This window comes from Acinetobacter sp. LipI_15, from assembly GCF_058242865.1.
Window position 1 is genome coordinate 115,344 of record NZ_JBZAYN010000002.1, and the last position, 57,671, is coordinate 173,014.

The window sequence follows — 57,671 nt, forward strand, 5'->3', positions numbered from 1 at the left end:
GCTTAAACTTTTGCCTCAGTTCTAAAACTGCATGGCAAATACCCTCTGAAGCAGATCAAAGCTTTGATCACTTGCCGAAAATGAGTGAACTCAATGCATTTTTTAAAAGACAGTTGAATCCACAATCAAAAAAGCCCTGAATCATTCAGGGCTTTTAGGTTGGACTGAAGCTTTATTCACTAAAATGAATTACGGTACGAATCGATTTTCCTTCGTGCATCAAATCAAAAGCTTCATTAATTTGTTCTAAGCTCATAGTGTGCGTGACAAATGGTTCGAGCCGAATCTCTCCTTTCATCGCATCTTCTACCATGCCTGGCAGCTGACTGCGGCCTTTTACCCCGCCAAAGGCTGTACCTTTCCACGTACGTCCCGTCACCAGCTGGAATGGGCGTGTTGAAATTTCCTGCCCTGCACCTGCGACACCAATAATCACAGACTGTCCCCAGCCACGATGTGCAGACTCAAGCGCCGAACGCATGACATGGGTATTGCCGATGCATTCAAAGGAATGATCCACCCCCCAGCCTGTCATTTCCACAATCACCTGCTGAATCGGCTGTTCATAGTCTTTAGGATTTAAAAAGTCTGTTGCGCCAAACTCTTCTGCAAGCTTGAACTTTTCAGGGTTGGTATCCACCACAATAATACGGCCTGCTTTGGCTTGGCGTGCACCTTGCACGACTGCCAGACCAATACCGCCTAAACCAAATACAGCAACTGTGTCTCCTTCTTGCACTTTCGCGGTGTTATGCACTGCGCCAATACCTGTTGTTACTCCACAGCCAAGCAGACAAACGTGTTCAGGATTCGCTTCAGGATTGATTTTTGCCAGTGAAACTTCGGCCACAACCGTATATTCAGAAAAGGTTGAACAGCCCATATAATGGTATATAGGTTCGCCATTATATGAAAAACGCGTTGTACCGTCCGGCATCACGCCTTTGCCCTGCGTTGCACGTACCGACACGCATAGGTTGGTTTTACCTGATTTACAGAACAAGCACTCGCCGCATTCTGCTGTATACAATGGAATGACGTGATCACCGGGTTTTACACTGGTCACGCCCTCACCGACTTCAACCACAATGCCCGCACCCTCATGCCCCAGCACCGCAGGGAAAATACCTTCAGGATCTGAACCTGACAGCGTAAAAGCATCGGTATGGCAAACACCAGTATGGGTAATTTTAACCAAGACTTCTCCTGCCTGCGGCGGAGCAACATCCAGTTCTACAATTTTCAGTGACTGGCCTGGACCAAATGCGACAGCTGCGCGTGATTTCATTTTGTACCCTTCTTTACCGAATGATTTACTGCCCAACCAATGTTTTAAAACTGCTTTTTTTGAACAATAAATCAAAATTACAAACTTAAATTTCTTGTGACTTTTATATGAAAATCACGCTGTGCAAGCAATTCGGTTTTTTTGATGCACTTGTTTTGCTTATATGATTTTCTCTTTTCTTTACCACTATCTATAGTCAATTCATCGAAACAGATGTCTAGGTATGAAACGGAAAAAGTTTCAGCACTGGGCTAAATACAGCGTACTTACACCAGCGTGCATGTAGGAAGGATGAATAATATGAAATTAAATAATTTGACTGTGGATACGGTTGTAGTGGGTGCAGGCCAAGCAGGAATTGCGATGAGTGAGCATTTAAATGCGCTAGGCATTTCTCACGTCGTTTTGGAAAAAAACCGTATTGCTGAAGCTTGGCGTACACGCCGCTGGGATTCATTAGTCGCAAATGGCCCTTGCTGGCATGACCGCTTTCCAAATATGGAATTTGACGCAGACCCTGACAGCTTTATTCATCATGACCAAGTCGCAGACTATTTCCAAAACTATGCAGAAAAGTTTAACTTGCCGATTCATACCGGTGTTGAAGTATTCAAAGTTTATAAAACCGATCAGCGCCTTGGGTTTACAGTAGAAACCTCCGAAGGCACGATTTATACGCAGCGCTTAGTATCAGCAACAGGCGCATTTCAAAAAGCAGTGATTCCTCCCGTCGCTCTGCAAAAACCTGAGTTTTACCAAATCCATTCAGACCAATACAAAAACCCGCAGCAGCTGCCTGAAGGTGCTGTTTTAGTGATTGGTTCAGGTTCTTCTGGTGTGCAGATTGCAGATGAAATCAACCGTTCTGGTAAAAAAGTTTATCTATCTATCGGTCAACATGAACGTCCGCCGCGTACTTACCGCAACCGTGACAATGTATGGTGGCTAGGCGTACTTGGCGGCTGGGACTTTATGCGTACAGATAAAGGGCCGCTCAAAGGTTTAGCCGTAAGCGGCGCGCATGGCGGTATAAATATTGATTTCCGCGCCTTAGCAAAACAAGGCATTACCCTATTGGGCATGACCGATTCATTTGACGGTCAAAAAATTCAATTCAAAGCTGACCTGAAACAAAACCTTGAATCTGGTGATGCTGCGCTGCATGCCTTTTACGACCAAGCAGATGAATATGTGCGTGCCAATGGCCTCGACCTGCCTGCTGAACCGCAAGCGCGTCAGCTGCTGCCTAACCCAGAATGCGTAACGCAGCCGATTTTAGAGCTGGATATGCAAGCCGCCAACATTACGAGCGTCATTTGGGCTTCAGGCTTCAGTTATGACTTTGACTGGCTGCAAGTCAATGCCTTTGATGAGCAAAAAAAACCGAAACATAAACGAGGCATTTCAGATGAGCGCGGGATCTATTTCCTTGGTTTGCCCTATTTGACTGGTCGCGGTTCAAGCTTTATTTGGGGCGTTTGGCATGATGCTAAATACATCGCTGAACACATTGATATTCAACGTAAATACCAAGAATACCAAACCGATAAAAATCTACTCAAAAACACCGCCTAATTTCTACCTTTATGCACACATGAATCTCTCTCCATTTATGTGTGCATTTTTCATTCAATCTCTGTTCAGTTTTGCTCTGACCATTTCAAAATTGAGGATATTATGACCACCATTTTAAAATCAAAAATTACAGATAAGTGTGCATGGATCGGGGCAGAGATTGCCGAAAAAACCGATTGGATCTACCACTTATCACCACATGTATTAAGCATTTTTGACCACAGCCTGCAAGTATTGGCGGCAAAAAACTTAGCTGCGCCCAATTTTGTAAAATCGGATGTCGTCATTCAGGATGACGCTTTTTTAAAGGAAATTGCCTATATTTCTAATGAATTGGAAAACGGCTATGGTTTCATTGTGATTCGCGGTTTAGACCCAGAAAAATACAATGAACTTGAAATGAGCAATATTTACTATTTGATGGGTTTATACATGGGAAACAGCGTGACACAAAATGCACGCGGCGACCTCATTGGTTATGTCGAAAACATAGGTGATAAAAGCAAAAAAATGACCCGTGTTTATGAAACCAACAGCTATTTGCCCTACCATGCGGACTTAAGTGATGTCGTTGGTCTGCTCTCAATTCGTAAAGCTAAAACTGGCGGCCTCAGCAGCATTGTCAGCTCATCTACGGTTTATAACCGTATTTTAGAACAATATCCCGAATACTTAGGCTATTACTATCACCCAGCTTGGTATGACCATTTGGGAGAAACCGAACCTTCACTGAGTCCGATTTTCAGTTATTTTGACGGTAAATTGGCCTGCCGCTACTTACGCTATTATATTGAATTAGGCCATGACCGCAGAAACGTTCCACTGTCCCAAGTACAAATGGATGCCCTGAATATTTTTGATGAAATTAGCCATGATCCAAGCTTAAGGCTCGATATGATGTTAGAACCGGGCGATATTCAGTTCTGTAATAACTACTGTGTCATGCATTCGCGCACTTCATTTGAAGATTATGATGAAGCTGATAAGCGCCGCAAACTTTTACGCCTCTGGCTGCAAATGCCAAATGCGCGCAAGCTTGCGAAAGACTTCCCAGGTCGTAACGGCATACCGAAAGGTTTAGGCGAGGTAGCTTAATTTATAAAACTGAAAAGAGGCGTTGGTCGCCTCTTTTTTATTCCTTCATTTTAGTGTTAACAGCTTTGAAACTATTCTGCATATTCTTCTAATGATGGACCTAAAATCTAACAAATTAATGGCAGTGAATCATATCTAACTTGTCCCATTTAAATTGGTTCTAACTTCCGCATTTCGTATAATCGCCATTATGTTCAATCGATGATAAAAGGCTCGATTCATAGAATTATTCATTTAGAAGTTATAGGGGGTTCATCATAAAACCGTAAAATAAAGTCATTAAAATCAATTAATTGATATATCCCCCTCTGTTTGTAGAAGAAAATATTTACTTCTAAATATTCAGCTTTATAACATTTTGTTCTATCCATTTTTTTTATAAAATTTGGAAATTGCTTTTTAAATGGAAAATAGGGTCTAACGAAGTTCTGGCTCTTTAAACCATCAACTAAAAAATAATAACTATCTATCGAGGTATATGCTCCTGTAGATTTTCTTGAATGAGGCTTATAACCGAGATAACAAATTTCTCCGACTTTAAAGTTTCCTTGTTCATATTGTTTATCTACCATTTTTGATACAAAGATAGAAAATAAAATATTAAAAATTAATAATAATAAAAATAGTAAAAATCCTCCAATTAAAAGCACTCTTCTATGATAAAGATCCATTAAAAATCCCTTTCAAATTAGTTATTTCCCTAAAATAAACATAATACACGTTATAAGAAATCAATTTATTTTATCAATAAATTTCAAAACCTTACACAAATACAAAGAGCACTATTCTACTCAATGGTGCTTTTTCCATGGTTTTTACTGTTATAAGCCTAATTTTAATCAATATTCCACAGTTTTGTGTAATCCCATTCAAAGATAAAGCAAACAAAAGTGTCCAGATAAAATAGTAATCGATATCCAAGTAGTTATTGATATTGCAAACTCTCCCGAAACCATTTTAATTTGCGCAACAAAATTTAATGCAAATTTTCAGATAAAGTCTGATCCCGTACTTCGTGATATGAAGCTTTTCAAATACCTCCTGCCTCATTTCTGCTTGTTCGTAATTCATCATCGAACTCAATATTCAGCGATTGAAACAAAATTCACCAAACTTGATACGTCAATTCCACATGTATCCTGAACAGCACTGCAAAAACTAAATTTCAGGCAGATAAAAACACCGTATAAATTGCTTTATACGGTGTGAGTTTAATCGAAAGTATCTGACTTAGAAATTGTAATAGAACTGCAGATTCAACAGTTCATGTGTATCATCATCGCCGCCTTGCGCATACGAGCTACTCGGGCCGCCAATCAGGAAGTCATTTTTACCCATAATATATTCAGCCACAAAGCTCATGTTTTTATAATAAGCCGCTACTCCCAGTAAATTACGCGATGAATCGTCATAACCGTCTTCAGACTTCACATAACTGCTGTACATGGCATACGGCATAACCGCATCCAGTTTGCCTACATTCTTAAACTTATAGCTGACATCTGCGGTATAGAACATCCCCTCATTTGCCACCATAAAATTATCATCAAATGAACCCATTAAAGATGTTTTGGGCGTCAGCGGATCTTTGTTATCCATTTCATTTTTACCCAGTGTTAAGCCAAACCCCAGATTGTTATAGCTCACATTGCCAAATACCGCCCATGCTTGACGGTCACCCGTTTGGCCATTGGTTTTGTTTTCAATATCCGACTGCCAATACGATGCACCAATGTTCCCTTTCATCGGTTCCGGCAGACTTCGGATTTCCTGCTTTACACGGCCAATAAACATATTTTGTTCATCTAAATGTGTCAGGCTTGAATCTTCAGGTTTAACGAAGTTTGTAGTGTAACGGCTGGCATCTTCTGAATAAGGGCCGCTGTAGCTGCCGCCATCTCCAGTAAAGTAAGCCAATTCCACTTGCGTGCCTGTATCAAACTTGCCTTGGTATTTCAGCCCGACATTATGTACGTCTTCTAAGCCAATCTGTGTAATGACACCGCCATAATAGTTGCTTTCCCAAAAGCGCCCCGGCCCAAACGGCACAGGCTGCAAACCTGCTTGAATCAAATGACTGTCGTTAATGTTATAACCCACATAAGCATCGACCAATGTGGAAAAATCGCACAGCTTATTATATTGATAGCAGCGATACTCTAAATGACCAAAAATTTTCGGTGAAGTATAGTCCAAGTTGATACGCGCTGCATCGAAGGTCAACTTATGATCATTTTCCGTCCAGCTTTTGTCTTGGTATTTCACTCTTAAAAAACCTGAGAGTTTTAATTCCCCTAAGTCAGTTTTTGGATCCCCAATGGATAAATCTGCAGCTATAGCAGGTGTAGCCGCACACCCCAACAGCAACAATGAAACACAATAATTTAAAGCTTTCTTTTGCATTATTTAAATCTCTATACCTGTTGTTAAGTCAAGTGTGTACTGCGGGCTTTTTTGCAAAAGCCCCTGCAGCGCTTCGTTTTAAACGAAGCTAGGAAAATAGGAGAATGAAAATAGAGGATCGATCTATGCCTATTTCGGCATGTATTTCGCAATTTCTTCAGCGCTAGGCGCTTGCAAGTTGTACTTCACCAGCAGCTTGTCAAATTCACCAGACTGTTTCATGGCATCCAAACCTTGGGTGACTTTTTCCAGCATGGCTGTATCTCCCTTACGGATCGCAATACCGCCTAGAACTGGGAAAAATTGCTCTGTCGAACTGATTTGAACACGGCCTTTCAGCTTTTCTGCAGTGCTCATCGCTACACTGGTATCGTCATAATGCGCATCCACTGCTTTAGACAGCAGCGCCTGCACTGACTCAGGCGAGGTATCAAACTCACGTATGGTGATGGCCGCTTTACCCTTCGCTACACAGCTTTCTGCAGACATTTGGCGCAGCTGCTCAGGGAACATTGAGCCTTTTTGCGCAGAAATTGTTTTACCGCATAAATCATCACGGGTTTTCGGCTGATATTCAGAATCCGCCAATGCGAGCAAAGCCTCTGTCGTCATGTAATACGGAACCATATCCACTTTTTCTAAACGCTCTTTGGTGATGTATAAACCTGACATCACTAAATCAAATTTTTTCGCTTCCAAACCCGTAATCAAGTTAGAAAAACGGCTGTCGATAAAATTTGCTTGAGCATTTGAATGTGCAAAGATTTGATTGGCTACATCAATGTCAAAACCAGCAGGTTTGTCATTTTCCATATATTCAAATGGCGGGAATGTCATATCACTGCCTATCTGATAGGTCTGGCCTGCAGCTGCCGCATCAGAAGCCGATGCCGCTGATGATGCCGTATCCGCACTTTTACTGCATGCAGTTAACCCCCAAACCAAACATGCCGCTGCTACTAATGGTTTCACTTTTAACATTACACTCACTGCAATACTCCTTGAGTACTTTATGTACGTTTTAGAACTGTTATACGTGAGATTTTTCGAGATTGTAATTTTGAAATTCCTACGCAATACTCCAAAAAAAGCGATGCAAGCTTTTGATTAAACAGTAATAGACTTTTCTCATATTCTAAGCAGAGCAATATGATGAAAACAGAACAGCAAATTCGTATAGACCTCGCAGCAGCACTGCGTTTGAGTGCAAAATTAGGCATGCATGAGGCAGTCGCCAACCACTTCAGTGCCGCTGTTTCAGAGGACGGAAAATCTTTTTTACTAAATCCGAAATGGGTACATTTTTCTAAGGTAAAGGCCAGTGATTTAATCTTGGTCCATGCTGATGATGCAGGCAGTTTTGAAAAAGGCAAAATAGACTCAACCGCATGGGCCATTCATGGCCAAATTCATAAGCTGCGCCCTGATATTAAAGTCATCATGCATTTACACCCGATTTATGCAACTGCGCTTTCCTGCCTAAAAAATCCGACCTTGCTGCCGATTGAGCAAAACAGCGCACGCTACTTTAACCGTGTTTCTTATGATTCACATTATTCAGGCATGGCAGATCAGATCGCTGAAGGTCAGCGTCTTGCTCAGCTGCTGCAGACCAATACCCGACTGCTGATGGGCAACCACGGTGTACTGATCGGCTCACATGATATCGGCCTTGCTTTTGATGATATGTATACCTTTGAGCGCTCAAGTCAAATCCTGATTCATGCCTATTCCACTGGCCAAACCTTAAATATTTTGGATGATGCTGTGGCAGAAAAAACAGCGCAGGATTGGGAAAAAATTGAAGATTTCAGCATCGCACATTTCGAAGAAATGAAAGAAATTTTGGCAGCTGAAGATCCAAGCTTTATGGACTAAGAAAACTTAAACAATAAAAAAGAGCTTCAATTGAAGCTCTTTTTTTCACTCTCGTTCTAAATTCGTTAAGCCATTTCTAAACCGGCTTGTTGTACAAAGAAAGAGGCCCCCTTGGGCTTTTGCGGCATTTTCAAATGATTCGCTGTCATACGTACTTGCCCGCTTTCTTGTCCATAAACCAATTGCCCTTGGTGCACGCTTGGCAGCGGGTTATCTGACAATGCAACCGCATCTTCTGCTGCATATACCGTAATGAATAAATAACGCGGCAACTCAGTATTATTTGCACCAGATGCATGCAGCAAACGGGTATGCATGAAACAGACTGAGCCTGCAGGGCCTGTGCAAGACACAAATTTTTGGCACTGCTCCGCCTCGACTTCATCTTCCACTTTGCCTGTGAAACGGCCATCTTGCCAATGGTTATACAACTCGCCCTTTTGGCTGCCCGGAATCACCTGCAGCGGGCCATTGTCTTCTGTCACCTCACCCACCATCAATAACGCTGTGATCATGTCATCATTAGTATGCGGCGTGAATGGAAAATCTTGATGCCATTTCACAGTGGTCGCTGTATGCGGCAGTTTAGCATTTACTTTACTGTGGTGAAAACGGGTGCCGCTGCCTCCAATGAGCTCTCCAGCCATTTGCGCCATATTAGAATGAATGGCTGTTTCAAAATATGCATCTGAAATTTCCGTCGGAGAACTAACACGACGCAGTGCAGGATGTTCTGAGCTGTGATCCGCAGGATCGACATCAAAGCGCGAGCGTCCATCAATGGTTTCTCCATAAGCTTCTGCAAAGCCTCGGCTTTCGTCAATCCATGCTTCCAACTGCTGACGTAAACCCTGTAATTCCGCAGCATCTACGACATTTTCGACAACTAAAAAACCGTCACGGTGAAATTGTTCAATTTGGTTTTGATTTAACATTTGCTCATCCTATTCGCTTTTATTTATTCATGACTGCTGCAATGTCTTCTTCAGTCGGTGCTTTTAAGCCATATGCAGTCAAAATTTCTTCATATTCGCCTGAGGCTTTAATACGATTCAAACCTTCCTCAACGAGCTTATACGTTTCGGTATCACCTTTACGGATGCCAATACCTCCTACTGTCGGGAAGAATTGTTCTGTCGACGTAATCTTCACTTTGCCAGCTAAGCTAGTTTCAGCCGCTTTCATGACTGCGGCATCGTCATATTGGATTTCTACAGCATGCGCTAATAGCGCCTGCGTGGTTTGCGGCGATGTTTCAAACTCACGGATCATCAGCGCTTTCTTACCATTTGCTACACAATTTTTCGCTGAAATTTCATGTGCCTGAGTTGAGAACGCAGTACCTTTCATTACGCCCACTACAGCACCGCACAAATCATTTGGCCCTTTAGGTGCAAGCTTGGAATCATGACGCACCAGCAATGAAATATCTGTTTTGTAGTAAGGGATCATATCAATCTGTTCAAGACGCTCAGGCGTGATGTACATAGATGAAAATAAAATATCGTACTTTTCGCCTTTCAAACCAGGGATCAGATTCGCCCAGCGTGTATCCACCCAGTCGGCCTTATAGCTACCGTCAACTTCAGCAATCTTTTCCATGATTTCAACGCTGACACCGCTTGGCACGCCATCTTTCAAATACTCGTATGGAGGGAAAGTCAGGTCTGAACCTACAGTGACCAAACGTTTTTCTGCTACCGGCGCTGCCGAATCTGCAGTTGGTTCTGACTGTTTCGAGCAGCCAGCCAATAGTAAACCGCCAACGATAGCCCCAATGAACATTGATTTATTTTTCATACCCCATCCACCCAACTCTTTATGTTTATCTGTCATTTGAAGATAGAACAAACATATACAGAATCCGATTTGGATTTTTTTATGCAAAGCTTTATAAAAATAGAATTTAAAATTTAGCGATTAAAATATGAAAAAAGCAGCCAATAATGACTGCTTTCTTTAATTTAAATAGAAATACTACTTAGAGGTTTTATAAAAAGTTAATCCTTGGCAATAAATTTTTGGAACCGCTCATTATCAGACTGCATTAATGCTTCTGGTGTATCATTTAATACCACATGACCGTTTTCCATAAACATTACACGATCAGATACTTGAAAAGCAAAGCGCATTTCATGGGTCACAATAATCATGGTTAAGCCTTCTTGTGCCAATTCTTCAATCACTTTCAGCACTTCATTGACCAATTCAGGGTCTAATGCTGAAGTTGGTTCATCAAACAGAATAATCGACGGCTGCATGGCTAGCGCACGGGCAATCGCCACACGCTGCTGCTGACCACCTGAAAGCTGGTGCGGAAACTTATTGGCATGCCTTTTCATACCGACTTTTTCCAACATCGCTAAAGCCGTAATTTTGTTATCCAGCACCGTACCGCGCTTGTGATACAGCGGTGCAAGCATGACATTTTCCAAAATCGTTTTATGCGGAAACAGGTTAAAGCTTTGGAACACCATTCCGACATTTACAATTTGCTGTTTATATGCAGGCGATTCATCAGTTAATTCCTGATCTTTTAAGAAAGGCTGACCCAATAAATTGACTGTGCCTTTATTCAAGCTTTCTAAGCCATTTAAAGTACGGATAAATGTCGTTTTACCTGAACCCGATGGCCCAATAACGGAAATGACCTCACCCCATTTCACTTTTAAATCAATCCCTTTCAGGACTTCATGCTCACCATAGGCTTTATGAATATCAATAGCTTCCAATGCATATTCGCCATTGCGTTCAGTATTGATCTCTTTACGCGCACGCACAGAAGCTTGCGGCAGCTGCAGCAGCGGATCATTTTCTGCCAGCATCCCTGGTTTACGGTTCGTAATATCTATACGGCGTTCAAACCAGCCGAGCAACCAGCCAAAGACAGTCACGATCAGCACATAATAGAATGCTACGGCCAGCATGGTTTCCATCACCAAAAAGTTTTGGGTATATAAACGCTGACCGACCAATAAAATTTCAGTGAGTGAAATGACCGAAACCAAAGATGTGAGTTTTACAATGGAAACATATTCATTACCCAGTGCTGGAAGCGCAACACGAAAGGCTTGCGGAATCATCACTAAACGCTGAATGCCTGAATATTTCATGCCTAGCGCCTTACCCGCTTCAATTTGCCCCTTATGCACCGCTGTTAGACCGCCACGGTGAATCTCTGCAATATAAGCCGCTTCACTTAAAGTCATAGCAATCAGACCTGCAATAAATGGCGACGCCAAAAGCACACTCGAAGCTGGGAAAATTTGCGGCAGGTTATAAACAAAAACCAGCAGCACCAGCAGCGGTAAGCTTCTAAAGAACCAAATATAAAGATCACTCGACCATGCCAAAGGTTTGAATTTAGACTGTTTGCCCAACGCCAGTACAAAGCCCAATACAATGCCGACCACCCAAACCAATACGCTGAGTTCAATGACGGTCCAAGTTGCGGCCCAAAAGTTTTTATGTGAAAACAAACTGAATGTATAAGACCAATTAAAATCCATTCAATACCCCACTCGCATGATTCTGTTCTATTTCCTTTGTTATAGCGAACTTTGAGTGAATAAGTAATTTTGAAAAATTGAGGTCTTAATACAGAAATAATTAAGCAATAAAAAAGGCCAGATAACTGACCTTTTAAAAATTTGCACATCTACGGCATTTATAATAAACACTGTAGTTACCTTTTTATAATTATCTAAAAACAAATATAAATACAAGCTTTATTTTTAAATAACTTAAGCATTATAAATCAAAGCTGATTATACCCTTAAACTCATATAAAGCTTTTCTAAGAAAATATCACACTGCTGCAGCTGATCTATATCTACATATTCATTCGGTTTATGCGCTACAGCGATATCTCCCGGGCCACAAACCATCACAGGACAATGCAGCGCCCCTTGGAACAATCCGCCCTCAGTACCAAAGGAAATATTGCCTATAGAGGTTTCTTCTGGCAACAGGCTTTGAATAAACTGAACCGCCTCAATGGTTTTGGAGGTTTTCAGCCCTGGATATTGGTTGACTTCTTCAACCTCAATGTGACTGCGGAAGTCATCCTGTATTTGACTTAATATCTGCTCTTGAATAAGACTGCTGCTGTCCTCCGCCAAATGACGGATTTCATAATCCACCACACAGCTGTTCGGTACAATATTCAGCGCTGTCCCACCATTAATCTTACCCACATGCACCGTGCTGTAAGGAATATCATAGCCAGCGTCCTTATGTCCTTGTTGACGGAGGTTCTGCTGAATGGTTTGCAAAGAAGTCACCAGCTGGCTGGCCACATGGATCGCATTGACATAATTAGGCGCTAAAGCCGAATGCCCCTCTTCACCGCAGCAGCGGGCGCGGAATACCGTTTTGCCTTTATGCGCCAATGCCAACTGCATCATGGTCGGCTCACCAATCACACATAAGATAGGGGAAATAATCGTGGAAGCCAGTTGATCTAAAATCCCACGTACACCAATACAGCCTATTTCCTCATCATAAGAAATACACAAATGCAGCGGACGTTTGAGCTCTAATTTTGAAGCTTTCAACATGGCGATGATGGCACATGCTAAAAAGCCTTTCATATCCGCTGTTCCGCGGCCAATAATTCTTCCGTCTTTATGCGTCGCTTCAAAGGCTGGCGAATCCCACTGCTGCCCCTCTACCGGCACAACATCTGAGTGGCCAGACAAAAGAATACCCGCCTGATCACGCGGTCCCACACTGGCCAATAAATTAGCCTTGCTCTGTTCTGCATTAAAATTCAGTTCTGTAAAAATACCGTTTTGCTCAAATAATTTTTGAACATAAAAAATAAACGCTAAATTGCTTTTATAAGATGTTGTATCAAAAGAAATAAATTTATCTAACAGCTGTATGCTGTTTACATCAGTCACTATTTATGCCTCTTCCAGTACAGGCTTTGTCTTAATATGCGGATCAAAGAAATGCGCATCGCCCATACCGGGTATGTATTGATTGGATAGGAATGCACGGCAGCGGCTGATGAATGCCTGCGACACCGTATTCAGATTTGCATTTTTTGCAGTCGCCAAACCAATTTTCATCGGACGGTTATCGCCTGCTATACGCAAGCGGACGAGTCGTTTGCCGTCTAATGAATAATTATTTTTCGGGCGCACATTTAAAATGGTATAGCCCAGATTATTGGCTACCATCGAACGGACGACATCCACATGGCGCGAAGTATGCGCCACCAACGGGCTTAACTTATGCTTACGGAACAATGAAATAAAGTAATCATTACTGAAAGGCATATCTAAAAGCACCATCGGCAGTTCTGCCAGTTCTTCTAAAGTCACCGCCACATTTTTTGCTAGAGGATGCGCTTCACTGACCAAAACATGCGGCGGCAGCACGGCCAAAGGTTCGAAATTAATCAGGTCATGATCAATATTTAAATCATAAGTCAATGCGACATCCAATTCATTACGCGCCAACTGGCTCAACAAAATCTGCTGATCATCCTCACTTAGCTCCAAAGTGACATTTTTATATAAATTGGCAAAGCCATGAATGATTTCTGCATAAATCATGGGTGAAAATGCAGTAAAGCAGCCGAGCTTTAAGGGCCCACGGATAGAACCTGAAAAGTCAGCAGCCAAAGCATATAAGCTGCTGGCCTGACTTAAAATGAATTTGCATTCCTGCATGACTTTTTCGCCAATGCTGGTCAGCATTAAGCCTTTTGCATGCTGGCGAATAAATAGCTGTACTTGCAATTCAGATTCTATGTGGGCTATCGCCGCTGAAATAGAAGGTGAAGAAACGTGAATTTTTTCAGATGCAATAATAATGCTGCCGCTTTCAGCTGTCGCAACAAAATATTGCATTTGACGTAAAGAAATTCGATTTAACAATGCCGCGTCCTTTTCAGCGCAGGCTAAGCATTATTCATCGCCCGGTACACCATAACTTGGAGAGCTGGATGGATCTAAAGCCCGTGCAACATAATCCTCAACTTGCGGTTCATACACTTTCCAAAGCTGATACAAGTCCTCAATTGGAGTTTCAGACCAATCAACCCGAAGATTAATCACAGGCCATTCCAGTTTATCGACTACTAGAATACCTGCTGAATGAACTGGGCCAGCTTCGCCGCCTGCATCTAAACCAGCTTGCAGCGCTATAAGCAAGCGCTCTGCCAAACTGCCGGATGCCTGATGAAAAGCATCAACCATGGCCTGAGGAACATCTTCATTTGCAAGCAGATTTCCCGCACCAACAGCATGCTCCCCTACGCACTGAGAATGAACACCTAAGGTATATTTGCCGCTAAATGCAGCAGGCTTTTCATCAAAATTTAAAACCGTCAGCTGTCGATACTCAATAAAGTCGGTATTTTTGACCAATTCAGCAATCGCATCGTCTGGCGCCAGATCATATTTGGTCATATCTAGCAAAATATTTGCCAAGTATGGATCTGTAATGTTCTGAGATGTTGCAACACCCACACCGGCCTTGGCTTGAATGCACCGCGATGCAACAGCTGGAGAAGAAGAGCTGATCGCTCCTCCAAATTGCCCCGTTTTATGACAGCGAGCAATAATTGAAAATGTCATAGGCTGCGTTGCTCCTTTTACTTAGTCAGGAATAACTGCAGTTGCATCAATTTCAACCAGCCATTCAGGACGGGCAAGTGCCGAAACGACAATACCTGTTGAAACTGGGAACACGCCTTTTAGCCATTTGCCAACGACACGGTAAACATCTTCACGGTAGCGCGGATCAATAATATAGATTGTGATTTTGCAAATATCTTCAAGTTCACCGCCAGCTTCTTCGAGCAGCATCTTAATGTTATACATGGCTTGTTCTGCTTGGCCCGCAGCATCGCCAATGCATACGCTTTCAGATGTATCTAGGTTTTGTCCAATTTGACCGCGTAAGAACACTGTGCTGCCGCGTGCGACAACTGCTTGGCATAAGTCATTATCTAAATTTTGTTCTGGGTAAGTTGCTTTTGTATTAAAAGTTCTAATGCGTGTATGTTTCATCTGAAGTGTCCTCTGTTTACTACAGTTTCAGTATGAATCAATCACTTGTGAAGGCAATTTCCCTTTTCCGTGTTAGTGCTTCAAGTTTTCCTTACTAGATATATTTTATTAATTAGCCATATAAGATGTATTTTAAATCTTGAATATTTTTATTTTATAAAATTCACCACTGCATGAAATTTTTATTTTTTTATGTGATACATGCAGTGATACAAGATGTAGTCTTTTAAGTCGTAAAGAATTTATAAACTGGCAATAAAAAAGCCTTAAATCAATAAGATTTAAGGCTTTTTTTAATTTTGGTGGGATGGCGTCAATTGAACTCAGCTCATAACCTATTCATTCTAAAGCTATTTTATTAAATAAAAAAAATCTTTGACCCAATTTTGACCCAAATTAGATTTAGTGCATTGAATCACTTTTAAAATCTTATTCAAATCCAAATTCAGGATTTGAAGTGGCGTACTGATTATACCAACATCGAACACGCTATAAAATGATATATTATAACATATCATTTCTTTGATTTTCTTTTTTGATGTATCATTCTTTTAGATATATTCAGGGACAAGGTAATGTTTAAAATTATTGATGATTTAAAAAATAAATTAGATCAGCATCGTCCCCTATCACCTGCGATAGTAAAAAATTTACAAGAAGACCTTATTGTACGATGGACTTATCATTCCAATGCTATTGAAGGCAATACACTTACTCTATTAGAAACCAAAGTTGTACTAGAAGGCATTACTGTCGGTGGAAAAGCTTTACGAGAGCACTTCGAGGCAATTAACCATAGAAATGCCATTTATTACGTTGAAGACATTATTAGAAAGGAAGAACCTTTTTCTGAATGGCAAATTCGCAATATCCATCAACTCATTTTAAAGAATATTGACGATGATAATGCTGGCCGATATCGCCAGCAAAACGTATTGATTTCAGGTGCTACAACTACACCACCCGACTATACCCTACTCAATGATAAAATGGCTCAATTGATTGATTGGTATAACAGTGAAGCACATGCACTTCACCCTATCGAACGTGCTGCAAAAGTACATGCTGACTTTGTTGGCATTCACCCATTTATCGATGGCAATGGACGTACCTCGCGCCTCTTAATGAATCTTGAATTATTAAAAGCTGGCTATCCACCTTGTGTCATTACTGTTGAAAATCGATTAGCTTATTATGAAGCTCTTGATCAATGGATGGCTTATGGGAAAACTGACGCATTTAACCACTTGGTTTCCGATGCGGTACTCGAAGGATTTAAACCGTATCAAGTTGTTTTAGGAATTTAGGGGGACTCTGTCTTTCAAAGCTTTGTGCAACAAAGCCCTTAGCTTTTAAAACTTTAGTAAATTAGCTCTATAACATAAAAAAACCGATGTATAAACATCGGTTTTTTAATTTTTTATTTAGTTATGCAGGCGTAGCTAGATTTGCGACTTTAAGTAAGCTCACTTGGTCCTGTTGTCTTTGCATAATAATTTTACCATTACGCACACTTAAAATAGCTTTTACTTGATTAGCAACAACTTCATAATCATTTTTAGCCGGCATAATTATAAAACTGGCAGGACGTCCGACCTCAATCCCGTATTGATCCCCTAAACATAAAGTCTTGGCTGAATTATCTGAAACAAAATCCAAGCAACGTTGTAAGTCTTCGTAACCCAGCATATGACAGATATGTAAGCCAGCATCCAGAATACGAATAATATTACCGTTTCCTACTGGATACCAAGGATCACGAATTGAATCCTGAGCAAAACAAATATTCATGCCTGCACGGTCAATTTCTGGTACACGGGTCAAACCTCGGCGCTTTGGATAGCTATCAAATCTTCCTTGCAAATGAATACTTTCTGTAGGGCACGAAATAAAGTTAATTTTAGAACGTTTTAGTAAGCGGAATAACTTGTAACAATAGGCATTGTCATAAGATCCCATCGCTGTAGTATGGCTAGCTGTTACACGTTCCCCCATACCTCGTACGTGTGCTTCATCTGCCAAAACTTCCAAAAAGCGAGATGCTGGATCATCAATCTCATCACAGTGTACATCCACCAGACAGTTATATTTTTCAGCTAAATCCATCAAGAAATGAACTGAACTTACACCTTTTTCACGGGTATATTCAAAATGTGGAATGCCACCAACTACATCAGCACCAAGCTTTACGGCTTCCTCCATTAAAGTACGACCATTTTTAAATGACTCAATACCTTCTTGTGGAAATGCTACAATCTGCAAATTCACTTTATCTTTGATTTCTTCTTTAACTTCAAGCATAGCTCGCATTGCAGTTAAGCTTGGATCAGTGACATCGACATGTGTACGCACATGTTGAATACCATGCTCAATGAGCATATCTAGCGTTTTTAAAGCACGTAGTTTAGTATCTTCAAAAGTGATCGTGGCTTTACGTTGCCCCCAACGTTCAATCCCTTCAAAGAGTGTACCTGACATATTCCACTCAGGCTCACCCGCAGTGAGTACAGCATCTAAATGAATGTGTGGATCAACTAAAGGAGCCATGACTAATTGTTGTTGTGCATCGATAGTATCTACATCAACTGTTTGAATGAGACTAGCCTGTTTTTCAATGGCTTCAAAGATGCCATTGTTGTAAGTAATACTAAATAGCCCTTCTTGTTGACGTAAAACTGCATTGATAATTTTCATGTTGGTTCCTTTTAAAATAATTAATGACTCATGTGCCAGATCAGTAATGCCATTGAAGCATTTAGACGGAAATTTGCCTCAGTTAAGACCTGATTTGTCAGTGATTCAATTTTTTGAATCCGTTGGTTTAAGGTGTTTCTATGGATACCAAGTCGTTTGGCTGTATCATTTAAGTTGCCATTTTCTTTAAGCCAGGCATCTAACGTTTCGAGTAGTACAAATGGATGCTTTTTATCGCTAATGAGAATACCCAAGGTTTCATGCATGAATTGCTGCAATACGCTTTTGTTCGGAATCGCTTTTAAAAGTTTTAGCACCCCCAAATCACGATATTGGCAAATACTATTTTTCATCTGCATTTCAAAAGCAATTTCCTGAGCTTGGGATGCTTCCCAAAATCCTCGTTGAAATGCCACTGCAGAATTCACTTCATTTGAGAACCCTGCAAAGACCTTAAGTTTATTATCAAGTTGACTCATTTGATCGATCACTTCTATGAGTGATTTTTTCCACGCATCGATATCATGATCATCAAGGTTGAGTACCAAACTAAACTGATCCCCCTGACGGATGACTGGAATTTTCTGCTTCCACTGTTTGGACCATTTTTCCAAGGCTTCATAACACTGTTGTTTAATTCTGAAAAAATAATTTTCATGCACAGCATTAGTATCGGTATGAAACAAGGCATGAATATTGTGTAAGCGCAGTACTGTAATCACATGACGTCCAAGTAAGTTAATTTTTAACTGTTTGGCACGAAGTTGAATTGTCTCTACCGATGGAAAATCCCCTGTCAGTAATTGAGAGATTACATCTTCACTCGATTTTTTGACTTGAGAAAACTGAACTAGCTGTGTACCAATCGCATGCGTAACTTCAACCATCTTCAAACTGTAAGGTTGCTCAATTAACGGTAAACCAAGCTCATTTGCGCGTGAAATAAGTTTAGGTGGAATTTCATGGATATATTCCTGACCTGTCATAATGACAAGCGCAGCTACATTTCGTTCATATGCCTGTTCAAGTAAACCTAAGAGATTATTTTCATCACGGGTATAGTTGATTCCCGTAACAAATACAATCTCTCCACCCTCAATCCATTCAGCGATTCCTTCATTTTCTGCTACATAGAACCAGCGGACAGGCCGATGAATATTTTCTGTTCCACCACATAATTTTAGTGGATAAAGTGAAGGTAGATTCAGGATATCTTGAACGGTCATATTCATCGCATTACTCCACTGCATCTACTTTATTTAAGACAGATGATTCCTGACGTAATGGGAATAAATAATTCAACACACTATAAGTGGTACATGCCACCACAATACCCACAATAGGTGCAATCCATGGTGATACATAGGCAACAATTGCGCCTGTGAAATAAGCAATCAAACCAATCCAGTTAAAATTAGGAATATTTGCTTCAGCTAATAATGGATATTTTCCTTTATGGCGAATCCAGTAATCCGCCATGATCACACCACCAAGTGGAGGAATAATTGCGCCAAGGAGTAATAAGAACGGAATCAATAGCTCATACATACCAGCAGCAGCTAAAATGATCCCCGCAACAGCAGCTACAAGCACCATGGTTTTACGGCGTTCACTTCTTACCATATGGCAAGCAGCAGTTGAAACACTATAGATTGCTGGGCCTTGGATCGTCCATAAGTTCAGGCAAAGCATCACTACTGCAGCAATAGATAACCCTTGTAAAACTAAGACCTCTACAATATCGGGTTGTTGATAAACGATTGCCATCCAAGCGCCAGCTAGGACCATTAGACCATTACCAATTACAAAGCTCACTAGACATGCCCAAATCGCGATTTTTCCGCTCTTGGACATGCGCGTCCAATTGGTAATTTGTGTTGCACCACTGGCAAAGGTACCAAATACCATGGTAATGGCTGTTGCGAATGTGAGTGTTTCTGTCGGTTGAACACTAGTTAAACCAGTCCATCCACCAATTTCTTTGGTCGCTAAGACAATAGAAGTAACGAGCAAAATAAACATTAAAGGAATCGATACACGGGATAGATATTCAAGTCCTTTAAAGCCGACAATTGCTGTAATGGAAAAACCGAGTCCAAATAGCACCATCAAAGGAATGAGTAAACTGTCAGAAAATCCTAATATTTTTCCAAGTGAAATCGCCAGAGTTGCTGTTCCCCAAGCAAACCAGCCTAATTCAGCAAAACCTAAAATAAAGTCTGATAATTTACTGCCCCAGTTGCCAAAGCAGAAACGTCCCATTAGAACTGTATTTAAGCCACTACGTGCAGAAATAAATCCCAAGGTCGCGGCATAAGCTCCTAATAGCAAGTTGCCTATGGCTACAATCCACAAAATATCAGTGAACTCAAAAGCTACCCCAATTTTTCCACCAGCAAACATAGTTCCTGTGAAAAAAGTAAAACTAAATAACACTAAGGCTATTGGGAAAAAGCCTTTACGTTGTGAAAGTGGTGTTTCTGTTAAAGGCGACTCTGCATGCACGCTCATATTCAACACTCCTACTATTCAATTAAAATCCTTGAGCGCTGTATTGCAAGAGCTATGCCAATTTTTTAATGCTTAAATTTATGTAGGTTAAATTGTTAAATGTGGGCAATTTGCACATATTTTTACTTTTCATGCAGAGTAAATGGGTAAACTACTGTGCTTTAATAACATTCAGTGATTTTATTTTGTGCATTTTAGAAACTGTAAATATTACAGAACATGCCGATATTAACAGAGATGGATCCGGAAATTTGAACAACTCCTATAAGTGATATTCTGCTCCCCAAATGATGTTATAAACCTCAATATATGGAGTATTTTATGGCACGTAGACCAAAAAGAAATCATTCAAACGACTTTAAGGCTAAGGTAGCACTTGCTGCGATCAAAGCAGAAAAAACACTTGCTGAATTGAGTTCTGAGTTTGATGTTCATCAAAACCAAATTATTGACTGGAAAAATCAATTGATCTCAGCTTCCTCACAAGCTTTCGATCAATCAAAAGCTCCATCAGAACCCCCCATTGATCTTAAAAAGTTACATGTAAAAATCGGTGAGCAGGCATTAGAAATTGATTTTTTAGAAGGTGTGTTGAAGAAACTGGACTGCTTCAACCACAAAAGTTAATCGACCACTCACTTCAGATTTCAGTATCTAAAAAGCTAAGTTATTGAAAGTCTCTCGTGGTTGTTATTATTATCGCCCAAAACCTGTTAGCTCATCAGATCTGAAACTGATGCGATGTATTGATGAATTACATATGCAATATCCTTTTGCAGGCAGTCGTATGATGCGTGATTTGTTGAAACGTCAAGGGCATCATATAGGACGACGTCATACACGTACTTTAATGAAGAAAATGGGTATTCAGGCGTTATATTGCAAACCAAATTTAAGCCAGGCTAATCAAGCTCACCGTAAATATCCATATCTGCTCAAAGGATTGGCTATTCAGCGCAGTAATCAAGTGTGGTCTACGGATATAACGTATATCCCTATGGCAAAAGGCTTTGTTTATTTATGTGCTGTGATTGATTGGCATAGCCGCAAGGTACTTGCGCATAGGGTATCGATTAGTATGGATGGTAAAGGTCGATGGGTTGATAATGTGATGGTTGAACGATTATGGCGGAGCGTTAAATATGAAGAGGTGTATCTCAAAGCTTATAGCAGTGTCACAGATGCGAAAAAGCAATTGAGTGCATATTTTGAGTTTTATAATTTGAAACGACCTCATTCGAGTCTAGACAAAATGACACCAAATGAATTTTACAATGATCAGCTACCCCAACAAAACAAGGTGGCTTAACTAGAGCGGAATATCACTTATAAATACGCTTTTAGTTGTTCAAACATGTGGGACCACCTCTGAATAGTGTGATCCGTCAATCAAGAAAAGAAAAATCTTTTCTTCCGATGATTCTGTGAAGAAAGAAGTAATTTACTTCGTAACATTAAATCCTGCTAAGAAATAGACATTGCCAATCTTATGTGGCATTACTACTCATGACTTTAAGCAATGAATTGATTTACTATTCATTTCGATGGTTGATTAAATGATCATTTATAAAAAATCGGACTTACACAAAATGAGTTACAGACTCTAATATCACCCTCACTTTAAGTGGCATAAGTTATATTACTGCTTTTATCAGACTTATGCTGCAATATATGAGTGTAGGACAGTAGGCTTTTTTACCTCTGTCGCTATATAGCCATAAGTAGTTATGGCACCCCAATCTTCAATTTTGAAAACTAGTTCTCAGCCCATTAAATAGCGTCATTATTTAGTTCTGCTGGTTAAATTCAATCCTAACCATAAGACCACCAATAGCATTTGTCCGACGTAACTCAACTTTTCCGTGATATAAATCGACAATTTGCTTAACAATCGATAAGCCGAGACCACTACCAATAATGACACTGTTCTGATTCACCCTATAGAATCTTTGGAAAATCAGCGGTATTTGTGCTTCATCCAAACCAATTCCATTATCCTCAATCTGCACAAAGCTATAATTTTTAACACAGCCACAACTGATTTTTATGACACACGGGCGTTCATAACTACGATAGATGATGGCATTCTCTAAAAGATTACGGAGCATAATTTCCAATTGATCCATTTGTGCCATGACCAGGGCCGACTCCAGTTGTAACTGTAATTCAATCTTTGCCTGACGAAGCTGAAAATCCATCATCGCAAGGGTACTTTGAATCACATTAACGAGATCAACCGAGCCTTGAGCTTGATGAGCATCGGGTTCAATCCGTGCCAAGGTTAGTAACTGCGTAATCATTCGCGAGGTTTTATCAATGCCAATCATGATGTCCTCAGTTGCTTCTCGCGCCTCCTCGGTAGAACGTGCGCTCTGCAAAACTTGTGCATGCAGGCGGATCGCAGCTAGAGGTGTACGTAACTCATGAGCTGCATTTGAGGTGAAACGTTTTTCACGTTGCAAACTTTCTGCAATTTCACTCAATAATGTATTTAATGAATTCACCAAAGGTTCGATTTCTTTGGGTACGACAAGATTAATAGGTTTTAAATGCTCAATCGACTGCTTTTCCAAGTTTTGACTGATGCTGAACACAGTAGAAAGATGGCTGCGTATGATCTGTAAAATCAGCCAGGACAGTAATGGTAAAAAAAATGCTGAAATCCCTATTAAAAATAACAACATATCTCTCTGAATATCCTGACGGATCGTCCAAACCTGTGCAATTTGTACTTGTATAGTGTGGGTGCTGTCCCAAACCGAATAACTGCGATAGGTTTTATTACGAATCTGAATCCAGCCAAAGTTGGCTTGCTGGACAAACGGATGTGTGCCAATGCCAACCGAACGATAAATCAACTTGCCATTACGATGCCAGATCTGGAATATAATCTGATTATAATGCTCCCCTTGAGCTTTCTCGATGACCGTATGATCCGGGATTCGCCCCGCCAGTGAACTTGAAGTAGTCGAAAGTAAAGCATGGGCTGTTTCAGCCAGTGATTTATCAAAAATATTATTCGCGGTACGCTGCATTCCCCAGTAAATACAACCTAAACTACCCACCCACACACTGGCGGTGATGACCATTAAAATAAATGATAGACGTCTGGTCAGTGAATAACTGCGAATGAAATTGGCCATTAATAATTTTCATCCATAATATAGCCAAAACCCTGCACTGTACGGACAATGTTTTTCCCAAGCTTGCGCCGTAAATTATGAATATAGACCTGGATCACATTACTGCTTACATCCGCATCATAGGCATAAAATGAGTTTTCTATGCTCTCCCGTGAAATAATCCGGCCACGGTTAAGGATAAAGAGTTCCAGCAAGTGAAATTCTTTCTGAGTTAATTCAACTTCAGTTTGATCTCTCAGTACCTGTTTGGTCGCTTTATTAACTGCAATATTGCCAATCTGAATCAAATCACTCACTTCACCTGAAATACGGCGCAATACCGCTTGAATCCGTGCAATGACTTCATACAAATCATATGGCTTAACTACAAAATCATCTGCTCCTGCATCCAAACCTGAAATACGCTCCTGAATTTTATCCTGAGCAGTCAGAATAATAACGCCTACTTTATTCTTTTTACGGCGCAGTGACTTTAAAACTTCCAATCCATTCCGGTCTGGCAAACCTAAATCAAGCAAAATAAACTGATAATCATAACTCGCCAAAAAATGATAGGCTTGCTCTGCTGTGGTGGCGATATCGACCACAAAATTTGCATGATCTAAGCCCCGTGCTGTCGCCTTAGCCAGTAAGGCATCGTCTTCAACTAACAATATTCTCACGTCTGAGCTACCTTCTCATTCTGCTACTTATAAGCCTATATTTATTTCTGTGAAAGCGGCAGGTACTCTGGCCCAAGAAAGACAGAACACCAACCGAATAATGATCATACAAGGCATTGATATATCAGCACTCTACTATTTTACTCTGCCTGATGATCCTCATGTAAAGGCCATAACTGATGCGAATTCAGCAATAGTAAACTCAAGCTTTCTGCATAATCAATTTTGGCTTGATCAATTCGACCGCGCGCATCAACCAGTTGCTGTGAATGAAGTAACAGTTCATTTAAACTCAATTCACCAAGCTTATATGCTTTTTGCATCAATCCATGTTGTTGCTGTAACTGTGCCAAATTCTGTTGAGCCTGCTCACTCCGTACAGTTGCCGACTCCATCTGCGTAAACCAGTATTGCGTTTCCTGACGCAAACGGTTTTCTACTCGTCCGATCTCAAAATTGGCCTTTTGAGCTTCCGCCATGGCCATACCAGAAGCTATACGCACTTGCCGACTGGCGAGTGGAATTGAAACGCTCACACTCATCAAGTTTTCAACGCCAGACTGTTCACGACTATAGCCCACTCCGACCGTAGGATTAGGTACCCGATTGAGTTGCTCTCTTTTGACTAATGCATCTTGCTGTGCTGCCTGTGTTTTAACCAGCTCAAGCTCATGGTTGGCAGACAAAACCTGCTGTATCCATTCAGTCTGTGTATATTCGAGTGGTCGAATTTTGATGACATCACTGCTCCAGTGTTCTGGAATATTTCCCTGATAATCACGTGACAATAACTGCTGTGCTTGATAGTAAGCTGTTTTAGCCTGCATATATTGCTCTTCGATTTGCCGCGATTCATTGCTAAGTAGCATCAGTTCCAGTCGTGGGGCATCTCCAGCACGAATACGCTGCTGGGTCATTTGCATATAGTGCTGTATTCTTGCTTGCTGTTCCTCTAAACGCGTCAATTGCAAAGCACTGCGCATATATGCAAACCACTGATTTAGCAAATTTTTGGCAACTTCATGTTTGGCATCTTCATATTTTAATTCCGCAATACTCATCCCTCGTTGCGCCAAATCCTGATCCAGCTCGTATTTGCCAGGCAAACGAATCTGCTTTTCAATACCAAAGCTCGGCTCATAACTATTGGACTTTGTTTGACCATCCTGGGCGTTGCTGTTACGAAGCTGCATGCCTGCACGCACGGTCCAGGGATGGCCCAGTTTTAGCCCCTGTCCTGCAAAATTGGCATAGTCCTGGTCCGAAACTGCCGATCGAACAGTTGGATGCTGTAACAAGCTCTGTTTGACCGCATCGAGTTGCGGCAAGACTTGATCCAAAGCGGGTTCCGCGGATACGACAGAAGTCATCATCACACAACAGCCCAAGCCCAGTAAACGTAAGGCTTTACCCAGCAAACGGGGTTGAGTCGCTATCTCTGGTTTCATTCGTTCACTTCTCCTTGACCAGCATAACCCGATGTTATGGTTGGTAATACCCAATAGAAACAGTCACTTGATTTAAATTTCTTTTGGATATGGGCTAAAACTAAAGGTACAGTTGCGAGGGGTAAAATCAACAGAATCAAATTACGCTCAGTTGCACCCCGAATTTTTTCTTGAATGTTGCGATAATGTTGGCGGCTGCCGAAACCTTGTGCCGGGATACAGGTACATCCTGTCACAATCTCGGGAATAAGCCATAAATGGCTCATTAATTCTTCCGCAATATCACTGGAGATGTTGATAGAGAGTTGGCACATTTCAGACATGAGTATCTCGCACTAAACCAAATTGTTTGAACAAGTTAGGAAGTAAAATCAGCGTCAGTAAGGTGCAGGAAATTAATCCCCCAATCACCACGATCGCCAATGGACGCTGAATTTCAGCACCTGGCCCAGTGGTAAAGAGCAAGGGAATTAAACCCAAAGCCGCGATACTTGCAGTCATCATTACTGGACGTAAACGTCGCATCGCCCCCTCACGAACCACTTCTTCAATTGCAACGCCGCGTGAAATGAGCTGGTTAAAATAACCGATCATCACCAAACCATTCAGTACGGCAATCCCCATTAATGCAATAAACCCAACAGAAGCAGGTACCGATAAATATTCACCGGTAATGGCTAAGGCTACGACTCCCCCAATTAAAGCAAAGGGAATATTCACAAAAACCAGTACTGCCTGACGAACAGACCCTAAAGTTGTAAAGAGCAGGAAGAAAATCATGGTCAACGCTGCAGGGACAACCAGCATCAGACGCGCTGCTGCACGTTGTTGATTTTCAAACTGTCCACCCCATTTCAATGAATAGCCGGCCGGTAATTTAACTTTCTGGGCAACCTGCTGTTTTGCTTCCTCGACAAAACCAACCAGATCCCGGTCACGCACATTGGCACGGACAACGGACATTCTTGAAGCATTTTCCCTGTCAATTTTGACGACGCCTTCAGTCTTGACCATTTCTGCTAAAGAGGACAACGGTACAGCCGCTGAGTTTGCAACAGGTAAATTCATGTTCGCGAGGGCAAAACTGGATTGTCCCAGACGTGGATCACCTTTCATCATCAATGGAACTGGTCGCCCCTGTTCAATAATCGAACTAATCTGCTGCCCTTCAATGAGCATTTTGAGTTGTGCCTGTATGCTCTGACTATCTAACTGATTGCGGACAGCCATATCACGACGAATACGTAATTCCTGATATTGCACCCCAGAATTTTCCAAAGTCATGACATCTTCACTGCCTTTGATCCCTTGTAGAACGGTAGAGATTTGCTTAGACAGCTGATTCAGCTGATCTAAATCGGTACCAAAAATTTTGACGGCCAAATCTCCACGTACACCCGATAACATTTCTGAAGTCCGCATTTCAATCGGCTGACTAAAGGTGAGATTGACCCCAGGAACATCGGCCAATACATGGCGAATTTTGGCTAAAATCTGCTCCTTACTTTGTCCCTGCCACTGATCTTGCGGTTTCAAAATGACAAAGCTATCGGTTTCATTTAAGCCCATAGGGTCAAGGCCCAGTTCATCCGAACCGGTTCTTGCCACAATGCGGGCCACTTCTGGAACTTGTTTTAGAATTCTTCTTTGAATGTCCAGATCAAGTGCAATCGAATTTTGCAGGCTGATCGATGGCATTTTTTCCAGCTGCAATATGGTGTCACCTTCATCCATGGTTGGCATAAAGGACTTACCAATGAGTGGAAAAATGAGTGCAGCAACCACCAAAGCACCTCCGGCCAAAGCATAAACACGTTTCGGATGGACCAAACTTGCATTTAACACCTTGCTATATGCCTGTTCCAGCTTAGCAACAATATACGGCGTGTGATGTGCTTGAGATTTTAAAAAATAGGAACACAGCACCGGAATAATCGTTAATGAAAAAATCAGTGAGCTCGACAATGCAAAGACAATGGTCAGTGCCACTGGAGAGAAAAGCTTCCCTTCCAGACCTTGCAACGTCATTAACGGAATGAAGACCAGCATAATAATGATCATTCCTGCAGTCACCGGCACCGCCACCTCACAAACTGCGCGATAAATGACATTCAGCGGGGGTAAAAACGAACGGTGTTTGGACTCGTGTGCATCTGCCAGTTGCATTTCGATATTTTCAACCACCACAACCGCCGCATCGACCAGCAAACCAATGGCAATGGTTAAACCACCCAATGACATCAGGTTGGCACTTAATCCAAACTGACGCATCATTAAGAAAGTACTCAACGCAGATAAAGGTAAAATCGCGGCAACCACCAAAGCGGCTCTTAAATTGCCTAAAAACAACAGCAATAAAATCAGGACCAATACAATCGCCTCGACCAAGGTTTTACTCACGGTATGAATGGCACGATTCACCAGTTCACCACGGTCATAAAAAGGCTTGATCGTAACGCCCGGGGGTAAGTTTTTCTCAATGTCATGCAAATGTTCACGCACACTTTGCACAACCTGACGTGCATTGGCGCCTTTTAAGGTGAGGACAATCCCTTCAACAGCTTCACCCTGACCATTTTCGGTTACCGCTCCGTAACGGGTAAGGGCACCGGTATGAACATCGGCGACATCCTTCACTTGCACCAGCGTCCCCTGATGATTGGAAACAATAATCTCACCCAGCTCTTGTAAATTGGTGACACGACTATCGCTACGAATCAGTAATGATTCTCCATTTTCATTCAGACGCCCTGCACCGTCACTTGCATTATTTAATTCAATTGCTTGTTTTAACTGATCAAGAGATAGACCTCTCGATGCCAGAGCATCCAGGTTAGGTGTCACTTCAAAGGTACGTGCCAAACCACCCAGGACATTGACATCCGCTACCCCTTCAATTTTTCTGAGCTGTGGACGGACGACCCGATCGAGCAAGGTTCGTTTTTCCATATCACTCATAGGACCATGTAAAGTGAACATAAAAGATTCACCTAATGGCGTCGTCATAGGCGCAATCCCGCCAGAGGCATTGCCAGGCAAAGCTGACATGACTCCAGTCAAACGCTCATTGACCTGTTGTCGGGCCCAATAAGGATCTGTCCCTTCTGCAAAATCCAGGGTAATGATTGCAATAGCATATTTAGATTGTGAACGTAGTACAGTTTGATGAGGGATTCCCAACATTTCCTGTTCTATCGGTACCACAATACGGCTTTCCACCTCTTCTGGCGTCATGCCAGGAGATTTCATCACAATTTGAACCTGTGTGCTTGATACATCGGGAAAGGCATCAATCGGCAATTTGGTAAATGCCAAATAACCCGCAACACTGATTGCCATACCCAATAACAGCATTAGGATTCGTTGACTCAGTGAAAATGCAATAATACGTTTTAACATGTGCCTAACCTCAATTCACCGCAGTGCTACTGCTGGCAGGTGGTGCCTGCTCTGCACCGAAACCTGACCAAACGGCTTTTAGACGTTCGACACCCCGCACAGCAACTTGAATTCCAGGTTTTAATGCATTTCCAATCACATGACTTTGCTGCTGGTTCGCCCCCACCAGTTCCACAGGCGTTGCCACGAAACCATTTTGATTCTTGATAAAAATGAAGTGCTTGTTATCTTTTAAAGTTAAGGCAGCACTCGGTATTACCCATGCGGTTTTTGTTGTCGGGTTATGGCTTTGAATATTCGCTTTAACAAACTGTTGTACTTTTAAACAGTTATCCTTGGCCTGCATTTGGACTAGAACATTTTGAGATTGCGTATTGCCTGAAAGTGCTGGTGCAATTTGTTGTACCTGCCCGGTAATTTCACACCCCTCAACTTTGACCAAATCGCCAATCTGGATATATTTGCTATCCGCTAAAGGGGCTTGCAGCATTAATTGCAAAGGTAGATCACTATTCACCAACTGGCCCAGTACTGCACCGGTTTCTACATACTGACCTGCAGATACCTGTAAACTTTCTACACTGCCTCTGGCTGGACTTTTGACATACACTACGGAATTCAGTCCCTGACTGCTACTTCCTCCCATAAACTGCAACATGCGTTGCTTGGCACTCAAATCAATATTCAGTCGTTGCACTACATTCTGGGCTTCCTGTACACGTTTTTCAGCAATAATCCCTTCAGCATATAAACTGCGTTCACGTGCCAAATTTTGGCTGGCCAATTGCAGTTGTGCACGAATTTGTAAAATTTCATTTTGAATCTGAATTAAATCAGGGCTATGAATGGCCAGTACAGGACTGTGTAAACCCACTTCTGCTAAAGGTTGCACTAGTACCTGTTGCACTATCCCCGCTACAGGACTGGTTAAAACCACTTTACTTTGAGGTGACCACTGCGCTTGCCCCTGCAAAGTCAGTGCGAATTGTACATCTCTTGTCGCTTGTCCTAAAGTTTGTAATTGAATACCTGCTTGTTGAATCTGTGTGGGCGAAATTAAAATCTGATTACCAGACACATCTATTGTTTCTGTTTCATTGGCGACTACATTTTGTGTCTTTGATTTTTCCGTTTTATTTTTATTTAGTAGTAAACTGCTGCCCCACCAAATTCCTAAAATCACCAAGGCCAATGTGCAAATACTGAGAAATATTTTATTATTTCGTAATACACCCACTTGTTGACTCACTGATCTACCCTCAAAAATATTTTCTCTCAGGATAAATTTAAGTTCTTAAGATCTAATTAAGTTTGGAAATCCAATTTTTTCAGGATCTAAAGGGTAATTTCCACTTAAGCATAATATCTCGGTTATTTCTAAAGAGCAGATGAAGGCGGAAAAAGAAAACCATATCCCCCCTTATCTCGATAAGCAATGAGTTTGCTTAAATCAATTCAAGAATATACTCAGCCACAAAGTTTCATCTGCGTTAAAGGGCCAGTTAATAAATATCCCTACAATGTCGTGAAAATACATTCATCTACTTTACTTTATAAATTTTAATCATTATTTTTTTAGAGCAAAATTAATCATGCACGATTTCAATCTGAATTAATTCAGATTGAAATCAATTATTTTTATTTTATCCTAAAAATTATTACGCTGGATTAAATCAAAACTATTAAATTAATATCGCTTATACTTTTAATAAATAGTAATTCTGCTACAATCTAACCATCTTACTTGGATAATTGAGACAATCTAAGTGATCATGGTTTTAGGAAGATTGCTCGCATTCTCAGCAATCTTGTTACAGATTGCTGTTTTTATACAGCCTTTGCTTCCAGAGAAATATCAAATTTCTCCTGTCTGTGAAACTATTGTCCATGCACTTCAATTAGATACTTCTTACCATAAGCATAGCTCAGATCATTCTACGCATAATCACTCTCATCAAGAGCTGGATTTAGCTAATCATGATACTGAAAAGCTTAATCATGCAAATCTTGAACAAAAAACTTCATCTAGCCATCATCACGATGCAAATCATCAATGTCAGTACTGTGTTGTTTACGCACATGTCGTTCCACTACCAGACATGGGTGTTAAAGAAGTAGTCGTGAGAATTCAAGTTCGGTTATTAGCTTTTAAAGAAGCTTTCTTTCATATCTTCTTTCTTTTAAAGCAATTATTTCTGATCCCTCAAGGTCGAGCACCTCCTTGTCTCTTTTGCTGTCTAAATTTATTGGCAATTCCTTATTGTTTTGAAATTTAATTAGTTGAAGAGACTAATCGCTATGTTATTACTTTTAAAAAATGCACGTATCTGTGTAGGCACACTCATATCAGAGCATATGCAATCTAGAGCATGCTTCGGATGTGGAGAGTTGCTATGACCTTAGGTTTTACGGCACTTGAGTTAGCACGTATTCAGTTTGCATTCACGGTGTCATTTCATATTATTTTCCCTGCGATTTCTATTGGGCTTGCAAGCTTTCTTGCAGTTTTAGAATGGCGATGGCTTAGAACAAACGACTCTATTTATCATGATTTATTCAAATTCTGGGTGAAAATATTTGCATTATCATTCGGTATGGGTGTCGTTTCTGGTGTCGTGATGAGTTATCAGTTTGGTACAAACTGGAGTGAATTTTCTCGATTTGCAGGAGGCGTTACAGGCCCGTTACTGAGCTACGAAGTTCTAAGTGCTTTCTTCTTAGAAGCAGGATTTTTAGGCATTATGCTTTTTGGATGGGGGCGTGTCGGTAAAAAAGCACACTTTTTTGCCACACTGATGGTCGCCATCGGTACATGTATTTCAATGTTCTGGATTTTGTCTTCAAACAGTTGGATGCAGACACCACAAGGCTTCACGATTGAAAATGGGGTTGTTGTACCTCAAGATTGGTTTGCTATTGTTTTTAACCCATCCTTTATCTATCGCTTATTCCATATGGCACTTGCAGCCTTTTTAGTAGCTGCTCTTCTTGTTGCTGCTACTGCTGCGTGGCACTTGCTCAAAGGCCGTAGAGATGCATTAGTCAAAACATCATTTTCAATGGCGCTTTGGTTAATCCTTATTTTAGCCCCCCTCCAAGTTTTTATTGGTGATGCCCATGGTTTAAATACCCTAAAACATCAACCAGCCAAACTTGCTGCTATGGAAGGCCATTGGGAAACGAACCATGAGCATGGGATGCCCTTATATTTATTTGGTATTCCTGATATGCAAGAAGAACGCACGAAATATGCGATTGCAATTCCACATTTAGGAAGCCTAATTTTGACCCATTCCATGAATGGGACGGTGAAAGGATTAAAAGATTTTGCACCTGAAGATCGTCCAAATTCAACAATCGTATTTTGGAGTTTCCGTATTATGGTTGGGCTAGGCATGCTTATGCTCTTCCTTGCAGTCACGGCCCTATGGCTCAGAAAAACAGGCAGCCTCTATGAGAGTAAGTGGTTTCATCGCTTTGCAATCCTAATGGGTCCTTCAGGCTTCATCGCGTTACTCGCAGGTTGGTTCACCACAGAAGTAGGACGTCAGCCATGGATTATCTATGGCGTTATGAGGACAAAAGATGCGCTTTCTCCAGTCTCAGCAGAACAGGTGGGATTAACCCTCATTATTTTTGTGATCGTGTATTTTATTGTCTTTGGTGTAGGTATTTATTACATGCTCAAACTCATGCATAAAGGACCTGAGTTTTTACATAACACACCAGAAGAAATCGGAGGCGTTGGCCATTTTAAAACACCAATGCGCCCCCTGAGTGCTATTGATGAAAAAATTGATGATCAGGATCAAGGAGCATCTTTATGATTGATTTATCTTTAATCTGGATTGTCATTATTGCAGTTGGTGTTTTTATTTACGTGCTACTTGATGGCTTTGATTTAGGTATCGGGATTTTATTCCCCTTTATTAAAAATCAGCAAGAGCGTGATGTGATGATGAACACCGTTGCTCCCGTTTGGGATGGTAATGAAACATGGATGGTTCTAGGTGGCGCTAGTCTTTTTGCGGCTTTCCCTATTGTCTATTCAGCGGTTCTGTCAGCCTTATATTTACCTATCATATTGATGGTAATAGCTTTGATTTTTAGAGGCGTAGCTTTTGAGTTTCGTTTCAAAGCCAATCGAACAAAGTACATTTGGGATAATGCATTCATTTGGGGCTCTATTGTTGCCAGTTTCTTACAAGGGGTGATCTTAGGAGCTTATATTCAGGGTATTGATATTGTTGATAATCGCTACGCTGGTGGTGGCTTTGATTGGTTAACACCCTTTTCATTATTTACAGGTTTGGGTGTTGTAGTCGTTTATGCAGCATTGGGATGTGGTTGGCTCATCATGAAGACTGATGACCTACTACAAAAGCATATGTATAAATTAATGCCCAAGCTTTTGATTGGCTTATTGGTTATTTTCATTGCTGTCAGCATCTATACGCCTATCGCACATCCACAAATTGCTGAGCGCTGGTTTAATCCCACTCAATTGATTTATTTCAGCCCAGTCCCTTTGCTTGTTCTAGTTTGTACCTTTTTAGCGGTGCGCTCATGTATTAAGCAAAATGAAGCGATGCCTTTTATCTATACATTAGGATTAGTTTTTTTAGCATATTCAGGCTTCTTGATCAGTATTTTTCCTTACATTATCCCGCCCTCAATTACCATTTGGGATGCTGCCGCACCTGCCAATAGTCAGCTATTCGCACTGATTGGAGCACTGATCTTAATTCCAATCATACTTGTCTATACCGCCCTATCATACTGGGTATTCAGAGATAAAGTTCGTATTGGGGATGACGGTTATCATTAAAGGAATTCCTAATGAAATTATCTAAATTTCAATGGTTCATCTTGTTATGGCTAGTCGGTTTCTTAAGTTTATTGGTCATTGCTATGAGCTTTAGATTCTTACTTCAACTTGCTTATTAGGTCCTTAGAAAGAAGAGGATATTTATGCATCTACTTCAACAGCACCATGTGAATTTTAATCATGATTTCCCATATATCGTTAATTTAACATTAGCTCAGGAAATTATAAGAGCGCGAAAAAAAATGAATATTTCTCAACAACAGTTAGCATCTAAACTTGGCATATCTCCAAGAACGCTAGAAAGTTGGGAAAGAGGTGTTCGGCATCCTTCAAGTTCGGCGCAGGCTTTAATCAAACTGTTTATAAAGTCACCTCAGTTTGTATTGGAAAATCTTGCTTGAAAACAATTAGCTAGATTTGTGAATAGCTTTTATTAGTAACTTATAAATCATTATGAACCGATACATGACCATAAAAAGTGGTCGTATCGGTTTGGAGAAATATTTATGGTAATTGTTATTACATCACAAAACCGGCGTCATATTACTCCCCATGCGGGAAAATGTCGGAAATTCTGGAAATATGAATTAAAAGATGGAGAAGTGACTGACAAGCAACTTATTGAAGTTGAAAAGGAGCAATCCTTTTCCCAGTCTGGTGAAGTACTCGAAAAACTGCTGCCTATGGATATATTCGTAACTACGGGAATGGGCGATCGATTACGAGAAAAACTCAGAAATATTGGTGTTCATGTCATGGTAACAGCAGAAATTGAACCAGAACAATTTATCTGCAGTTTAATTTCAACCAAATAAAAGTCTGGATAGAAGCTGTAATTTATCATGAACAAAATAAGAAAACCCTGCAGATGCAGGGTTTTCTTATTTAATTTATTATTGTGAAGTATAAGAACCATCAACAGTATATTGACTGCCGGTCACAAATGAAGCTTCATCAGATAATAGAAAAGCCACTACCTGAGCAACTTCTTCTGGCTTACCCAATCGACCAACTGGATGAAGTTTCACTAATTCTGATTCCTCAAATTCTCCAATTAATGGGGTTTGGATATAACCAGGGTGAACGGAATTAATACGTATACCTTGATCAGCATACTCTAATGAAGCAGTCTTTGTTAGACCAGTCACACCATGCTTCGCTGCAACATATCCTGAAATGTTCTTTGTCCCGACTAAACCTAAGATTGATGCGGTATTAACAATTGCTCCACCACCTGACTTAAGTATTGCTGGAATCTGATAATGCAGCCCATAGAAAACAGCATTCAAATTAATATCGATGACTCTACGCCAAGCGTCAATACTCAACTCAGCAATCGGATTGACTTCACCTAAAATACCCGCATTATTAAATGCTAAATGCAGAGCCCCAAAGCTTTCCACGGCAAACTCAACAGCTTGCTTCATTTCTTCTGGATGAGATGTATCTGTTTTATTAGCAACAGCATGGCCGCCAGCAGCTATAATTTCAGCTGCAACTTTCTCAGCCGCATCAAGATTAATATCTGAAACAACAACTTTTGCCCCTTGTTGAGCAAGAAGCAGCGCTGTACTTCGCCCAATACCCGAACCTGCACCTGTAACTAAAGCCACTTTATTATTAAAACGTGTTGACATTGTAAACCTCTCTTTTTTATAAAATGAGCATGTGAGCCATACTCGTGCTTGAAACGTTTTAGACCCTATTTCTGCACTTGAATTGCAAATTGAACTACATGACATTTTCCGTTATGTAACTTGCCTTCATGACGTTCTTGTTCTCCCACATAAAAATGATAAAGATGATCATTTTTAAATACTGAAAGAAACGACATTGGATCGTACAAATAGTTAATATCTTTCGGACCACCGGTTTGATAATCAATCTGCTCTTTAGAATAAAGCTCTCCAATAAACCAGCCATTGTTTGTCAATGCTTGACGTATCCCAGTGAGAACATTGAATTGAGTATTTTCGTCAAAATGCCCATACACACACATCACATTTTGATAACACTCTCTTGGCCATTCGACATCATTGAGATCAATATTTCTAAGTGTGAAGTCAAAACCAGCTTGCTGGGCTTTTGCAGATAAGTGTTGCAAAGCAACTTTTGAGTAATCCCATATTTCTGCTGAAAATGAATCATTTTGCTGTTTCGCTTTATTAGCCAAATAAAGGATATTCCTCCCCTCACCCTCTGCTATAGCAAGAGTTTTTCCCACAATTGGAATCTGATCTGCTATCTGTTGAATAAAATGATTGGGCGAAATGCCATACAGATCCTGTGTTTGCGAATAAAGATTATCCCAATGCTGATTCATATCTTTTCCCAATGATTTAAAAAATTAAGCTGTGAATTCTTTAAATGCTTCCAATGCATTAGCGGCATACATCAATGAAGGACCGCCCCCCATATAAACTGCAACACCAAGCACTTCCTCTAATTCTTGCAATGTCATTCCCATTTTGACTAGGGTTCTGACATGAAAACCGATACATCCATCACATCGTGCTGCAACACCAATCGCTAAGGCAATCAGTTCTTTTGTTTTAGGATCAATAACACCATCTCGCATTGCAACTTGTGACAATTGATTAAAACTTTTCATTAAATCAGGAGAATCCTGCGCTAATGTCTTTAAACTGCCTGAAATATTTTGAGTTAATTCTTTGTACTTCATGATTTTCTCACTTGAATGTCCATAAACTTAAGTTAGACTTAAAATAGAAATCTAGTTATTTCTCTACTGGATAACCCTGCTCTAGCCATGCTTGGAATCCACCCTGAACAGATTTCACCTGAGTAAATCCCATATTCTGTAAAGTATCTGTAGCCAGAGCTGATCGGCCACCCGTCCCACAAATCAAATAAATCGGCTGATCTTTAAGATGTTCTAGTGCTTGCAAGGTATCGCAATGATGGCTCGCCACAGGATGCTGGTGAATTCTCATTTCTAAAACACCACGAGGATAATTCACGGCTCGGTCTATCGCTGCAGCCTGAAATTCATCTGGTTCCCGAACATCAATCAGAATGGTTTTATGGTTTTTCATGGCTTCAAGTAAGTCTGCGACCGTCACTTCTTGAATTCGGTTTTTTGCCATTGAAATTAATTGTTCTGCTGTTTTCATTACTCTTTACCTCTTCCGATCTTTAGAAATCTGGTCTCTGATTAAATATTCATGTCTTTAAAATGCAGTTTTTAAATTTGGCTCTAATCTCTTGCTTGTATTAAGTTATGATGACTGTAGAAATTAAATAAAATGCTACGCTTATGACAGTTATGGCAAAAACCTTTTGGATTTGACTATTCTTAACTAAAGGCATCAAACTTCGACCAATCAACATCCCAGCCATGCAAGCTAAAACGAAAGTCAGCGTGACCGAAACGGGGTATTGAAAACCATCTAAAATATGAGCTGAAATGCTGACACCACCTATCAGGAAAATAATCATCAACGAGGTCGCAACAATACTGCGCATATCAAGATCAGTTACTTTACTCAGTGCTGGAACAATCACGAATCCCCCACCTACCCCAAGCAAACCAGTCAATAAACCTGCCACGACACCAATGGCACCGAGAGACAATGCAGTTTTCATGTTCCAAATCAGACGACCAGTTGTTTGGTTAACTTTACACAGCACACCTGTATGGTCATTCACTTTTTTAAAAAAAATCCGGTAAGCAACCACGAGCATGACTAAACTGAATGCTAAGGTAAGCCATACAGGAGAAATTATTCCTCCCAGATACACACCATAACGTGCTGAAGGAATGCTAATCAGTGCAATCCAAAGCGCAGCCCGATAGCGTACTATCTTCTTAAATAAGCCTTCAAATGTTCCAACCAAGGCAGATAAAGTGACTGCAAGCAAGCCAACAGGTGCAGCTTGTGCGACCGTCCATCCTTGACTTGCCATCAGTGCGGGTACGGCCAGAATGCCACCACCAGCACCGGTTAACCCAAGCAAACCACCGATGGCCAGTCCTTCAAGTATTAGCATCCACATCGCTACTGCCCCCCCTCTATTACCAAACCAATTAAACAAAACTTGTTGTTTAATCTTAAAATTTGCCTATTTGAAGTAATTCAGTGGAAGTTTTAAATAAGAAACACCATTCTCTTCGGGTTCAGGGAATTGTCCTGCTTTCATATTGATCTGTATCGAAGGTAAAATCAGTTTGGGCATACTTAAACCCGCATCGCGCTTATTACGCATTTCAACAAAATCATCTTTGGTCGTGCCGTCGTGAATATGGATATTCTGATTTTTTTGAGTCTGAATATCCGTTTCACACATATAGGTATCGCGCTTTTCTGGCAAATAATCATGGCAGAGAAATACACGTGTTTTCTCAGGCAGTTGATACAAACTTTGTATTGAATCAAAAAGGATTGATGCGCTTCCCTTCGGGAAATCACAGCGCGCTGTTCCATAATCTGGCATGAATAAGGTATCACCCACAAACACGGCATCACCGATGACATAACTCAGGCAAGCAGGCGTATGTCCCGGTGTTGGAATGTTATAGGCATTCAATGTTCCGATTTGGAACGACTCATGATCTTCAAATAAATAATCAAAGAGCTGCTGGGCATTCCATTGTTTAATATCCAGATGATAAATCGCACCAAAGGTTTCCTGTACAATGCCAATTTTCTGGCTCATGGCAATTTTGCCACTTAACTCAGCTTTGAGATATTGTGCAGCAGTCAGATGATCAGCATGTACATGGGTTTCGAGAATCCACTCAACCGTTAAACCCTGCTCTTTAATATAGGCAATAATTTTATCGGCATGAATAGTTGATGTACTTGCTGATGCCGGATCATAATCCAGAACGCTATCAATAATGGCGCAGGCTTTGGTCGCAGGATCACGTACAACATAACTGAAGGTATTGGTATCTTCGTGAAAAAAATCTTTTACTATAGGTAAGTTTGACATCGTTAAGCTCCTGACCATTTACGGTGAATCCATACACCCACCAGCATTGCTACAATAAAATAGAGCACTTGATAGTGGCTCAAACCGATCAAGGTAAAACTTGGTGCCGGACAGATGCCGGCAATGCCCCAACCTGCACCAAATAAAACCGCACCCGTGATCAGCTTCTTATCTATCTGATTATTTTTAGGTAAATCAATAGGTTCATTAAATACTGTTTTCGGTTGTGCCGTACGTAATACTTTCTGGAAAGGAATAAAGGCCACCGCAATCGCGCCCATCATGACAAAGGCCAGACTAGCATCCCAGTCACCAAACAGATCCAAGAAATCGAGTACTTTTTCCGGATTAGACATGCCTGATACCATCAGCCCCACAGAGAACAGTGCACCAAATAAAAAGGCAAACACATTTTTCATTTTAGAATGCTCCTGTGATATGACGGATAGTATAAACGGTGACAAAACCTGTAAACATAAAAGTCATGGTCGCGATGATAGAACGCTTAGACAGGCGACTGATGCCACAAATTCCATGACCACTGGTACAACCCGAACCCAGACGTGTCCCAAAACCCACCAGTAGACCTGCCACAATCATCATCAGTGGGCTGGCATTCAATTCGATTTCAGGTTGTACAAATAGACCATAAATAAACGGTGTAATGATCAAGCCTGATAAAAACCAGATTGCAGGCGTTTTAAACCTGGTTTTTGAGTTTAATACTTGCCCAATCAAACCACTGATTCCCGCAATACGGCCATTGACGTAAAGATAGCCAACCACGGAAAGTCCGAGTATTAAACCGCCAATAAATGCGATGAGGAAGTCATGCATGATGAATCAATCTCTATACAATATACTTTTTTATATTATATAATAAAAAATATTAATCAAGCAGTTTTATGGTAAATTATGTAAACTGCACGGGCTACATCAAAAGTTGTGAGGACATTTATGGATATGATTGCTGAAAATGCCAAAATTGATTTTTCTCAAGTCGATTTCGTCAGCCAATGCCTGAAAGTTTTGGCCAATCCTGATCGCCTGAAAATCTTATGTGTCCTGGTGGATGGGGAAATGAATGTTCAGGAAATTGAAGAATCCACTGACATTCATCAACCTACACTTTCACAACAACTGACTGTCCTACGTAAGGCTGACATGGTCAGCACACGACGTGAGGGTAAACAGATTTTCTATCGTCTGAGTGATCCCAAGGTCTTAAGTTTGATGCAAAAGCTGTACGAGCTGTATTGTGCGAATTAATCCGCTTAGTACAGCCAAAAAGAAATGATCAGAAGCAGTAAACCTTTGTTTTTTTTTAATACTCTTAATATTGAAAAATCTTGTACTCATTTTTTCTCTAGATTAGATTTAGTGAACTAAATCTGAAAAATATTTTATTCAAATTACACAGGGTTATAATTTATCGATTTACAAGTTTGTTCTTATATCGTGCTAGAATTTTGAGGTCTACTCAATGTTTTGAACTGCTTTTACCAGAAGAGTGATCTACATTCCGGCTCATTCCATCTCGTGTTTGGAATCACTCTGAATTCTCCCATCCACCAAATTAATGGTTCGATCACAGGTCGCCGATAATCTAGGATCATGAGTCACCAATAAGACTGCACAGTCATGTTCGCGATGTACTTTACGAAATAATTCAAACATTTCCGCAGCAGTTTGAGTATCCAGATTACCTGTCGGTTCATCGGCCAACAATAGTGCAGGCTGAGTAATCAGTGCACGTGCAATCGCTACGCGTTGCTGCTGCCCTCCAGAAAGCTCATTGGGTTTACGGTCAGCGAACTTATCTAACCCTACAGCGGCCAATAATTCATGGGCATATTGCAACGCAGATTGATCTGGCTTACCTTGCTTCAGCATTAATGGCATGAGTACATTATGTAAGGCAGTAAAAGCCTGTATAAGATGATGGAACTGAAACACAAAACCTATACTATTGCCTCGTAATGCTGTCCGAGCCGTATCATCCATACGGCTTGTCGCCTGCCCCAACAAGTACAACTCACCACGACTAGGCTGATCTAATAAGCCGAGAATATTCAGTAAAGTACTTTTGCCTGAACCAGAAGGACCAATTAATGCAGCAAAGTCATTCCGTTGAATACACAGGTCAATTCCATGTAATACCTCCACTTCATTAGGCTGCCCAACATTGTAAGACTTTCGCAATGCTTCTAAACGCAGTACTTCCTGAGATGGATCAAACATGACGAATTGCCTCCACAGGATCAAGTGCAGCAGCCCGACGGGATGGTATTGCAGCAGCCAAAATACCTGTCACTGTCGCCAAGAATAATGCCGACAAGATAAGCTTGATTGAAATCGAAATATAAAACAAGCCGGGACCAAACTGATTAAATCCCCAGATCAAACCATAACTGACTACACTACCAAGCATCGAACCAAGCAGACCAAAAATTGCTCCCTGAAACAAGAAAACTCTTAAAATTTGTGCTTGTGTCGCCCCCGTCGCACGTAAAATACCGATTTCCCGAGTTCGTTGCACCACACTCACCGACATCACACTGGCAATGCCAAAAGCGACTGAAATCCCTACAAAAACAATAATCATGTTTGTAGAAAGACTTTGAGCGGTAATCGCATTCATTAATTGAGCATTGGTTTCAATCCAGCTTTCTGCTTTTAATCCTGTCAGGCGTCCAACTTGTGAGGCAACTTGATCCGCCTGAAAAATATCTTGGATCGTCAGATCAATCACGGTGACCCCACCCGGCAAATTAAGTAAAGATTGCGCCTGTTTCAAATCCAGATAGACATAGCGCGCATCCAATTCACGCACACCCAATTCAAATATTCCAGAGATGTTCACAACTGCATTTTTCTGTTGCCCGGTATCTAATCTTAATTTGCTCCCAACTTGCACACCCAAATCTTTGGCTAATTGACGCCCAATTAATACATTATCCGCACTGACCTGTAATTCACCACTCACCATATATTGCTTCAACGGAATAATCTGTTGATAACGTTCAAGGTTGATACCAACCAATGCAATAGATTGAATCGCATCTCCGCGCTGTACAAATGCAGGACCTGAGACCACAGGAGAAACCGCAGTCAACACCGGTAAATGATCTAAAGTCCCAGTAATCTGCTGCCAATTATTAATAGAACGTAAGCGTTGTGCACGCTTATCTTCTTGTAACAACTGAAGTGTTCCTGCTGCTGGTGGCACAATACGATTCACCTCATCTGGTGAGAGCAAACGAATATGCGCCTGTGTCCCTAAAGTTCTTTCTACAATATTCGATTGTAAACCCTGAATTAAGGCGCTAATGAACACAATGACCGCTACCCCCACCGCGACGCCAATGGTAATCATCATCGACTGTGTGCGACCCTCTCGCAAAAAACTGATTGCGATGGTCCACTCGGTCCAAAGTCGCCTAAAAAAGTTTTTCAATCGAATTTCACCGGTAATTCATTTTTGCTATTTTTCTGATCCGTTTGACTCTGGAAAACACGTTTAGTTTTCTCTATTCGGACACGAGTTCCATCTTTAAGCACTGATTCTGCATCGGTAAGGACGTGATCACCTTCTTTCACTCCAGCTACAACTTCAGACATAACCAAACCACGTAAACCCAGTGTGATAGGATGACGTTGAATTTTTCTATCTCTTACTAAAATAACCATAGCCTTGTTGCCACTTATACTGCTTAAAGCATCATTTGGAATGACCAAGGTTCGCTCGCGCTTGTTGGTTTCAACATTTACCGATACCGTCATGTCTTGACGCAGAAAACCTGGGACTGGATCAACTGTTAATCGGACGTCTACTGTGCCACGTTGAGCATCAATACTTGGAGCAATAAAATTAATATGGGCAGGAAAAGATTGATTTGGATAGGCATCTGCAATCACTGCGGCTTTTTGTTGTAAAGCCAACAGTGGTAAATTTCGTTCATCAAATGGCACTCGTATTTCAGTCGCACCATCCAGTGCAATAGTGAAGAGAGTCTGACTCGGTTGTACCAGATCCCCTGGCTCAACATTACGCGTTAAAATAATACCCGAAACTTCTGCACGAATTTTGGTCTTGGCAAGTTGCGCTTGAAGTGCAGCGAGTCGTTCGCGTAATTTTGTCTCTTCAACTTTATTTGGGGCAAGTGAAGCAACTTTTAATCGAGCTGATTCCAAATTATTACGGGCGAATTTTTCTGCCTCTATCGATTTCTCCCTTTCCTCTGCTGATAATATTCCTAATTCGGTATTTCGTCTGCGTACCGCCTCTCTTTGAGCCTGTTCTAATTTCACTTTGGCATTCGCTAAATCGAATTCTGCTTGCGGACGTCTAGTGGTTGCGAGTTCCTTTAATTCAGCTTCTGCCTGCCGCACCTGCGCTGAAATTTCATCAGATTTCAGTACTAAAAGAACATCCCCTCGAGAGACCCGATCTCCCTCTTGAACCAAGCGCTCAAGAACAACCCCTGTAATTTCACTACCAATCTGAGTCCGAGATACTTTCTCTACCCGTCCTGAAGCAACAACTGTCTGAATCAATGGACTAGATACGACTTCATAACTAGGTAACAATGGTCCTTGCCACCAGCGATATATAGCAAAACTGACGAGCAAAACCAGTAGTATGATCATGATCCAAGGCTTATAACGGGTAACAAGCAATTCCATTCTCCAAGCCAGATTAAAGAAAAGTTTTTGAATTGAATAATTAATGTCTAGTTAAATATATATGAAAATTTAGTTACAACACACCAAATTAAAAAAGCACACCATTTTTATTAAATTATTTTCTCTTACTGTTATAGTTTTTTCATAATTTTGATTAAAAAAACAAACAAAAAATAAACCTATATTTCTATATATTTCATGATTTTATATAAAATAGGACTTACGCAGTATTATTTATAGATTCTCTGTGGTAGCAGATGATTTTTATCGAGAATAAAGTCATCAATGAAGTCTTTGATGATTGGTCTAAATAATTTCTTCTGCCAACGATATACATTTTCAAAGATCCGCTCAAACTGGTTCTTTTGTATCTCGACGTAGGCCATTAAGGCTGAAAAAATATGATTCAAAATCAGTTTAGATCGTCTCACTTGAAACTTTTCAATATGACAAACTTGTTTAATCACCCGGTGATATTACTCTATTTTCCAATGACTTGAATGTAATTCATGAAAACCCTCAAAGGACAATAAATCATCTTCATCTTGATACACAATATAAAACCTCTGCTGTTCTTTTAACTGAGTCTTAAATAATTGTACAAAGCCAAAATCTTTGAGCCAGACCACTTGACCCTGATGGAAATCTGGTAATAAACGCAGTTGAAACCATTGTCCTTTTTCTGGGGAAACCTTACGGTTACAGTCGATACCAAACATAAATCGAATACCATATTTTCTTATGGTTTTTAGATTTGCAGTCGATGAATACCAACTATCACCTGTAATAAATTGAATCTTTGCACCCCAACTGAGTACTTCACTTAACATCTCCATAAAGTAATCATTCTTGGTTTTACTTTGAGATTTGTCATAAAATCGGAAATTAATTGGAATATTTTGACCATTTTGATCTGTCGCATACAAGGTAATGAGATTAATACCCTTGACAGATCGGTGGTGTTTGCCTGACCAAAAATAGCTAACTAAGTCCATATGCTGACTATACGGTTTATCTAAAACAGTATCATCAATACTGACTATAAGTTTATTATTATCAATATGTTGAATTGCTTCTTGATATAGGTCGTGAGGTGTGTAGTCTTCACGCTCTAGAAAGCGATTTACACTATCATGCGAGATGTTATAAGTCTCGGCAAGTTGTGTGCAGCTAATAGAGTTCGGTTCTGTCATGAGAAAGCCCATATAAATGGGTAGAGTACAAGTTGCTGTAGAAGCATGTTTAATTCGTCTGATCACAGATACTTTATAAAGTATTTTAATACTTTTTTTAATCCGTCAATGCGTAAGTCCTAAACTATTGATGTTACTATACTTAGCCGTCTAGTTTCCCTCCGGCTTGATATGCTATTTTTATGATCACAGTCAACCATTCCTTTACTTACTGTATGCTAACTGCACGGCGGGTTTGTTATTATTTATTATCAGATTGCGCTAGGCAGTTAAATGCAGGGCTGTCAGGAAATTTTGCCAGAGAGTTGCCAACAGTTCAGATCTGGCTGCCAATTACGTAAGTAGATTAAGGTAAATTGAACCGCGTATTTTAACTGTATTTTCAGAGTGATTTCAGATCACTACGTAGCTAGGGCTTTTACAGATCGAAATGATAAAGTCATAAATTGCTTTTCAAAAAAAAAGAAACTAATATGTTTCTTATAGGATCCAAAAGAAATAAATGTATCTACAATGAATAAGTCTTTACTTCAGCAAATCAAAAAAAGACGAACCCAATTGGGCTTAAAGCAAATTGATATGCAATCCCGTACAGGCATTTCAAGACAGCAGTACCAAAAACTGGAAAGTCAGGGCAACCCTCGATTAGAGACCTTAGAAATTATAGCGGCAGGATTAAATGCTCAACTGATGCTCATCCCTGATGATAAGGTTCATTTGATCAGACAATTATTGAATGATGAAATTAAAGTCACTATTGAAGATCAGGATGACTTAATGACTAACCCATGGAAAGATCTTCTCGGAGGAGAGGAACCATGAATACTGTTGCCGTCCTGAAATTAACATTACATCACGGTATCGTTGGATACTTGGCAGGATTTCAGAGCGGAAAAAATATTCTGGTTTTTACAGATTCTTTCCGCTTTGATCAGCAACGTCCGACCTTGAGCCTGCTGACTTCCCCCTTGTATCCTCAAGCGGATAAAATTTTAGAAAAGACCTATGTTACACATCAGCGCTTACACCCCTTGCTATCAAACTTGCTACCAGAAGGTGCATTACGCGAACTGATTGCACAAAGCCTCAAAGTACATATAGACAATGAATTTCAGTTATTGGCAGCTTTAGGTCATGATTTACCTGGAGCACTCATTGCGACTCCATTAGATCCAGAAGAAATTCCAGATGAAATAAAATTCAAACTGCAGATCTCGAATCCAGATCAAATTTTAAAGCAAGAGATTCGAACAGATAATAAGTTTTCCTTGGCTGGCGTCCAAATGAAGTTTTCCATGAAAGCCAAAGATGGGCGTTTTACACTAGCACAGGCAACGGAAACGGCTCTACTCGGGGACTGGATTATCAAAACTCCTTCTTCCGGACATGCTTTTGTTCCGCTAAATGAATATTCTATGATGACCCTTGCTAAAACGGTCGGAATAGATGTCCCTGAGATTCGCTTGGTGGATATGACCCTTTTACAAGACCTTCCACCATTAAATTTACCCCAAGAGCAATATGCTTTCGCAATCAAAAGATTTGATAGACAGAGTACTGCTGATACTACAGAGCTTATTCACATCGAAGATTTTGCTCAGATCTTCGGCGCATATCCACATCAGAAATACAGCACCACAAATTATGAGCAGATAGGAAAGATCATTTATCAATTTTCAGATAACAAAATTATTGATATTCAGCAATTTGCCAGCCGTTTACTCATAAATATTTTACTCGCCAATGGAGATGCACACTTAAAGAACTGGAGTATGATTTATTACGATAAAAGTGCACCAAGATTATCACCCGCATACGATATATTAATGACTAGTGTATATATTGAAAATGAGCATCATTTCGCATTAAATCTTGCCAAAAATAAAGATTGGTATTTAGCTGAGATGAAGCATTTTAAGCAATGGGCAGAAAAAGTCGGCGTTCCATGGCGTATCATCAAGAAGCAACTTCACGATATTATGGATAATGCTCGATCATTATGGCCAGCGCTATTACTAGATTTACCTATGATTTCCGCTCATAAAGAAAAATTAAGAGAACATTGGAAAAAATTGCATCCAGACTTTCAGATACTTACAGATGATTAGAGGAAACCTGTAACCAAGCTAAAATTTCTCAAACAATTTCATCACATCATTTTCCGTCAGTTTCGCTTCTCCCTCATGATCTGTGCTTAGAATAGACTGTGCCAGTTCTGCTTTATTCTGCTGCAAGGCAATAATTTTTTCTTCTATGCTTTTATTAGTAATCAGCTTATACACAAATACCGGCTTGTCCTGTCCAATCCGCCATGCACGATCTGAAGCTTGATCTTCAGCAGCAGGGTTCCACCATGGATCATAGTGAATGACCGTATCTGCGGCAGTTAGATTCAGACCAACCCCTCCTGCTTTCAGACTGATTAAAAATACCGGCACTTGTCCAGACTGAAATGCTGTAATGACTTCATCTCGCTTTTTGGTCTTTCCAGTCAGCTTCACATAGCCAATTTCTGCGTGATAGAGCTGTTGTTCAATCAGTTCCAACATTGAGGTAAACTGAGAGAAAATAAGAATTTTTCGTCCCTCTTCCACCATTGGAACAACCATATCCATCAACTGTTCAAGTTTGGCAGAATACGCCTGCCCGGTTTTAACTGAATCCAGTTTCAGCAAGCTAGGATGACAACAGACCTGACGCAGCTTCAGCAAGGCATCTAAAATTTGGATTTGACTACGCTTAAAGCCTTTTTCTGCCACAATTTTCTGAATATTTGCCTGCATCGTGGCGCGAACAGCCTCATATAGCTTGGATTGCTGCTCATTCATGTCAATATGGACTTCAATCGTGGTTTTTTCTGGCAACTCTTTGGCTACGTCAGTTTTCAAGCGACGTAAAATGAAGGGCTTAATCCGGTTGACCAACTTTTGACTTAACTGCTCATCACCGCGCTTTTCAATCGGATGACGGTACTTTTTATTAAAAATTTCTTGTGAATATAAAAATCCTGGCATCAGGAAATAAAATAGTGCCCACAGCTCACCCAAATGATTTTCCATAGGTGTACCGGTTAGACATAGACGATGTCGCGCTGTTAATTGCCGTACTACCTGTGCAGCTTTGGCGCGCGGATTTTTGATATTCTGCGCCTCATCCAAAATGAGTTGATGATATTCATATTGCTTTAGTTGCTCTTCATCTCTCGCCAGAAGCGGATAGGTGGTTAACACAATATCATAGTGCGGAATCTGCTCAAAATACTGATGGCGATCGGGCCCCTGTAGCAGCAATACCTTGAGCTCAGGGGTAAATTTCTCCGCTTCTTTGAACCAGTTATGCATCAGCGATGTGGGTGCAACAATTAAGGCGGGTCTGTCCTGCAAATGACCAGCCTGCTTTTCCATGAGTAAGTGGGCTAAAGTTTGTGCTGTTTTACCCAAACCCATATCATCCGCCAGAATCCCACCATGCTGGGTTTCCCTTAAAAACTGTAACCAGCCTAAGCCCTGCTGCTGGTATAGACGCAACTCCCCCTGAAAACCTTGTGGTGTCGGCAGTTGTTGCTGATAGCCTTGTTTGAATTTCTGTACAAATTGCTGCAGCTGGTCACTGACCTGCCATGTCATCCCAAGATTATGCTGTAATTCTAATAGTTGACTCGCATCATAGCGATCGATACTGCGCTCTTCTTGCTGTAAAATGCTCTGCAGATGCAATAATACCGGCTTAATGTCCCTGGCGGATAGCGCCAAATCAGGTTGATCCACTGCAGTTTTCAGGGTGAAAATTTGACTGTCATGCAGATGAATAAAAGTCCGCGGATCAAGTAAATCAGGATTTTCTCGCACCAAAGCTACGAGCGCATCAAGCAAATTATAACAATTGCCTGCACTATCCTGAACCGTCGCCCCGATATTGAACCAGTCCTGCTGGCTTTCAGACTCAGTGATGGAAATATTTAAATTTTCTACATATTGCAGGTTAAAGGGGCTGTTTTCCAGATGCTCTATCTGCCAGCCCATCAACTCAATTTGATTGATGGGCATGAGTTGCCTGATCCAGTCTCCATAGAAAGCAAAAACCATAGAATCGAGACGTTGTTTATCAAGTTTTAATTGCTGTTCATTGCTCAGATCTTTCACCCACTCCAGTGATTCGACCAATAGCTGTAAACGCTGGATTGCCTGTTGTTCCTGAACCAAGTCCCGAAGCTGTCGCACCATTTTGCCATGCTGCTCACCAATAAAACTGTCACCTGATGTACCTGCTTTTATTCGCCAGCCTGCATAGGAGAATTCAATTTCAGCACAAACAGACTCCTCCCATTTCCAATCAAATTTATCTAAAACACCGAAGCGTAAAATTGGCTGGGGATTACCCTGTAAGACTTCAATCTCTTGAAGAAACCCAGGTTTCGGCAAGTTATGTATCGTTGTAGATTGATGGGTAAGCTGCTCAAACTCAGTCAAAACCGTCGCAGGCATCTCTGGCATCCGCCAAAGGTAGTACAGTAAATCCGATGTATATTCACTATAGAGTTGCCCTACCGTATTCTTGTGAATATCGATATAACAAAGTGGCTGACTTACAAGAATTTGAAGATGTGGATTCGATTTTAAATTGAGTCGAACATTTCCATTGACCAACTCAAAATCTAAGTGCTCAGTCTGTTTTTCAATGCTCTTTTGCCAAGAAAATTCAAGCTGATAGCTTTGTTCTGACCATGTAAGTGGAGCATCACTTTTTTGTTTCCAATAGACATCACCACTCTGAATGAAAGATTTAAAATGCTCTAAAACAATGCCTGATATATCAAGACTATTTCCATAAGAAAACTCATTCTGATTGAGCTTGGCATAATAATAAATTTGATTAAATAATTGTCGCTTCCCATCAGGCAAAGACAGACGTTTTTTTAGAATATTGCCATATTCAGTATAAGAACTGACACCTGTGATCGTCCCACTTTTATTACGTCTACCTTTGCGAACCTCAAGTTTTAACCCGAATAGACCTAAAGGCTGATCTAAATAATAAAGTAAATAATTACTCGTTGTCTTTTGCTGCTCTAACTGGGTATGTTGTAAATACTGCTTAAACTCACTTAACCAGCGTTGTGCTTGATTAATTGCAACCCGATCTTTTTGAGTGTGAGATGATGACTGAAAGTCAACATAGCTCTTCAGATATCCTTCTCGATATTCTTGATAAAATAATTTGGCTAAAGCAGCAGCATGTTTACAGTTATATCCAACCGGACAAGTGCAGTCGTCATCAATTAAACGGTCCTTTTTAAGATTATAGGTAATTGCAGTATCGTAATAATCTGTCCCTTCAATTTGGGCATACATCGTGACATCGTCATTTTCCTCAAAGAACTCAATCGTTTTCCTATCAATGTGTTTAGCATAGCTCTGGCTGCGCTGAAGAGTTGCAGTACTAAAGCGAGATAGAAAATTGATCAATGAGGACATAATTACCAGACACTAAAAATGTTTATACAATTATAACGGACAAAGCTGTCATTTCAGAATAGTAGGGCTTTGTTGCACAAAGATTTATAATTTGAAGCATCCCCCCAACTCACTCAAATTTAAATTATAACTCGCTATCTGGTAGTGAACTTTGGTGTTTTTTCTATTGGCTGGCGTAAATACTTTTAAGCTGCCTGAGGTATCAGCAAAGGCAGAGCCCTGCCCATCGATCCCATTGCTTCAGACTACTGGGGCCAGATATTCCAGATTGAACTGATAGCAAATCCCGGTTCCTCGTGACACCATGCAAAATTAATAGAGCTTAAAGCAAGTTGTTAGACTCTATTAGATTGTAAATATCTAATTAGACTTCTTTAATTTAATAGTATCTTCAGTCGGCTCTGTTGTATAAATATGTAAGCATCTGATTTAAATAAATTTAATTTTGGATCAAAAAATAATCAAAACTTTTAAAATCATATAGTTATGAAATCTTTATGCAACAAAGCCTATTTGATATAAAACTGTTACACAAAATTGACAACATGTACAGAATTCTGTACATTTTAGATTGTAAAGTTCAATCACTATCATCTAGTCAGTAGCGTTTTAACACAGCTTACTTTATGAGGGAGAAATATATGCATGTATTTACATATACAGACGCACGTAACAACTTAAAATCTGTTTTAGATAAAGTTATTGATGATGCAGATGTCGCTTTCATTACAAGAAAAGAAGGCGGTCATGCTGTAGTAATGGGACAAGATCATTACGACAGTTTAATGGAAACGTTGTATCTCCTTTCATCTCCAAATAATACCACTCGTTTAAACGAATCAATTGCTCAATTACGCGCAGGTAAAACCAAACAAAGAGAGTTGATTATAGATGACGAGTCGTAATGTCGAATGGACTGAAAATGCCTGGGATGAATATATCTATTGGCAAACACAGGATAAAAAGATACTCAAACGTATCAATACCTTAATCAGAGAATGTCAAAGAACACCCTTTGAAGGAACTGGAAAACCAGAACCTTTAAAAGCAAATCTTTCAGGATTCTGGAGCCGTAGAATTGATGAGAAGCATAGATTAGTTTATGAAGTGACGGATGAACGAATTTCCATTATTCAATGTCGGTTCCATTACTAATAATATTCCCTATTCTTAGTATGGGAGAGTATTTTATGAGACTGTAAATTAAATTGTGTAATTGCCTGAATTTGCTATGTTCATATTCACAACGGAGTCAGGCAACATGATGAACGAACAAAAACTAAAAGACCTTGCAGCAGAATTTGCTAAAGGAATCAAAACAGAAGAAGATCTCAATCAATTCACCCGATTGTTGACCAAAATCACTGTTGAAACGGCTCTCAATGCCGAACTTACCGAACATCTCGGACATGAAAAAAATGCCCGTAAATCTGGTTCAAATTCTCGCAATGGTTATTCTAGTAAGACTTTACTTAGCGATGATGGGGAGATTGAGATCACCACACCACGTGATCGTGATGGCACTTTCGAGCCTCAGTTGATTAAGAAAAATCAGACCCGTATCACGCAAATGGATAGCCAGATTCTATCCCTTTATGCCAAAGGCATGACAACCCGTGAAATCGTTGCTACCTTTAAGGAAATGTACGATGCTGATGTATCTCCAACGCTCATTTCCAAGGCGAACAGCACTGCTGTGAGGATGCCGTCAAGGAGCAGGTTGCTGAATGGCAAAACCGTCCTTTGGATGCGATCTATCCCATCGTTTATATGGACTGTATTGTAGTTAAAGTCCGTCATAATGGCAGTGTCATCAACAAGGCTGTATTCCTTGCCTTAGGCATTAATCTTGAGGGACAGAAAGAATTGCTCGGTATGTGGATGGCTGAGAATGAAGGTGCCAAGTTCTGGCTGAATGTCCTGACTGAGCTTAAAAACCGAGGGTTGCAGGATATTCTGATCGCCTGTGTGGATGGACTAAAAGGCTTTCCTGATGCTATTAACAGCGTATACCCGCAAACCCATATCCAGCTGTGCATTATCCACATGCTGCGCAACAGCTTGAAATACGTGTCATGGAAAGATTACAAGGCGGTCACTCAGGATTTAAAAGCCGTTTATCAATCACCTACTGAAGAGGCAGCCTTGATGGCCCTGGATCAATTTGCCCAAACATGGGATGACAAGTATCCACAGATCAGCAAAAGCTGGCGTATGCACTGGGAGAATCTGAATACCTTCTGTGCTTATCCAGCCGAGATACGCAAAGCCATCTACACCACCAACGCAATCGAGTCATTAAACAGCGTAATACGCCAAGCGATCAAAAAACGTAAAGTCTTTCCAACGGATGATTCTGTACGTAAAGTGATTTACTTAGCAATTGATGCAGCGTCTAAAAAGTGGAATATGCCTATTCGCGACTGGCGTTTAGCCATGAGCCGCTTTATTATTGAATTCGGTGACCGCTTAAGCAATCACCTTTAAATTTATGAAAAGCAATTACACAAAATTATTTACAGGCTCATTAAGTTACTTTTCTAGTGAAAAAAACTCCCCCAAAAATACCAGATAGTATTGCACTTGGAAAACTCCACCAGAAGGTCGCAAATACAAAAATAAATATACCACAACCAGTTATAATAGAACCAAAAACGATATCTTTATTAAATGGGATATGTATTAAACTTTGATAATACCAAGATGATAAAAAACTAAATAATACAGCTAATGAAAAGTAGAAAACCTTTTCAAAGTTTGTACTATTAATCATATCGACCCATAATTCCATATTATGCTCCTGCTACACGGCAGCCTTTTGCAGCTGAAGGTACAATACTGGTCCAAATCCATGCTGAAATTCCCCCTGAACCGTACCGGGTTTGTCGGAGACTTTTTTATTTAAGTTAGGCCACCTGACCTAACGGGTTAATCTTATCATAGTACATTGCTTCAAACTCAAAAGGTGATACATAACCCAGTGCACTGTGTACACGCTCTTTATTGAACCAATCTACCCAGTTTAGTGTCGCAAGTTGTACATCCGCTAAACCTTGCCAATCCGCTTTTAAATATTCAATCACCTCTGTTTTGTATAAGCCATTCACCGTTTCAGCCAAAGCATTATCGTATGAATCACCAGTCGTACCGACTGATGCTCGTAAATTTGCTGCTTCTAAACGATTGGTATAGCGAATTGAAAGATATTGAACACCTCTATCTGAATGATGAATCACATTCTTAGGCATACCTCGATCGTGCAATGCTTGCTCCAATGCATCGAGCACCATATCTGTATTCATCCGTGTAGATACTTTCCATCCAACAATTGCTCGTGAGAACACGTCAATAACAAATGCGGTATATACCCAGCCTGAATGAGTTTGAATATACGTAAAGTCACCCACCAATAGTTGGTTTGGATGATCAGCATTAAAATTACGTTTCACTAAATCATCCGCTCTTTTTTGATCATCTCGGCTACGGGTGGTGTATTTATTCTTACCACGCCAAACACCTTGTATACCTAGCTTTTGCATCAATCGAGCAACTGTACAACGTGCAATAACATAACCTTCACGTTTCAGTTGTTGTCAAACTTTACGCACACCATATCGACCTGAACTTTCTTTCCAAATTCGTTTAATTTGTTCAGCATGATGCAAATCATGTAGATCTTGCTTTGCTCGATGTTCTGGGTTTTCAGCAATATCTAGTGTTCGATAATAGGTAGAAGCTGAGATCGGTAAAATCCTACAAATCGTATCAACACCATATAAGCCTTTATTGTTATGGATGAAATCCACCATTATTTGTGTGGGCGGTCGAGCTCCGCCTGGGCGAAAAAAGCGGCTGCTTTACGCAGAATTTCATTGGCACGCTTTAATTCTTTGATTTCACGTTCCATTTGCTTCATTTTTTCTTGATCAGAGATCTGTTGTACTTTGATAGGATTTTGCTCATCTAAATGCTTTTGATGCCAAGCACGAAGTGTTTCAGGAGTACAACCAATCTTAGGCGCAATAGCTGTGATCGCAGCCCAATTAGATGGATAGTCTTTTTCAGATTCAATCAATAATTGAACCGCTCTTTCTCTGATTTCAGGGGTATATTTTAATTTGGTCATCGGAACATTCTCTCAGAATACTGAGTCTCCGACAAACCCGGTACGGTTCAAAATACTGATCTGCAAAGAAGCGTTGTATATGTCGATAAAATGATTGTGGTAAGCACTTGATGGGTAAGGCTTTAGATGCAGAAGAAAGATTACATGTCTGTTTTACAATTAATGCAAGCATAATCAGTGTAAAACATTTTGCATGTGACTTGTTCCACTTTAGATATTTGTTTAAGATGAGATGTAACTCATTGAAATGTGTCATCATATTCGTCGTCAGAAAACAAGTATTATGCCATTATTTCAATGAGTTATCTTTTTTGTCGTGTACAAAGATATTTTTTAATGATAAATAAGCCTCTTTCATAAATCAAAAAACGAACAGTCTCTTGCTGATTATTTGTACCGAAGAATTTTAAATATTCATGCATAATCTGCGGATGAAATATATCGATTCAAAGAAGCTTTCTGAAACACAGTTTAAGCGATACACCGGCATATCATGGTCAACCTTTGATTTAATGGTTGAACAACTGAAAATGCATGTTCCTGCTAAAGGTAGACCAACTAAATTGAGCATAGAAGATCAAATCCTTCTGTGCTTAAGTTATTGGCGCGAATACCGAACCTTGTTCCATGTTGCAACAAGTTATGGTGTGTCAGAGCCGACTGCTTCAAGAATTGTCCGTCATGTAGAGGACTGCCTGATCAAGTCCAATTTATTTAATTTACCGAAGCATTTGCCTGAGGGCGAAGGCATCGACTGGAACGTGGTGATTGTTGATGCCACAGAAATTCCAATACAAAGACCTAAAAAAACAGAAGAAAAGCTATAGTGGCAAAAAGAAGGCACATACTTTCAAAGTCCAGGCCATCATTCATTATATAACTCAGCAAATTCTGAGTTTATGCACTGATCGTGGTGCTGTACATGATTTCGAACTCTTCAAACGAAACTTACATCAGATTCCGGCAGGTGCCTTTATCCTTGCAGATAAAGGCTATCAAGGGATTTATGCAATGTATCCAAATAGCTTGTTGCCATTAAAAGCAAAAAAGCGCTGTAAATTGGATCCTGAACTAAAAATCTATAATCAAGAAATCAACAAAAGAAGAATTGGGGTTGAGCATGTATTTGGTAGTTTAAAAACTTTCAAAATCCTTGCCGAGCGATATCGTAATCGAGGAAAAAGACTGGGCTTAAGATTCAATTTAATTGCGGGAATCTATAATTTAGAGCTGAGCAAAAAATGAATTATGAAAGAAGTCTAATAAAAAGCCTATTTTTAAAGAAATTTAGCATACGGCATAGTGAAAACAACAATAGAGCAATTACTCAACAATAAACATTAACATCAATTATTTAGATCATATTCAATTTTAATAAAAAGACAAATGTGTATTAAAAATAGCCATCATACGTCTATTTTTGATTACAAAATATAATGAGGGGATTGCTTCCCATTTCATACATTTTTCATATATAAAAAGACATACTATTTTTAAGGTTTTTCTAAACCAATTTTTTTACTTCATAATTTTTAACATCATAATTAAAGGTGAACCATGCAAAATAAGAAGCGCACCCCATTAGACGCGCAACAGTCCCATCTTTGGATTATTGGTGGTGGTATCGCAGGTATGGCTGCTGCTGCATTTGCAATCCGTGATGCCAAAGTCCCTGCCAAAAATATCCATATTTTAGAAGAACTCGATATTTCAGGTGGTTCGATGGATGGTGGACATACACCGCATGCCGCGCAAGCTTGGGTAACACGTGGTGGGCGAATGCTGACCGATGAAACTTATTTGTGCCTATGGGACTTATTTTCCAGTATTCCATCTTTGGAAAATCCAGACATTTCGGTGCGTGAAGAATGTCGTGAGTTTAATGAAAAAGTGAAAACCCACGCCAATGCACGGTTGATTGATGCCGAACATGTCATTGCGGATGCAGCAAAGCTTGGTCTGAATACGCTACATCGTGCACAGATGCTGCGCCTATTAGCTTCAAAAGAAGAAAAAATTGGCAGTCGCCGCATTGATGAGTTTTTTGATGAAACCTTTTTTGAAACCAATTTCTGGCGCATGTGGCGCACGACTTTCGCTTTTCAAAAATGGCACAGTGCAGCAGAGTTAAGACGCTATTTCTTGCGTTTTATTCAAGAATTGCCACGCATTCATACCTTAGCGGGTGTGAAACGTACCAAGTACAACCAATATGACTCGATGATTCTGCCCCTACAGCGTTGGTTAGTCGCACAAGGCGTCGATGTGCGTTTTGGACACTATGTCACAGATGCAGACTTCATTACCAATGCTGAAACTCAAGAACGCTACGCTTCACGCCTATATGTACAATTGCCTGAAGGCTCAGAGCAAATTAATCTGAAAGCCAATGATTTAGCTATTTTCACTTTAGGCTCTATTACAGCAGACTCACGTTATGGCGGTAATCATGACGTGCCTGCCCTTATTCGTCATCGAGAAGATCATGGCTGGACGCTTTGGGAAACGCTGGCACAAAAAGCCCCAGACTTTGGCCGTCCAATGACTTTTTATGGCAATGTCGATGAACATAAGTGGGAGTCTTTCACTCTGACCATGAAAGATGACGTGCTACTTAAACGTATTATTGACTATACAGGCAATGAACCAGGCACAGGCGCACTCATGACTTGGTATGAGTCGGGTTGGCATTTATCCATCGTGGTTCCTGCACAGCCACACTTTGCCGACTTACCTGAAGGTTTATATACCTTATGGGGCTACGGTTTCCAAATTGACCATATAGGCGATTACATCAAAAAACCAATGTCCGAAGCCACGGGGCAAGAAATCCTAACAGAACTGATTAAACAGCTCGGTTTTGACGACATTTTAGATCATGTTTTGGCAACGACTGATGTTACTACCGCCATGATGCCATACGCCTCTGCCCTATTCGCCTGCCGTAAACCGGGGGATCGTCCACAGGTAATTCCACAAGGCTCACAAAACTTTGCTTTCCTTGGACAGTTTGTGGAAATTGAAGATGACGTGGTCTTTACTGTGGAATATTCAGTTCGTGGGGCGATGCTTGCCATTTATGAATTTTTTGGGGTGGAACGTGAAATCCCTGAAATTTACAACGGTCTACTTGATCCCAAAGTGGGTTTAAAAGCTTTAGAAACAGTGTTCCACTAAGTTTTTAATATATAGCGATAAGAGCACCTTTATGTCGCCACTATTACATAGTTTAATTTAAGCAACGTTTGGATACACGAGTGTGGCAGGGATGCCACACGTTATCCATC

Annotated in this window: 51 protein-coding genes, 5 pseudogenes and 1 other annotated feature (1 of these 57 only partly in view); of the genes and pseudogenes, 20 read left to right on the top strand and 36 right to left on the bottom strand. The window is 40.5% G+C overall.

The window, feature by feature from the left end:
- A protein-coding gene (locus AC4CU0_RS15620; RefSeq protein WP_130074958.1) for a GFA family protein crosses the window boundary here: on the top strand, positions 1-140 show its final stretch. Its footprint begins 316 nt before the window's first position; only the last 140 of its 456 coding nucleotides appear in the window; the start codon falls outside the window, past its left edge; it ends in the stop codon at positions 138-140.
- Between the two features lie 32 nt (positions 141-172).
- Here AC4CU0_RS15620 and AC4CU0_RS15625 read toward each other — a convergent pair whose 3' ends face one another.
- On the bottom strand, positions 173-1,288 hold the full coding sequence (locus tag AC4CU0_RS15625; RefSeq protein ID WP_111885193.1) for an S-(hydroxymethyl)glutathione dehydrogenase/class III alcohol dehydrogenase: 1,116 nt from the start codon (positions 1,286-1,288) through the stop codon (positions 173-175).
- A gap of 300 nt (positions 1,289-1,588) precedes the next feature.
- On the opposite strand from AC4CU0_RS15625, the gene AC4CU0_RS15630 reads away from it, so the two are divergent.
- Both AC4CU0_RS15630 and AC4CU0_RS15635 read left to right on the top strand, forming a co-directional pair.
- On the top strand, positions 1,589-2,863 hold the full coding sequence (locus AC4CU0_RS15630; protein WP_111885194.1) for a flavin-containing monooxygenase: 1,275 nt from the start codon (positions 1,589-1,591) through the stop codon (positions 2,861-2,863).
- A 102-nt stretch (positions 2,864-2,965) separates the two neighbouring features.
- Entirely contained in the window at positions 2,966-3,958 is a 993-nt protein-coding gene (locus tag AC4CU0_RS15635; protein WP_180035906.1) for a TauD/TfdA family dioxygenase, read from the top strand.
- A 230-nt stretch (positions 3,959-4,188) separates the two neighbouring features.
- On the opposite strand, the gene AC4CU0_RS15640 is transcribed toward AC4CU0_RS15635, so the two are convergent.
- From AC4CU0_RS15640 to AC4CU0_RS15650, 3 genes are all read right to left on the bottom strand, one after another.
- Positions 4,189-4,629 (bottom strand): hypothetical protein, encoded by a 441-nt coding sequence (locus AC4CU0_RS15640; RefSeq protein ID WP_111885195.1) that lies wholly within the window; start codon positions 4,627-4,629, stop codon positions 4,189-4,191.
- 559 nt (positions 4,630-5,188) lie between these two features.
- Positions 5,189-6,361 carry a hypothetical protein gene (locus tag AC4CU0_RS15645; RefSeq protein ID WP_111885196.1) on the bottom strand — a complete coding sequence of 391 codons (1,173 nt, stop codon included), beginning with the start codon at positions 6,359-6,361 and terminating at the stop codon, positions 5,189-5,191.
- A gap of 129 nt (positions 6,362-6,490) precedes the next feature.
- The gene (locus tag AC4CU0_RS15650) at positions 6,491-7,342 is read right to left on the bottom strand and encodes an ABC transporter substrate-binding protein (RefSeq protein WP_111885197.1); all 852 of its coding nucleotides are present in this window, start codon (positions 7,340-7,342) and stop codon (positions 6,491-6,493) included.
- A gap of 168 nt (positions 7,343-7,510) precedes the next feature.
- Between AC4CU0_RS15650 and AC4CU0_RS15655 the strand changes: the two genes are divergently transcribed.
- Complete coding sequence (locus tag AC4CU0_RS15655) at positions 7,511-8,239, top strand: class II aldolase and adducin N-terminal domain-containing protein (protein ID WP_249682337.1); 729 nt, start codon at positions 7,511-7,513, stop codon at positions 8,237-8,239.
- A 65-nt stretch (positions 8,240-8,304) separates the two neighbouring features.
- Here the strand turns inward: AC4CU0_RS15655 and AC4CU0_RS15660 are convergent, their stop codons facing one another.
- The 7 genes from AC4CU0_RS15660 to AC4CU0_RS15690 form a co-directional block, all read right to left on the bottom strand.
- Positions 8,305-9,174: a phytanoyl-CoA dioxygenase family protein gene (locus tag AC4CU0_RS15660; protein ID WP_111885198.1), complete on the bottom strand. Its 870-nt coding sequence runs from the start codon at positions 9,172-9,174 to the stop codon at positions 8,305-8,307.
- Positions 9,175-9,193: 19 nt separating this feature from the next.
- Complete coding sequence (locus AC4CU0_RS15665; RefSeq protein ID WP_111885234.1) at positions 9,194-10,039, bottom strand: transporter substrate-binding domain-containing protein; 846 nt, start codon at positions 10,037-10,039, stop codon at positions 9,194-9,196.
- A 200-nt stretch (positions 10,040-10,239) separates the two neighbouring features.
- Positions 10,240-11,748 (bottom strand): amino acid ABC transporter permease/ATP-binding protein, encoded by a 1,509-nt coding sequence (locus AC4CU0_RS15670; protein WP_111885199.1) that lies wholly within the window; start codon positions 11,746-11,748, stop codon positions 10,240-10,242.
- 258 nt (positions 11,749-12,006) lie between these two features.
- Complete coding sequence (gene argE / locus AC4CU0_RS15675; RefSeq protein ID WP_171319262.1) at positions 12,007-13,143, bottom strand: acetylornithine deacetylase; 1,137 nt, start codon at positions 13,141-13,143, stop codon at positions 12,007-12,009.
- 3 nt (positions 13,144-13,146) lie between these two features.
- On the bottom strand, positions 13,147-14,127 hold the full coding sequence (locus AC4CU0_RS15680; protein WP_111885201.1) for a LysR family transcriptional regulator: 981 nt from the start codon (positions 14,125-14,127) through the stop codon (positions 13,147-13,149).
- A 30-nt stretch (positions 14,128-14,157) separates the two neighbouring features.
- Positions 14,158-14,829 carry a DUF1028 domain-containing protein gene (locus AC4CU0_RS15685; RefSeq protein ID WP_078190011.1) on the bottom strand — a complete coding sequence of 224 codons (672 nt, stop codon included), beginning with the start codon at positions 14,827-14,829 and terminating at the stop codon, positions 14,158-14,160.
- Between the two features lie 21 nt (positions 14,830-14,850).
- On the bottom strand, positions 14,851-15,264 hold the full coding sequence (locus AC4CU0_RS15690) for a RidA family protein (protein WP_078190012.1): 414 nt from the start codon (positions 15,262-15,264) through the stop codon (positions 14,851-14,853).
- A 575-nt stretch (positions 15,265-15,839) separates the two neighbouring features.
- Between AC4CU0_RS15690 and AC4CU0_RS15695 the strand changes: the two genes are divergently transcribed.
- On the top strand, positions 15,840-16,571 hold the full coding sequence (locus AC4CU0_RS15695; RefSeq protein ID WP_111885202.1) for a Fic family protein: 732 nt from the start codon (positions 15,840-15,842) through the stop codon (positions 16,569-16,571).
- Between the two features lie 121 nt (positions 16,572-16,692).
- Here AC4CU0_RS15695 and codA read toward each other — a convergent pair whose 3' ends face one another.
- The 3 genes from codA to codB are packed head-to-tail and all read right to left on the bottom strand — an operon-like array spanning position 16,693 to position 20,469.
- Entirely contained in the window at positions 16,693-17,958 is a 1,266-nt protein-coding gene (codA, locus tag AC4CU0_RS15700) for a cytosine deaminase (protein WP_111885203.1), read from the bottom strand.
- 20 nt (positions 17,959-17,978) lie between these two features.
- Positions 17,979-19,190 carry a PucR family transcriptional regulator gene (locus AC4CU0_RS15705; protein WP_111885235.1) on the bottom strand — a complete coding sequence of 404 codons (1,212 nt, stop codon included), beginning with the start codon at positions 19,188-19,190 and terminating at the stop codon, positions 17,979-17,981.
- Positions 19,191-19,194: 4 nt separating this feature from the next.
- Complete coding sequence (codB, locus tag AC4CU0_RS15710; protein ID WP_111885204.1) at positions 19,195-20,469, bottom strand: cytosine permease; 1,275 nt, start codon at positions 20,467-20,469, stop codon at positions 19,195-19,197.
- 309 nt (positions 20,470-20,778) lie between these two features.
- On the opposite strand from codB, the pseudogene AC4CU0_RS15715 reads away from it, so the two are divergent.
- Positions 20,779-21,778: pseudogene (locus AC4CU0_RS15715) on the top strand (IS3 family transposase).
- 478 nt (positions 21,779-22,256) lie between these two features.
- Here AC4CU0_RS15715 and AC4CU0_RS15720 read toward each other — a convergent pair.
- The 6 genes from AC4CU0_RS15720 to AC4CU0_RS15745 all read right to left on the bottom strand — a co-directional run bounded on the left by AC4CU0_RS15720 (position 22,257) and on the right by AC4CU0_RS15745 (position 30,370).
- Complete coding sequence (locus AC4CU0_RS15720; RefSeq protein WP_111885205.1) at positions 22,257-23,612, bottom strand: ATP-binding protein; 1,356 nt, start codon at positions 23,610-23,612, stop codon at positions 22,257-22,259.
- Entirely contained in the window at positions 23,612-24,274 is a 663-nt protein-coding gene (locus AC4CU0_RS15725; RefSeq protein ID WP_086194903.1) for a response regulator, read from the bottom strand. The genes AC4CU0_RS15720 and AC4CU0_RS15725 overlap by 1 nt, the downstream gene beginning before the upstream one ends.
- Before the next feature lie 140 nt (positions 24,275-24,414).
- Entirely contained in the window at positions 24,415-25,722 is a 1,308-nt protein-coding gene (locus AC4CU0_RS15730) for a TolC family protein (RefSeq protein WP_104442406.1), read from the bottom strand.
- Positions 25,719-26,045, bottom strand: a complete 327-nt coding sequence (locus AC4CU0_RS15735; RefSeq protein WP_016165445.1) for a DUF3240 family protein — start codon at positions 26,043-26,045, stop codon at positions 25,719-25,721. Before AC4CU0_RS15735 ends, AC4CU0_RS15730 begins: the two co-directional genes overlap by 4 nt.
- Positions 26,038-29,121, bottom strand: coding sequence for an efflux RND transporter permease subunit (locus tag AC4CU0_RS15740; protein ID WP_111885206.1), 3,084 nt, complete (start codon positions 29,119-29,121; stop codon positions 26,038-26,040). The genes AC4CU0_RS15735 and AC4CU0_RS15740 overlap by 8 nt, the downstream gene beginning before the upstream one ends.
- Positions 29,122-29,131: 10 nt before the next feature.
- A complete protein-coding gene (locus tag AC4CU0_RS15745) occupies positions 29,132-30,370 on the bottom strand; it encodes an efflux RND transporter periplasmic adaptor subunit (RefSeq protein WP_111885207.1) in 1,239 nt (412 codons plus the stop codon).
- A gap of 523 nt (positions 30,371-30,893) precedes the next feature.
- Here AC4CU0_RS15745 and AC4CU0_RS15750 point away from each other — a divergent pair.
- The 5 genes from AC4CU0_RS15750 (at position 30,894) to AC4CU0_RS15770 (ending at position 34,764) form a co-directional block, all read left to right on the top strand.
- Positions 30,894-31,397 (top strand): DUF2946 domain-containing protein, encoded by a 504-nt coding sequence (locus AC4CU0_RS15750; protein WP_111885208.1) that lies wholly within the window; start codon positions 30,894-30,896, stop codon positions 31,395-31,397.
- Positions 31,398-31,514: 117 nt separating this feature from the next.
- The gene (locus AC4CU0_RS15755) at positions 31,515-32,948 is read left to right on the top strand and encodes a cytochrome ubiquinol oxidase subunit I (RefSeq protein WP_111885209.1); all 1,434 of its coding nucleotides are present in this window, start codon (positions 31,515-31,517) and stop codon (positions 32,946-32,948) included.
- Positions 32,945-33,949 (top strand): cytochrome d ubiquinol oxidase subunit II, encoded by a 1,005-nt coding sequence (gene cydB / locus AC4CU0_RS15760; RefSeq protein WP_111885210.1) that lies wholly within the window; start codon positions 32,945-32,947, stop codon positions 33,947-33,949. Before AC4CU0_RS15755 ends, cydB begins: the two co-directional genes overlap by 4 nt.
- A 143-nt stretch (positions 33,950-34,092) precedes the next feature.
- Positions 34,093-34,350: a helix-turn-helix domain-containing protein gene (locus AC4CU0_RS15765; RefSeq protein ID WP_034586664.1), complete on the top strand. Its 258-nt coding sequence runs from the start codon at positions 34,093-34,095 to the stop codon at positions 34,348-34,350.
- 105 nt (positions 34,351-34,455) lie between these two features.
- Entirely contained in the window at positions 34,456-34,764 is a 309-nt protein-coding gene (locus AC4CU0_RS15770; protein WP_002009598.1) for a NifB/NifX family molybdenum-iron cluster-binding protein, read from the top strand.
- Positions 34,765-34,842: 78 nt separating this feature from the next.
- Here the strand turns inward: AC4CU0_RS15770 and AC4CU0_RS15775 are convergent, their stop codons facing one another.
- The 8 genes from AC4CU0_RS15775 to AC4CU0_RS15810 form a co-directional block, all read right to left on the bottom strand.
- Positions 34,843-35,586 carry an SDR family NAD(P)-dependent oxidoreductase gene (locus AC4CU0_RS15775; protein WP_111885211.1) on the bottom strand — a complete coding sequence of 248 codons (744 nt, stop codon included), beginning with the start codon at positions 35,584-35,586 and terminating at the stop codon, positions 34,843-34,845.
- Between the two features lie 65 nt (positions 35,587-35,651).
- Positions 35,652-36,272, bottom strand: a complete 621-nt coding sequence (locus AC4CU0_RS15780; RefSeq protein ID WP_111885212.1) for a methyltransferase domain-containing protein — start codon at positions 36,270-36,272, stop codon at positions 35,652-35,654.
- A 24-nt stretch (positions 36,273-36,296) separates the two neighbouring features.
- Positions 36,297-36,632 carry a carboxymuconolactone decarboxylase family protein gene (locus AC4CU0_RS15785; protein WP_004988488.1) on the bottom strand — a complete coding sequence of 112 codons (336 nt, stop codon included), beginning with the start codon at positions 36,630-36,632 and terminating at the stop codon, positions 36,297-36,299.
- 55 nt (positions 36,633-36,687) lie between these two features.
- Positions 36,688-37,083 carry a rhodanese-like domain-containing protein gene (locus AC4CU0_RS15790; protein ID WP_004859470.1) on the bottom strand — a complete coding sequence of 132 codons (396 nt, stop codon included), beginning with the start codon at positions 37,081-37,083 and terminating at the stop codon, positions 36,688-36,690.
- A 100-nt stretch (positions 37,084-37,183) separates the two neighbouring features.
- Positions 37,184-37,966: a sulfite exporter TauE/SafE family protein gene (locus tag AC4CU0_RS15795; protein WP_490743531.1), complete on the bottom strand. Its 783-nt coding sequence runs from the start codon at positions 37,964-37,966 to the stop codon at positions 37,184-37,186.
- Between the two features lie 66 nt (positions 37,967-38,032).
- Positions 38,033-38,905: an MBL fold metallo-hydrolase gene (locus AC4CU0_RS15800; protein ID WP_106986399.1), complete on the bottom strand. Its 873-nt coding sequence runs from the start codon at positions 38,903-38,905 to the stop codon at positions 38,033-38,035.
- Between the two features lie 2 nt (positions 38,906-38,907).
- The gene (locus AC4CU0_RS15805; protein ID WP_180042131.1) at positions 38,908-39,324 is read right to left on the bottom strand and encodes a DUF6691 family protein; all 417 of its coding nucleotides are present in this window, start codon (positions 39,322-39,324) and stop codon (positions 38,908-38,910) included.
- A 1-nt stretch (position 39,325) separates the two neighbouring features.
- The gene (locus AC4CU0_RS15810) at positions 39,326-39,742 is read right to left on the bottom strand and encodes a YeeE/YedE family protein (protein ID WP_490743532.1); all 417 of its coding nucleotides are present in this window, start codon (positions 39,740-39,742) and stop codon (positions 39,326-39,328) included.
- A gap of 120 nt (positions 39,743-39,862) precedes the next feature.
- Here AC4CU0_RS15810 and AC4CU0_RS15815 point away from each other — a divergent pair, with 120 nt between their 5' ends.
- On the top strand, positions 39,863-40,174 hold the full coding sequence (locus AC4CU0_RS15815) for an ArsR/SmtB family transcription factor (protein WP_004984482.1): 312 nt from the start codon (positions 39,863-39,865) through the stop codon (positions 40,172-40,174).
- A 258-nt stretch (positions 40,175-40,432) separates the two neighbouring features.
- Here AC4CU0_RS15815 and AC4CU0_RS15820 read toward each other — a convergent pair whose 3' ends face one another.
- The 4 genes and pseudogenes from AC4CU0_RS15820 to AC4CU0_RS15835 form a co-directional block, all read right to left on the bottom strand.
- Positions 40,433-41,146 (bottom strand): ABC transporter ATP-binding protein, encoded by a 714-nt coding sequence (locus AC4CU0_RS15820; RefSeq protein WP_004984479.1) that lies wholly within the window; start codon positions 41,144-41,146, stop codon positions 40,433-40,435.
- A complete protein-coding gene (locus AC4CU0_RS15825) occupies positions 41,139-42,362 on the bottom strand; it encodes an ABC transporter permease (protein ID WP_106986402.1) in 1,224 nt (407 codons plus the stop codon). The genes AC4CU0_RS15820 and AC4CU0_RS15825 overlap by 8 nt, the downstream gene beginning before the upstream one ends.
- Complete coding sequence (locus AC4CU0_RS15830) at positions 42,359-43,585, bottom strand: efflux RND transporter periplasmic adaptor subunit (RefSeq protein WP_490743557.1); 1,227 nt, start codon at positions 43,583-43,585, stop codon at positions 42,359-42,361. Before AC4CU0_RS15830 ends, AC4CU0_RS15825 begins: the two co-directional genes overlap by 4 nt.
- 236 nt (positions 43,586-43,821) lie before the next feature.
- A pseudogene (locus AC4CU0_RS15835) lies at positions 43,822-44,850 on the bottom strand (IS701 family transposase).
- A 447-nt stretch (positions 44,851-45,297) separates the two neighbouring features.
- Here AC4CU0_RS15835 and AC4CU0_RS15840 point away from each other — a divergent pair.
- Positions 45,298-45,606 carry a helix-turn-helix transcriptional regulator gene (locus AC4CU0_RS15840; protein ID WP_180177528.1) on the top strand — a complete coding sequence of 103 codons (309 nt, stop codon included), beginning with the start codon at positions 45,298-45,300 and terminating at the stop codon, positions 45,604-45,606.
- The gene (locus AC4CU0_RS15845) at positions 45,603-46,892 is read left to right on the top strand and encodes a type II toxin-antitoxin system HipA family toxin (protein WP_180177527.1); all 1,290 of its coding nucleotides are present in this window, start codon (positions 45,603-45,605) and stop codon (positions 46,890-46,892) included. Before AC4CU0_RS15840 ends, AC4CU0_RS15845 begins: the two co-directional genes overlap by 4 nt.
- An 18-nt stretch (positions 46,893-46,910) precedes the next feature.
- Here AC4CU0_RS15845 and AC4CU0_RS15850 read toward each other — a convergent pair whose 3' ends face one another.
- A complete protein-coding gene (locus AC4CU0_RS15850; RefSeq protein ID WP_490743533.1) occupies positions 46,911-50,258 on the bottom strand; it encodes a DEAD/DEAH box helicase in 3,348 nt (1,115 codons plus the stop codon).
- Between the two features lie 641 nt (positions 50,259-50,899).
- Here AC4CU0_RS15850 and AC4CU0_RS15855 point away from each other — a divergent pair.
- The 3 genes and pseudogenes from AC4CU0_RS15855 to AC4CU0_RS15865 all read left to right on the top strand — a co-directional run bounded on the left by AC4CU0_RS15855 (position 50,900) and on the right by AC4CU0_RS15865 (position 52,745).
- Positions 50,900-51,163 carry a type II toxin-antitoxin system Phd/YefM family antitoxin gene (locus AC4CU0_RS15855; protein ID WP_016658858.1) on the top strand — a complete coding sequence of 88 codons (264 nt, stop codon included), beginning with the start codon at positions 50,900-50,902 and terminating at the stop codon, positions 51,161-51,163.
- Positions 51,150-51,413 carry a Txe/YoeB family addiction module toxin gene (locus tag AC4CU0_RS15860; protein ID WP_000203952.1) on the top strand — a complete coding sequence of 88 codons (264 nt, stop codon included), beginning with the start codon at positions 51,150-51,152 and terminating at the stop codon, positions 51,411-51,413. Before AC4CU0_RS15855 ends, AC4CU0_RS15860 begins: the two co-directional genes overlap by 14 nt.
- A gap of 109 nt (positions 51,414-51,522) precedes the next feature.
- Positions 51,523-52,745: pseudogene (locus AC4CU0_RS15865) on the top strand (IS256 family transposase).
- 40 nt (positions 52,746-52,785) lie between these two features.
- On the opposite strand, the gene AC4CU0_RS15870 reads toward AC4CU0_RS15865, so the two are convergent.
- The 3 genes and pseudogenes from AC4CU0_RS15870 to AC4CU0_RS15880 form a co-directional block, all read right to left on the bottom strand.
- Positions 52,786-53,049 (bottom strand): hypothetical protein, encoded by a 264-nt coding sequence (locus AC4CU0_RS15870; protein ID WP_004871190.1) that lies wholly within the window; start codon positions 53,047-53,049, stop codon positions 52,786-52,788.
- 115 nt (positions 53,050-53,164) lie between these two features.
- Positions 53,165-54,384 (bottom strand): annotated as a pseudogene (locus AC4CU0_RS15875) (IS3 family transposase).
- Positions 53,993-54,109: a sequence feature (AL1L pseudoknot), on the bottom strand. Its footprint overlaps the pseudogene before it by 117 nt.
- Positions 54,368-54,640: pseudogene (locus AC4CU0_RS15880) on the bottom strand (IS4-like element ISAba33 family transposase); the annotation flags it as partial. The pseudogenes AC4CU0_RS15875 and AC4CU0_RS15880, both read right to left, overlap by 17 nt.
- Positions 54,641-54,815: 175 nt before the next feature.
- On the opposite strand from AC4CU0_RS15880, the gene AC4CU0_RS15885 reads away from it, so the two are divergent.
- From AC4CU0_RS15885 to AC4CU0_RS15895, 3 genes are all read left to right on the top strand, one after another.
- Entirely contained in the window at positions 54,816-55,211 is a 396-nt protein-coding gene (locus AC4CU0_RS15885; RefSeq protein WP_067764127.1) for a transposase family protein, read from the top strand.
- Entirely contained in the window at positions 55,159-55,629 is a 471-nt protein-coding gene (locus AC4CU0_RS15890; protein ID WP_180042350.1) for a transposase family protein, read from the top strand. Before AC4CU0_RS15885 ends, AC4CU0_RS15890 begins: the two co-directional genes overlap by 53 nt.
- A 312-nt stretch (positions 55,630-55,941) precedes the next feature.
- A complete protein-coding gene (locus AC4CU0_RS15895) occupies positions 55,942-57,561 on the top strand; it encodes an oleate hydratase (RefSeq protein WP_004883953.1) in 1,620 nt (539 codons plus the stop codon).
- The last annotated feature ends 110 nt before the right edge of the window (positions 57,562-57,671 follow it).

Excerpts from the sequence above, each read along its gene's own strand:
- AC4CU0_RS15685 (WP_078190011.1), bottom strand. The coding sequence starts at position 14,829 with ATGACATTTTCAATTATTGCTCGCTGTCATAAAACGGGGCAATTTGGA.
- AC4CU0_RS15695 (WP_111885202.1), top strand. The coding sequence starts at position 15,840 with ATGTTTAAAATTATTGATGATTTAAAAAATAAATTAGATCAGCATCGT.
- AC4CU0_RS15775 (WP_111885211.1), bottom strand. The coding sequence starts at position 35,586 with ATGTCAACACGTTTTAATAATAAAGTGGCTTTAGTTACAGGTGCAGGT.
- codA (WP_111885203.1), bottom strand. The coding sequence starts at position 17,958 with ATGAAAATTATCAATGCAGTTTTACGTCAACAAGAAGGGCTATTTAGT.
- AC4CU0_RS15785 (WP_004988488.1), bottom strand. The coding sequence starts at position 36,632 with ATGAAGTACAAAGAATTAACTCAAAATATTTCAGGCAGTTTAAAGACA.
- AC4CU0_RS15800 (WP_106986399.1), bottom strand. The coding sequence starts at position 38,905 with ATGTCAAACTTACCTATAGTAAAAGATTTTTTTCACGAAGATACCAAT.
- AC4CU0_RS15740 (WP_111885206.1), bottom strand. The coding sequence starts at position 29,121 with ATGTTAAAACGTATTATTGCATTTTCACTGAGTCAACGAATCCTAATG.
- AC4CU0_RS15820 (WP_004984479.1), bottom strand. The coding sequence starts at position 41,146 with ATGTTTGATCCATCTCAGGAAGTACTGCGTTTAGAAGCATTGCGAAAG.
- AC4CU0_RS15640 (WP_111885195.1), bottom strand. The coding sequence starts at position 4,629 with ATGGATCTTTATCATAGAAGAGTGCTTTTAATTGGAGGATTTTTACTA.
- AC4CU0_RS15705 (WP_111885235.1), bottom strand. The coding sequence starts at position 19,190 with ATGAATATGACCGTTCAAGATATCCTGAATCTACCTTCACTTTATCCA.
- AC4CU0_RS15770 (WP_002009598.1), top strand. The coding sequence starts at position 34,456 with ATGGTAATTGTTATTACATCACAAAACCGGCGTCATATTACTCCCCAT.
- AC4CU0_RS15840 (WP_180177528.1), top strand. The coding sequence starts at position 45,298 with ATGAATAAGTCTTTACTTCAGCAAATCAAAAAAAGACGAACCCAATTG.
- AC4CU0_RS15810 (WP_490743532.1), bottom strand. The coding sequence starts at position 39,742 with ATGCATGACTTCCTCATCGCATTTATTGGCGGTTTAATACTCGGACTT.
- AC4CU0_RS15660 (WP_111885198.1), bottom strand. The coding sequence starts at position 9,174 with ATGTTAAATCAAAACCAAATTGAACAATTTCACCGTGACGGTTTTTTA.
- AC4CU0_RS15895 (WP_004883953.1), top strand. The coding sequence starts at position 55,942 with ATGCAAAATAAGAAGCGCACCCCATTAGACGCGCAACAGTCCCATCTT.
- AC4CU0_RS15850 (WP_490743533.1), bottom strand. The coding sequence starts at position 50,258 with ATGTCCTCATTGATCAATTTTCTATCTCGCTTTAGTACTGCAACTCTT.
- AC4CU0_RS15650 (WP_111885197.1), bottom strand. The coding sequence starts at position 7,342 with ATGTTAAAAGTGAAACCATTAGTAGCAGCGGCATGTTTGGTTTGGGGG.
- AC4CU0_RS15870 (WP_004871190.1), bottom strand. The coding sequence starts at position 53,049 with ATGGAATTATGGGTCGATATGATTAATAGTACAAACTTTGAAAAGGTT.
- AC4CU0_RS15630 (WP_111885194.1), top strand. The coding sequence starts at position 1,589 with ATGAAATTAAATAATTTGACTGTGGATACGGTTGTAGTGGGTGCAGGC.
- AC4CU0_RS15780 (WP_111885212.1), bottom strand. The coding sequence starts at position 36,272 with ATGAATCAGCATTGGGATAATCTTTATTCGCAAACACAGGATCTGTAT.
- AC4CU0_RS15645 (WP_111885196.1), bottom strand. The coding sequence starts at position 6,361 with ATGCAAAAGAAAGCTTTAAATTATTGTGTTTCATTGTTGCTGTTGGGG.
- AC4CU0_RS15665 (WP_111885234.1), bottom strand. The coding sequence starts at position 10,039 with ATGAAAAATAAATCAATGTTCATTGGGGCTATCGTTGGCGGTTTACTA.
- AC4CU0_RS15805 (WP_180042131.1), bottom strand. The coding sequence starts at position 39,324 with ATGAAAAATGTGTTTGCCTTTTTATTTGGTGCACTGTTCTCTGTGGGG.
- AC4CU0_RS15755 (WP_111885209.1), top strand. The coding sequence starts at position 31,515 with ATGACCTTAGGTTTTACGGCACTTGAGTTAGCACGTATTCAGTTTGCA.
- AC4CU0_RS15885 (WP_067764127.1), top strand. The coding sequence starts at position 54,816 with ATGAAATATATCGATTCAAAGAAGCTTTCTGAAACACAGTTTAAGCGA.
- AC4CU0_RS15625 (WP_111885193.1), bottom strand. The coding sequence starts at position 1,288 with ATGAAATCACGCGCAGCTGTCGCATTTGGTCCAGGCCAGTCACTGAAA.
- AC4CU0_RS15735 (WP_016165445.1), bottom strand. The coding sequence starts at position 26,045 with ATGTCTGAAATGTGCCAACTCTCTATCAACATCTCCAGTGATATTGCG.
- AC4CU0_RS15655 (WP_249682337.1), top strand. The coding sequence starts at position 7,511 with ATGATGAAAACAGAACAGCAAATTCGTATAGACCTCGCAGCAGCACTG.
- AC4CU0_RS15855 (WP_016658858.1), top strand. The coding sequence starts at position 50,900 with ATGCATGTATTTACATATACAGACGCACGTAACAACTTAAAATCTGTT.
- AC4CU0_RS15635 (WP_180035906.1), top strand. The coding sequence starts at position 2,966 with ATGACCACCATTTTAAAATCAAAAATTACAGATAAGTGTGCATGGATC.
- AC4CU0_RS15765 (WP_034586664.1), top strand. The coding sequence starts at position 34,093 with ATGCATCTACTTCAACAGCACCATGTGAATTTTAATCATGATTTCCCA.
- codB (WP_111885204.1), bottom strand. The coding sequence starts at position 20,469 with ATGAGCGTGCATGCAGAGTCGCCTTTAACAGAAACACCACTTTCACAA.
- AC4CU0_RS15790 (WP_004859470.1), bottom strand. The coding sequence starts at position 37,083 with ATGAAAACAGCAGAACAATTAATTTCAATGGCAAAAAACCGAATTCAA.
- cydB (WP_111885210.1), top strand. The coding sequence starts at position 32,945 with ATGATTGATTTATCTTTAATCTGGATTGTCATTATTGCAGTTGGTGTT.
- AC4CU0_RS15670 (WP_111885199.1), bottom strand. The coding sequence starts at position 11,748 with ATGGATTTTAATTGGTCTTATACATTCAGTTTGTTTTCACATAAAAAC.
- AC4CU0_RS15845 (WP_180177527.1), top strand. The coding sequence starts at position 45,603 with ATGAATACTGTTGCCGTCCTGAAATTAACATTACATCACGGTATCGTT.
- AC4CU0_RS15860 (WP_000203952.1), top strand. The coding sequence starts at position 51,150 with ATGACGAGTCGTAATGTCGAATGGACTGAAAATGCCTGGGATGAATAT.
- AC4CU0_RS15890 (WP_180042350.1), top strand. The coding sequence starts at position 55,159 with ATGCCACAGAAATTCCAATACAAAGACCTAAAAAAACAGAAGAAAAGC.
- AC4CU0_RS15795 (WP_490743531.1), bottom strand. The coding sequence starts at position 37,966 with ATGTGGATGCTAATACTTGAAGGACTGGCCATCGGTGGTTTGCTTGGG.
- AC4CU0_RS15730 (WP_104442406.1), bottom strand. The coding sequence starts at position 25,722 with ATGAAACCAGAGATAGCGACTCAACCCCGTTTGCTGGGTAAAGCCTTA.
- AC4CU0_RS15815 (WP_004984482.1), top strand. The coding sequence starts at position 39,863 with ATGGATATGATTGCTGAAAATGCCAAAATTGATTTTTCTCAAGTCGAT.
- AC4CU0_RS15720 (WP_111885205.1), bottom strand. The coding sequence starts at position 23,612 with ATGGCCAATTTCATTCGCAGTTATTCACTGACCAGACGTCTATCATTT.
- AC4CU0_RS15750 (WP_111885208.1), top strand. The coding sequence starts at position 30,894 with ATGGTTTTAGGAAGATTGCTCGCATTCTCAGCAATCTTGTTACAGATT.
- AC4CU0_RS15690 (WP_078190012.1), bottom strand. The coding sequence starts at position 15,264 with ATGAAACATACACGCATTAGAACTTTTAATACAAAAGCAACTTACCCA.